Origin of the sequence: Streptomyces sp. 4N124 (assembly GCF_052245395.1) — a bacterium.
Taxonomy (GTDB): domain Bacteria; phylum Actinomycetota; class Actinomycetes; order Streptomycetales; family Streptomycetaceae; genus Streptomyces.
The window spans coordinates 1-41,289 of the sequence record NZ_JBQQBS010000077.1 but is presented as its reverse complement, the minus strand read 5'-3'; the positions used below and the strand labels follow the sequence as shown (position 1 = coordinate 41,289).

34 protein-coding genes are annotated in these 41,289 nt (G+C 69.2%); 17 read left to right on the top strand and 17 right to left on the bottom strand.

The window, feature by feature from the left end; genetic code table 11:
- The 4 genes from ACTWQO_RS43540 to glgB form a co-directional block, all read left to right on the top strand.
- Nucleotides 1-593, top strand: a 593-nt coding sequence (locus ACTWQO_RS43540) for an alpha-glucosidase C-terminal domain-containing protein (RefSeq protein WP_443242919.1), incomplete at its 5' end; no start/stop codon positions are given.
- Nucleotides 593-2,293: a maltose alpha-D-glucosyltransferase gene (gene treS, locus ACTWQO_RS43535; protein ID WP_443242918.1), complete on the top strand. Its 1,701-nt coding sequence runs from the start codon at nt 593-595 to the stop codon at nt 2,291-2,293. The genes ACTWQO_RS43540 and treS, both read left to right, overlap by 1 nt.
- Nucleotides 2,294-2,389: 96 nt before the next feature.
- On the top strand, nt 2,390-3,772 hold the full coding sequence (locus ACTWQO_RS43530; RefSeq protein ID WP_443242917.1) for a maltokinase N-terminal cap-like domain-containing protein: 1,383 nt from the start codon (nt 2,390-2,392) through the stop codon (nt 3,770-3,772).
- Nucleotides 3,773-3,833: 61 nt separating this feature from the next.
- On the top strand, nt 3,834-6,428 hold the full coding sequence (glgB, locus tag ACTWQO_RS43525) for a 1,4-alpha-glucan branching enzyme (RefSeq protein ID WP_443242916.1): 2,595 nt from the start codon (nt 3,834-3,836) through the stop codon (nt 6,426-6,428).
- Here glgB and ACTWQO_RS43520 read toward each other — a convergent pair.
- The 4 genes from ACTWQO_RS43520 to ACTWQO_RS43505 form a co-directional block, all read right to left on the bottom strand.
- Complete coding sequence (locus tag ACTWQO_RS43520; RefSeq protein WP_443242915.1) at nt 6,414-8,639, bottom strand: HelD family protein; 2,226 nt, start codon at nt 8,637-8,639, stop codon at nt 6,414-6,416. The genes glgB and ACTWQO_RS43520 overlap by 15 nt on opposite strands.
- 167 nt (nt 8,640-8,806) lie before the next feature.
- Nucleotides 8,807-9,121, bottom strand: a complete 315-nt coding sequence (locus ACTWQO_RS43515; protein WP_443242914.1) for a thioredoxin family protein — start codon at nt 9,119-9,121, stop codon at nt 8,807-8,809.
- A 14-nt stretch (nt 9,122-9,135) separates the two neighbouring features.
- Nucleotides 9,136-9,522 carry a MerR family transcriptional regulator gene (locus tag ACTWQO_RS43510; RefSeq protein ID WP_443242913.1) on the bottom strand — a complete coding sequence of 129 codons (387 nt, stop codon included), beginning with the start codon at nt 9,520-9,522 and terminating at the stop codon, nt 9,136-9,138.
- Nucleotides 9,523-9,551: 29 nt separating this feature from the next.
- Complete coding sequence (locus tag ACTWQO_RS43505; protein ID WP_443242912.1) at nt 9,552-10,061, bottom strand: Lrp/AsnC family transcriptional regulator; 510 nt, start codon at nt 10,059-10,061, stop codon at nt 9,552-9,554.
- A gap of 45 nt (nt 10,062-10,106) precedes the next feature.
- Between ACTWQO_RS43505 and ACTWQO_RS43500 the strand changes: the two genes are divergently transcribed.
- Nucleotides 10,107-11,018, top strand: a complete 912-nt coding sequence (locus ACTWQO_RS43500; protein ID WP_443242911.1) for an NAD-dependent epimerase/dehydratase family protein — start codon at nt 10,107-10,109, stop codon at nt 11,016-11,018.
- Between the two features lies 1 nt (nt 11,019).
- Nucleotides 11,020-11,913, top strand: a complete 894-nt coding sequence (locus tag ACTWQO_RS43495) for an aldo/keto reductase (RefSeq protein WP_443242910.1) — start codon at nt 11,020-11,022, stop codon at nt 11,911-11,913.
- A 34-nt stretch (nt 11,914-11,947) separates the two neighbouring features.
- Here ACTWQO_RS43495 and ACTWQO_RS43490 read toward each other — a convergent pair whose 3' ends face one another.
- Together ACTWQO_RS43490 and ACTWQO_RS43485 are read right to left on the bottom strand one after the other, a co-directional pair.
- On the bottom strand, nt 11,948-13,420 hold the full coding sequence (locus ACTWQO_RS43490) for an AAA family ATPase (protein ID WP_443242909.1): 1,473 nt from the start codon (nt 13,418-13,420) through the stop codon (nt 11,948-11,950).
- Between the two features lie 131 nt (nt 13,421-13,551).
- Nucleotides 13,552-14,928, bottom strand: coding sequence for a cation:dicarboxylate symporter family transporter (locus ACTWQO_RS43485; RefSeq protein WP_443242908.1), 1,377 nt, complete (start codon nt 14,926-14,928; stop codon nt 13,552-13,554).
- 197 nt (nt 14,929-15,125) lie between these two features.
- On the opposite strand from ACTWQO_RS43485, the gene ACTWQO_RS43480 reads away from it, so the two are divergent.
- The 6 genes from ACTWQO_RS43480 (at nt 15,126) to ACTWQO_RS43455 (ending at nt 21,771) form a co-directional block, all read left to right on the top strand.
- Nucleotides 15,126-16,757, top strand: coding sequence for an ATP-binding protein (locus ACTWQO_RS43480; protein ID WP_443242907.1), 1,632 nt, complete (start codon nt 15,126-15,128; stop codon nt 16,755-16,757).
- Nucleotides 16,754-17,443, top strand: coding sequence for a response regulator (locus tag ACTWQO_RS43475; protein ID WP_443242906.1), 690 nt, complete (start codon nt 16,754-16,756; stop codon nt 17,441-17,443). Before ACTWQO_RS43480 ends, ACTWQO_RS43475 begins: the two co-directional genes overlap by 4 nt.
- Before the next feature lie 100 nt (nt 17,444-17,543).
- Nucleotides 17,544-18,908 (top strand): extracellular solute-binding protein, encoded by a 1,365-nt coding sequence (locus ACTWQO_RS43470; RefSeq protein WP_443242905.1) that lies wholly within the window; start codon nt 17,544-17,546, stop codon nt 18,906-18,908.
- Between the two features lie 16 nt (nt 18,909-18,924).
- A complete protein-coding gene (locus ACTWQO_RS43465) occupies nt 18,925-19,875 on the top strand; it encodes a carbohydrate ABC transporter permease (protein WP_443242904.1) in 951 nt (316 codons plus the stop codon).
- Nucleotides 19,876-19,879: 4 nt separating this feature from the next.
- On the top strand, nt 19,880-20,719 hold the full coding sequence (locus tag ACTWQO_RS43460) for a carbohydrate ABC transporter permease (RefSeq protein ID WP_443242903.1): 840 nt from the start codon (nt 19,880-19,882) through the stop codon (nt 20,717-20,719).
- A 335-nt stretch (nt 20,720-21,054) separates the two neighbouring features.
- A complete protein-coding gene (locus ACTWQO_RS43455) occupies nt 21,055-21,771 on the top strand; it encodes an XRE family transcriptional regulator (RefSeq protein WP_443242902.1) in 717 nt (238 codons plus the stop codon).
- A gap of 5 nt (nt 21,772-21,776) precedes the next feature.
- Here the strand turns inward: ACTWQO_RS43455 and ACTWQO_RS43450 are convergent, their stop codons facing one another.
- The gene (locus tag ACTWQO_RS43450; RefSeq protein ID WP_443242901.1) at nt 21,777-22,802 is read right to left on the bottom strand and encodes an ATP-dependent 6-phosphofructokinase; all 1,026 of its coding nucleotides are present in this window, start codon (nt 22,800-22,802) and stop codon (nt 21,777-21,779) included.
- 232 nt (nt 22,803-23,034) lie between these two features.
- On the opposite strand from ACTWQO_RS43450, the gene pta reads away from it, so the two are divergent.
- From pta to pyk, 3 genes are all read left to right on the top strand, one after another.
- On the top strand, nt 23,035-25,125 hold the full coding sequence (pta, locus tag ACTWQO_RS43445; RefSeq protein WP_443242900.1) for a phosphate acetyltransferase: 2,091 nt from the start codon (nt 23,035-23,037) through the stop codon (nt 25,123-25,125).
- The gene (locus ACTWQO_RS43440) at nt 25,122-26,339 is read left to right on the top strand and encodes an acetate kinase (RefSeq protein WP_443242899.1); all 1,218 of its coding nucleotides are present in this window, start codon (nt 25,122-25,124) and stop codon (nt 26,337-26,339) included. The genes pta and ACTWQO_RS43440 overlap by 4 nt, the downstream gene beginning before the upstream one ends.
- A gap of 74 nt (nt 26,340-26,413) precedes the next feature.
- Nucleotides 26,414-27,841 (top strand): pyruvate kinase, encoded by a 1,428-nt coding sequence (gene pyk / locus ACTWQO_RS43435; protein WP_443242898.1) that lies wholly within the window; start codon nt 26,414-26,416, stop codon nt 27,839-27,841.
- A 103-nt stretch (nt 27,842-27,944) separates the two neighbouring features.
- Here the strand turns inward: pyk and ACTWQO_RS43430 are convergent, their stop codons facing one another.
- The 5 genes from ACTWQO_RS43430 to ACTWQO_RS43410 all read right to left on the bottom strand — a co-directional run bounded on the left by ACTWQO_RS43430 (nt 27,945) and on the right by ACTWQO_RS43410 (nt 32,720).
- Complete coding sequence (locus ACTWQO_RS43430; protein WP_443242897.1) at nt 27,945-28,334, bottom strand: hypothetical protein; 390 nt, start codon at nt 28,332-28,334, stop codon at nt 27,945-27,947.
- A gap of 133 nt (nt 28,335-28,467) precedes the next feature.
- On the bottom strand, nt 28,468-29,802 hold the full coding sequence (locus ACTWQO_RS43425; protein ID WP_443242896.1) for a hypothetical protein: 1,335 nt from the start codon (nt 29,800-29,802) through the stop codon (nt 28,468-28,470).
- A complete protein-coding gene (locus ACTWQO_RS43420; protein ID WP_443242895.1) occupies nt 29,792-30,337 on the bottom strand; it encodes a DUF6114 domain-containing protein in 546 nt (181 codons plus the stop codon). Before ACTWQO_RS43420 ends, ACTWQO_RS43425 begins: the two co-directional genes overlap by 11 nt.
- A 117-nt stretch (nt 30,338-30,454) precedes the next feature.
- Nucleotides 30,455-31,087 (bottom strand): DUF6230 family protein, encoded by a 633-nt coding sequence (locus tag ACTWQO_RS43415; protein ID WP_443242894.1) that lies wholly within the window; start codon nt 31,085-31,087, stop codon nt 30,455-30,457.
- 649 nt (nt 31,088-31,736) lie between these two features.
- Entirely contained in the window at nt 31,737-32,720 is a 984-nt protein-coding gene (locus ACTWQO_RS43410; RefSeq protein WP_443242893.1) for a tetratricopeptide repeat protein, read from the bottom strand.
- Nucleotides 32,721-32,923: 203 nt separating this feature from the next.
- Here ACTWQO_RS43410 and ACTWQO_RS43405 point away from each other — a divergent pair, with 203 nt between their 5' ends.
- Nucleotides 32,924-33,550 carry a TetR/AcrR family transcriptional regulator gene (locus tag ACTWQO_RS43405; protein WP_443242892.1) on the top strand — a complete coding sequence of 209 codons (627 nt, stop codon included), beginning with the start codon at nt 32,924-32,926 and terminating at the stop codon, nt 33,548-33,550.
- An 18-nt stretch (nt 33,551-33,568) separates the two neighbouring features.
- On the opposite strand, the gene ACTWQO_RS43400 is transcribed toward ACTWQO_RS43405, so the two are convergent.
- The 3 genes from ACTWQO_RS43400 to ACTWQO_RS43390 form a co-directional block, all read right to left on the bottom strand.
- Nucleotides 33,569-35,269 carry an acyl-CoA mutase large subunit family protein gene (locus ACTWQO_RS43400; RefSeq protein WP_443242891.1) on the bottom strand — a complete coding sequence of 567 codons (1,701 nt, stop codon included), beginning with the start codon at nt 35,267-35,269 and terminating at the stop codon, nt 33,569-33,571.
- An 80-nt stretch (nt 35,270-35,349) separates the two neighbouring features.
- The gene (locus ACTWQO_RS43395) at nt 35,350-35,688 is read right to left on the bottom strand and encodes a DUF3817 domain-containing protein (protein WP_443242890.1); all 339 of its coding nucleotides are present in this window, start codon (nt 35,686-35,688) and stop codon (nt 35,350-35,352) included.
- A gap of 43 nt (nt 35,689-35,731) precedes the next feature.
- Nucleotides 35,732-36,241 carry a MarR family winged helix-turn-helix transcriptional regulator gene (locus ACTWQO_RS43390; protein WP_443242889.1) on the bottom strand — a complete coding sequence of 170 codons (510 nt, stop codon included), beginning with the start codon at nt 36,239-36,241 and terminating at the stop codon, nt 35,732-35,734.
- 158 nt (nt 36,242-36,399) lie between these two features.
- Here ACTWQO_RS43390 and ACTWQO_RS43385 point away from each other — a divergent pair, with 158 nt between their 5' ends.
- The gene (locus ACTWQO_RS43385; protein ID WP_443242888.1) at nt 36,400-37,401 is read left to right on the top strand and encodes a glycoside hydrolase family 6 protein; all 1,002 of its coding nucleotides are present in this window, start codon (nt 36,400-36,402) and stop codon (nt 37,399-37,401) included.
- Between the two features lie 15 nt (nt 37,402-37,416).
- Here ACTWQO_RS43385 and ACTWQO_RS43380 read toward each other — a convergent pair whose 3' ends face one another.
- Nucleotides 37,417-39,348 carry a galactose oxidase-like domain-containing protein gene (locus ACTWQO_RS43380; RefSeq protein ID WP_443242887.1) on the bottom strand — a complete coding sequence of 644 codons (1,932 nt, stop codon included), beginning with the start codon at nt 39,346-39,348 and terminating at the stop codon, nt 37,417-37,419.
- 3 nt (nt 39,349-39,351) lie between these two features.
- Nucleotides 39,352-41,148 (bottom strand): glycosyltransferase family 2 protein, encoded by a 1,797-nt coding sequence (locus ACTWQO_RS43375; RefSeq protein ID WP_443242886.1) that lies wholly within the window; start codon nt 41,146-41,148, stop codon nt 39,352-39,354.
- Between the last annotated feature and the right edge of the window lie 141 nt (nt 41,149-41,289).

Below are 41,289 nucleotides of genomic sequence, written 5' to 3'. Positions count from 1 at the left end.
CGCCGGACATTCTGCACGCGTATCTGCAGCAGGGCGGGCGGCCGGCGTTCGAGGTGCGGGCGGTACTGGCGGCCACCCTGTCGCCGACCTGGGGCGTGTACAGCGGCTACGAGCTGTGCGAGAACGTTCCGCTGCGCGAGGGCAGCGAGGAGTACCTCGACTCGGAGAAGTACCAGCTCAAGCCCCGCGACTGGGAAGCGGCCGAACACGCGGGAGCCACCATCACCCCGCTCATCACCCAGCTCAACACCATCCGCCGGGCGAATCCGGCGCTGCGGCAGTTGCGTGATCTCCATTTCCACCACGCCGACCAGGAATCGGTGATCGCGTACTCGAAGCGGAGCGGATCGAACACGGTTCTGGTGGTCGCGAACCTCGACCCTCACCACACCCAGGAGGCCACGGTCTCGTTGGACATGCCGCAACTCGGGCTGGACTGGCACGAGTCGGTGCCGGTGCGCGACGAGCTCACCGGCGAGACCTATCACTGGGGCAGGGCCAACTATGTGCGTCTCGAACCGGGCAGGAGGCCCGCGCACATCCTGACCGTCCTGCGACCGTCCACCCCGCAGATCGGAGGGTCACCCACATAATGATCGTCAACGAGCCCGTCCCGGACACCTTCGAGGACACTCCGGCCAGGGACCGCGACCCGGACTGGTTCAAACGAGCCGTCTTCTACGAGGTCCTCGTCCGCTCCTTCCAGGACAGCAACGGCGACGGCGTCGGTGACCTGAAGGGCATCACGGCCAAACTGGACTATCTCCAGTGGCTGGGCGTGGACTGCCTGTGGCTGCCGCCGTTCTTCAAGTCACCGCTCAGGGACGGCGGCTACGACGTCTCCGACTACACGGCCGTCCTGCCGGAATTCGGTGACCTCGCCGACTTCGTGGAATTCGTCGACGCCGCCCACCAGCGCGGTATGCGCGTCATCATCGACTTCGTCATGAACCACACCAGCGACCAGCACCCGTGGTTCCAGGAGTCCCGCGCCAACCCCGACGGCCCCTACGGCGACTACTACGTCTGGGCCGACGACGACAAGCAGTTCCAGGACGCCCGGATCATCTTCGTCGACACCGAGGCCTCCAACTGGACCTTCGACCCGGTCCGCAAGCAGTACTACTGGCACCGGTTCTTCTCCCACCAGCCGGACCTGAACTACGAGAACCCCAATGTGCAGGAGGAGATGATCTCCGCCCTGCGGTTCTGGCTGGACCTCGGTATCGACGGCTTCCGCCTGGACGCGGTGCCGTATCTGTACCAGCAGGAGGGCACCAACTGCGAGAACCTTCCCGCGACCCATGATTTCCTCAAGCGGGTCCGGAAGGAGATCGACGCCCACTACCCGGACACGGTGCTGCTGGCGGAGGCGAACCAGTGGCCGGAGGACGTCGTCGACTACTTCGGCGACTATGCGTCGGGCGGCGACGAATGCCATATGGCGTTCCATTTCCCGGTGATGCCACGGATCTTCATGGCCGTACGCCGGGAATCCCGCTACCCGGTCTCCGAAATTCTGGCGAAGACCCCGGCGATTCCCTCCAACTGCCAGTGGGGCATCTTCCTGCGCAACCACGACGAGCTGACCCTGGAAATGGTCACCGACGAGGAACGCGACTACATGTGGGCGGAATACGCGAAGGACCCGCGTATGCGCGCCAACATCGGCATCCGCCGCCGCCTCGCGCCCCTGCTGGACAACGACCGCAACCAGATCGAGCTGTTCACGGCCCTGCTGCTGTCCCTCCCCGGCTCGCCGATCCTCTACTACGGCGACGAGATCGGCATGGGCGACAACATCTGGCTCGGCGACCGTGACGCCGTCCGCACGCCGATGCAGTGGACCCCGGACCGCAACGCGGGCTTCTCGTCGTGCGACCCGGGCCGGCTGTTCCTGCCGACGATCATGGATCCGGTCTACGGCTACCAGGTCACGAACGTCGAGGCGTCCATGTCCTCGCCCTCGTCGCTGCTGCACTGGACCCGCCGCATGATCGAGATCCGCAAGCAGAACCTGGCGTTCGGCCTCGGCTCGTACACCGAGCTGCCGTCCTCCAACCCGGCGGTGATCGCGTTCCTGCGCGAGTACGAGGACGACCTCGTCCTGTGCGTGAACAACTTCTCCCGGTTCGCCCAGCCCACCGAGCTGGACCTCAGCCGGTTCAAGGGACGCCACCCGGTCGAGCTGTTCGGCGGCGTACGCTTCCCAGCCGTTGGTGAACTTCCGTACCTGCTGACCCTCGGGGGTCACGGCTTCTACTGGTTCCGGCTCCGCAAGGACCCCGCGTAGGCACTGCCGAACAACCCGGGCGGGGCGGTTTCTCCCGTCCCGCCCGGGGCACGCATCAGTAACACCCCGACCACTCCGGGGAAAGGACGCGACGCCATGTCGGAAGCCGTCACCCGTTCCGTCACGACCGAGTCAGGTCTCCTTGCGTCACTGGATCCCCTGCTCAGGGAGTGGCTGCCGCGGCAGCGCTGGTTCGCGGGGAAGGGACGTCCGGTCACCGGGTTCTCGCCGGTGGCGGCCACCGAGCTGCTGCCGGCCGGCGGAAAGCTGGGCCTGCACCATCTGCTGGTGCGCGCCCATCAGCCGATCACGCTGGGCGCCCCGCCCCACCCCGGAGACTGCTACCAGCTGCTGATAGGCGAGCGCGAGGCGCTTCCGCCGCGGCTTGCGCCCGCGCTGATCGGGCATGTGACCGAGGGCCCGCTCGCCGGACGGACGGTGTACGACGCCCTCTACGACCCCCGGCCGGGCGACGTGCTCCTGGAGGCGCTGCGCACCCGCGCCCGCGTCGGCACCATGCGCTTCGAACGGGACGTACAGCAGGAGATCCGCTCCGGCCTGGTGCCCCGGCTGGTGACCGCCGAGCAGTCCAACTCCTCGGTCGTCTACGGAGATACGTTCATTCTGAAGCTGTTGCGCAGGATCGTGCCCGGCGTCAATCCCGACCTGGAACTCCCGCTGGCGCTGGCCCGCGAGGGCTGCCCCCGGGTGCCCGCGCCGACCGCGTGGATGCTGGCGGACCTCGCCGACCAGACGTATGTGCTGGGCGTGCTCCAGCCGTTCATACAGGGCGCGGCGGACGGCTGGGAGCTGGCGCTGCGCGAGCTGGCCAAGGGCGAGGACTTCGCCGCCGAGGCCCGGGCGCTGGGGCGTGCCACGGCCGAGGTGCACACCGCGCTGGCCCGCGCGCTGCCCACGGTGACACTCGGCCATACGCAGCTGGAGCTGCTGGTCGACGGCATGGTCGAGCGGCTCGACGCGGCCGCGCAGGCGGTACCCGCGCTGCGCCCGTACGCACCCGGGCTGCGCTCCGCGTTCGAGGCGCTGGCCGATCTTTCCGCCGAGGGCCGCACCTGGACCGCGCAGCGCATCCACGGCGACCTCCATCTCGGCCAGTGCCTGCGCTCGCCCGCCGGTCAGTGGCGGCTGATCGACTTCGAGGGCGAGCCGTCCAAGCCGCTCGCCGAACGCCGGATGCCGCAGCCGCCCGTGCGGGACATCGCGGGGATGCTCCGTTCCTTCGACTACGCCGCCCACTCGGCCGACCCGCCCGCACCGGACTGGGCACGGACGTGCCGGGCCGCGTACTGCGCCGGGTACGCCGAGGCCGGCGGCGGCGATCCGCGCACCGACGCGGTGCTGCTGCGCGCCTACGAGACCGACAAGGCGATCTACGAAGTCGTCTACGAGGCCCGGCACCGCCCCGACTGGCTGCCGGTACCGATGTCCGCGGTACGCCGCCTCGCCGCGTCCGACTGACCCGACCAGACCAGACACACCAGACCCACCTCACTTGACCTTCGCCGAGGAGGCGCCGCCCGTGACCCCCCGCACCCCGTCCGACGATTCGAAGAAGACGGCAGAGGAGAACAGCGCCGCGCAGGAGACGAAGGCGGCGAAGCGTGTGAAGAAGGCCGCGGAGACGGCGGTGGAGAAGGCGGCTTCACCTGCCAAGAAGGCGGCGAAGAAGGTGGCCGGGAAGACCACGGACAAGAAGACCACGGCGAAGAAGGCCACAGCGAAGAAGGCGGCTGCCAAGAAGGCGACCGCCAAGAAGACCACCGCGAAGGCCGTCACCGCAAAGGCCACGACGAAGAAGGCCACGGCCAAGAAGGCACCCGCAAAGAAGACCGCAGTCAAAAAGACCGCAGCCAAGAAGGCACCCGCCAAGAAGCTCACCGCCAAGCAGGCGTCCCCGGTCCCGGCGGAGCCCGCCGCCCTCGTCACCGTCTCGCCCGCCGTCGACGCCACTGATCGCGAGCGGCTGCTCACCGGCACGCACCACTCACCGCACTCCGTGCTCGGCGCCCACCCGGTCCCCGGCGGTGTCGCGTTCCGTGCCTTCCGGCCGTACGCGCTGTCCGTGACGGTCGTCGCCGGTGATCTGCGGGCGGAGCTGCACGACGACGGGGACGGGTTCTTCTCGGGGCTGCTGCCGCTGCGGGAGGTGCCGGCGTACCGGCTGCTGGTGGCGTACGAGGGGACGGTGCAGGACACCGAGGACGCGTACCGCTTCCTGCCCGCGCTGGGCGATCTCGATCTGCATCTGATCGGCGAGGGCCGGCACGAACAGCTGTGGACGGCGCTCGGCGCGCAGCCGATGACGCACCAGGGCGTGGCCGGAACCCGCTTCACGGTCTGGGCGCCGAACGCGCAGGGCGTCAGCCTGGCCGGCACCTTCAACTTCTGGGACGGCACCGGGTATCCGATGCGCTCGCTCGGCGGTACCGGCGTCTGGGAGCTGTTCGTGCCCGGCATAGGAGAGGGCGAGCTGTACAAGTTCGAGATCACCCGCCCCGACGGTTCCCGGACCCTGCGCGCCGACCCGCTGGCCCGCCGCACGGAGGCCCCGCCGAACACGTCCTCCATCGTGGACGCCTCGCACCACGAGTGGGGCGACGAGGAGTGGCTGGCCAGGCGCGGTCAGGCCCCCGCGCACGAGGCGCCCTTCTCCGTCTACGAGATCCATCTCCCCTCCTGGCGCGCCGGCCTGACATACCGTCAACTCGCCGAGCAGCTACCGGCCTACGTCAAGGACCTCGGCTTCACCCACGTGGAGCTGATGCCGGTCGCCGAGCACCCCTTCGGCGGCTCCTGGGGCTACCAGGTCACCGGCTTCTACGCGCCGACCGCCCGCCTGGGCACCCCCGACGACTTCAAGTACCTGGTGGACGCCCTGCACCAGGCCGGCATCGGCGTCCTGATGGACTGGGTCCCGGCGCACTTCCCGCGTGACGACTGGGCGCTGGCCGAGTTCGACGGCCGCACGCTGTACGAGCACGAGGACCCGCTGCGGGCCGCCCACCCCGACTGGGGCACCCTCGAGTTCGACTACGGCCGGCGCGAGGTCCGCAACTTCCTTGTCGCCAACGCCGTCTATTGGTGCGAGGAGTTCCACATCGACGGGCTGCGGGTGGACGCCGTCGCCTCCATGCTCTACCTCGACTACTCGCGCGAGCCGGGCCAGTGGCTGCCGAACGAGCACGGCGGCCGGGAGAACCTGGACGCGGTCGGCTTCCTCCAGGAGATGAACGCCACGGTCTACCGGCGGGTGCCGGGCGTCGTGACGATCGCGGAGGAGTCGACGGCCTGGGACGGCGTCACCCGCGCCACGCACCACATGGGCCCGGGCGGCTTCGGGGGCCTCGGGTTCGGCCTGAAGTGGAACATGGGCTGGATGCACGACTCGCTGGACTACATGGCCCATGAGCCGGTCCACCGCAAATTCCACCACCACGAGATGACCTTCTCGATGGTCTACGCCTACAGCGAGAACTACGTCCTGCCGATCTCCCACGACGAAGTCGTCCACGGTAAACGAGCCCTGGTGTCGAAGATGCCCGGCGACTGGTGGCAGCAACGCGCCAACCACCGTGCGTACCTGGGCTTCATGTGGGCCCACCCCGGCAAGCAACTCCTCTTCATGGGCCAGGAGTTCGCCCAGGGCGCCGAATGGTCCGAGGCGCACGGCCCGGACTGGTGGCTGCTGGACCCGGCATACGGCGCGGAGGCCGACCACCGCGGCGTCCGTGACCTGGTCCGCGACCTCAACACCGTCTACCGGGCCACCCCGCCCCTCTGGCAGCTCGATACCGAACCGTCGGGCTTCCAGTGGGTGGTGGGGGACGCCGCCGAGGACAACGTCTTCGCCTTCCTGAGGTACGACACGGAGGGCACCCCCCTCCTGTCCGTCTCCAACTTCTCCCCGGTGGTCCGCCCCGACTACCGCCTCGGCGTCCCCGACACCATCCCCGCCTGGCACGAAACCCTCAACACGGACGCGGCGAAGTACGGCGGCGGCGACGTCACCAACCCCGACCCGATCAAACCGGAGCCACAGGGGTGGCACGGCCGCGCGGCAAGCATCCGCGTGACCCTGCCACCGCTGGCCACCGTGTGGCTACGCCCGGCCTAGCGCCTTCGGCAACTGCCCTGTGTGCAGCACCCCGAGCCGCTGTGTGGCCCGGGTCAGGGCCACATACAGGTCGCTCGTGCCGTACGACCCCGGCTCGACCACCAGTACCGAGTCGAATTCGAGCCCCTTCGCCTGACGCGGGTCGAGGAGTACGACGGTCCGCGTCAGGTCGGGCTCGGCGCCCGCTGTCACCCCGTCCAACTGCGCCGCCAGTCTGCGGTGCAGCGGGCGGGGGGCGATGACCGCGAGCCGGCCCTCGGCGGGGGTCAGCTCCTCGACCGCCTTGGCGACCGCGCCGGGCAGGTCGTCGGTGGCCCGCACCCAGGGCCGTACCCCGGTCGAGCGCACCGAACTCGGCGGCTCGAAGTCGGGGTTCTCGGCGCGCACCACGGCAGCCGCGAGGTCCATGATCTCGGCGGGTGTGCGGTAGTTGACGCCGAGGCGGGTGTGCTCCCAGCGGTCCTCGACATAGGGCTCCAGGATCTTCGCCCAGGAACCCACTCCCGCCGCCTCCGCCGTCTGCGCCGGATCACCGACCAGCGTCATCGACCGGGTCGGGCTGCGCCGCATCAGCAGCCGCCACGCCATCGGCGACAGCTCCTGCGCCTCGTCGACGATGATGTGGCCGAACGCCCAGGTCCGGTCGGCCGCCGCGCGCTCGGCGGTGCTGCGGTGGTCGTCCTCCTCCTGGCGTTCGGCGAACCGCTCGGCGTCGATGATGTCGTGCGCGGACAGCACCTCGGAGGCATCCGGGTCATAGTCCTGCTTGTCCTCGAACTCGTATGTACGGGACGCGTACGACACGTCGAGCACGCCCTGCGCGTACGAAACCTGCCGCTCGCGTTCCCGTTCCGCCTTCAGCCGCGCCAACCGGTCGTCCTCGCCCAGCAGTTCGGCCGCCTCGTCGAGCAGCGGTACGTCCGCCACCGTCCACGCGCGCGTCACCGGGCGGCGGATGGCGGCCGCGTCGGCGTCGGAGACGTACCCCTCGGGCTCGGCCAGGAAGTCCGCGACCAGGCGGCGCGGGGTGATCCTGGGCCACAGCTGGTCGATGGCGGACCAGACTTCGGGGTTCTCGGCGAGTTCGTCGCGGATCTGGGTGATGTCGGCGGCGTCGAGGAGGCTCGTGCCGTCGTACGGGTCGGTGCCGACGCGTTCGGCGTACAGCTCGGTGAGCGTGTTGAGGACATGGCCCTCGAAGTGCTCGCGGGCCGCGTTGTGCGGCAGCTTGGCGGCGCGGGTGCGCTCGCGGGCGACGCCGACCAGGCCGTCGTCGAGCATCAGGATCTCGCGGTCGTGCTCGATGGCGATCACCGGGTCGGGGAGGGCTTGGCGGTCGCGTACGACCCTTGCCAGTACGTCGGCCATCTCCGCGCGGCCCTTCACCGCCGCCGCCTCGGGCGTGTCCGTCGCCGTCGCCTTCACGCCGGGGAACAGCTCACCGACCGTCGCGAGGAGCACGCCGGTCTCGCCCAGCGAGGGCAGCACCTCGCCGATGTAGCCGAGGAAGGCGGGGTTGGGGCCGACGATCAGGACGGCCCGCTTGGCGAGCAGTTCGCGGTGCTCGTAGAGGAGATAGGCCGCCCGGTGCAGGGCCACCGCCGTCTTGCCGGTGCCCGGACCGCCCTCCACCACCAGCACCCCGCGGTGCGGTGCGCGGATGATCTCGTCCTGCTCGGCCTGGATGGTCTGCACGATGTCGGTCATCCGGCCGGTGCGAGCCGAGTTGAGCGCGGCGAGCAGGACCGCGTCGCCGGCCGGGTCCTCGTGGCCGGTGCGGGTGGCGTCGCCGACGTCGAGGAACTCGTCGTGCAGGTCGGTGACCCGGCGGCCGTCGGTGCTGATGTGCCGGCGGCGGCGCAGGCCCATCGGGGTGTGGCCGGTGGCCAGATAGAAGGGGCGGGCGACATCGGCTCGCCAGTCGATCAGGACCGGGGTGCGTTCGGCGTCGTCGGTGCGCAGGCCGATCCGGCCGATGTGGTGGCTGACGCCGGAGGTGAGGTCGATCCGGCCGAAGCAGAGCGAGCCCTCCACCGCGTTCAGCGCGGCGAGCAGACCCGAGCGTTCGGCGACCAGGATGTCCCGCTCCAGGCGGGCCTGCCTGGGCGTGTCGCTCTGGGCGAGCGCGTCCGTGACGGAGTCCTCGGTGTCACCGCGCAGCGCGTCCACGCGCGCGTACAGGTTGTCGATGAATTCCTGCTCGCGGCGCATTTCATCATCTGGAAATTCGCTGTTTGACAATTCCACTCCCGCCCGGATATACTGTGCTCGTTGAACTTCTCCGCGACTCAATTGCCCTGAAGTCGCGAACCATTAAATATACGCAAAGAAATCCCCCGGGCGCAATTACCCGGGGGATTTCTCTGTATTGCGTCAGGTCAGATGACGTCCGCCAGCTCCTCCATGAGCCGGCGCTTGGGCCGGGCTCCCACCATCGCCTTCACGGGCTCGCCACCCCGGAAGACCATGAAGGTCGGCATCGACAGCACCTTGTACGCGTTCGTGGTCTCCGGGTTGGTGTCCACGTCCAGCTGGACCACCTTGAGCCGGTCGCCCTCCTCCGCGGCGAGCGCGCTGAGCACCGGTCCCATCTGCCGGCAGGGCGGACACCAGTCGGCGGTGAACTCGACCAGCACCGGCAGCTCCGCCCCGATCACCTCCGCCTCGAAGTCCGCATCCGTCACTTCGGCCACACCCGCCGCCTTGATCACAGCCCCTGCCCTCCCAGTTCGCACAACGGTGATTCACCCTCGGCCAGGGCCAGCCGCACGCCGATCTTCGCCCGCACCGCCCGCAGCTCGCCGATCAACGCGTCCAGCTCGTCCAGCTTGCGCCGGTAGACCGCGATCGACGCAGGGCACTCGTCGCCCTCGGGGTGCCCGGCGCGCAGGCACTCCACGAAAGGCCGGGTCTCCTCCAGGTCGAACCCGAAGTCCTGCAGCGTCCGGATCTGCCGGAGCAGCTGCAGGTCGTCCTCGTCGTACGTCCGGTATCCATTGCTCCCGCGCCGCGCGGGCAGCAGACCCCGCGACTCGTAGTACCGCAGCGTCCGCGTCGTGGTCCCGGCCCGTGCGGCCAGCTCGCCGATTCGCATGCCTACGAACGTAGTCCTTGACGCGGACGTCAAGGCAACAGCGGTTTCCGCTGCACCGGGGAGGTCAGGACGATCGACGTCGTCGTGCGGCCCAGGGCGGAGACCGCTTCGAGGACCTCCTCCAGGTGGACCGTGTCCCGGACGGCGACCTTGAGGATCCAGCAGTCCTCGCCGACCACATGGTGCACCTCGGTGATCTCGGGACGCTCCATCAGCTCCAGGGTCCTGGGGTGCTTCAGGTTGTAGCCGCCGTGCGGGTTCACGCGGATGAACGCCTGGATGCCGTAGCCGAGGCGGGCCGGGGCGACATGGGCGCCGTAGCCGCTGATCACGCCCGCCGCCTCCAGCCTGCGTACCCGCTCGGTGACCGCCGCCGGGCTGAGGCGCACCCGGCGGCCCAGTTCGCTGAGCTTGATCCGGCCGTCGGTCTGGAGGAGCTCCAGGATCTGCCGGTCCAGCGCGTCGAAGGCCACCGATGTTTCCTCGGCCGTCGTGCGCAGATGCCGAGGTTCTTTCGGCGCTGCCGCCGGAACTCCCATGCTTCCCCCTTCAGGACGTGCGGATACGCCGGGAGAATTATGGTCATGGAAAACGCCCGAGAGGTACTGGTCATCGGCGGGAGCCGCTATTTCGGCAAGCGACTCGTCGCGCGGTTGCTGGCCGCCGGGGACCGGGTGACGGTCCTCAACCGCGGCTCGTCGGCGCCTCCGCCCGGCGCGCTGCACCTCGTCGCCGACCGGAACGACGAGAAGTCCCTGACGGACGCGCTCGGTTCGCGCACCTTCGACGTGGTCGTCGACCAGGTCTGCTACACCCCACGGCAGGCGGCACTCGCCCGCCGGGTCTTCGCCTGCCGCACCCGGCGCTATGTGATGACATCCACGGTCGAGGTGTACGAGTACGAGGACTCGATCGCGCTCGTACGGGAAGACGCTGTCGACGCTCGCGAGATGCCCGTCGATCTCGGACTCCCCTGGGACGACCCGGAGTTCCTCGACCGCCACTACGGCGAGGGCAAGCGGCAGGCCGAGGCCGTGTTCGCCGCCGCCCCGGAGTTTCCGTACACGGCCGTCCGGGTGGCCCATGTGCTGGGCGGGGACGACGACTTCACCGGAAGGCTGGAGCACTACGCCTCCCGCATCCGGGCCGGTGAGCCGATCGCCGTACCCGCCGCGAACCAGCCCGCCACCTACATCCACGTCGAGGAGATCGCCGACTTCCTGGCGTGGGCGGCCGGCGAGGACTTCACCGGTCCGGTGAACGCCGCCTCCCACGGCGTACTGACCACCGAGGAACTGTGCACGGCGGTGAGCGCGCAGCTGGCCGAGGGCAAGGTCGCCCTCCAGTGGGTGGAGGTCGGCGAGGTCTCGCCGCTCTCCTTCTTCCGCTCCTACGGCATGGACAACTCCCGGGCCACCCGGCTCGGTTTCACCTTCGGCGACGTACGGCAGTGGCTGCCGAAGGCGGTCGCGGAGACGCTGGGAAAGGGTGACTGACGTGCGGTTCCGCAGACTCGGTGGCCTGCGCGTGAGCGCGATCGGGCTCGGGGCCATGCCGCTGTCCATCGAGGGCCGCCCGGACGAGACACGGGCGCTGGCCACGGTGCACGCGGCGCTCGACGCGGGTGTGACGCTGCTGGACACGGCGGACTCCTATCACCTGCCGGGCGACGCACCCGGCCACAACGAGCAGCTGGTCGCCCGGGCCCTCGCGACATACGGCGGTGACACGGCGGACGTGCTGGTGGCCACGAAGGGCGGGCGTGGTCGCCCTGCCGACGGCAGCTGGACGGTGACGGGCTCCGCGCGGCACCTGAAGGCCGCCGCCGAGGCTTCGCTGAAGCGGCTCGGGGTGGAGGCGATCGGCCTCTATCAGCTGCACAAGCCGGACCCCGCCGTCCCCTTCGAGGAGTCTGTCGGCGCACTACGCGAACTGCTCGACGAGGGCAAGATCCGGCTGGCGGGTGTGTCCAACGCGGACGCGGGTCAGATCCGCCGGGCCCACGCGATCCTCGGGGACCGGCTGGTCTCGGTGCAGAACCAGTACTCACCCGCCGTGCGCGACAGCGAGGCGGAGCTGCGGCTCTGTGCCGAGCTGGGGCTGGCGTTCCTGCCGTGGAGCCCGCTGGGCGGTATCTCCCGCAGTTCGCTGGACGGACCGTCCCGGCCTGCGGGGACCGACCGCTTCGGCGCGTTCCATGCGGTGGCGAAGGAGCGCGGGGTCAGTCCCCAACAGGTCTGCCTGGCCTGGCTGTTGGCCGCGTCCCCGACGGTGATCCCGATTCCCGGAGCAAGCCGACCGGAGACGATCAGGAACTCGGCGGCAGCGGCGAACCTGGTGCTGAGCGCGGAGGAACTGGCCCGGCTGACGGTGCCGGAAAGCGCCCCGTAAGGGGCGCGACAAGCCCCACCGGCCCGCAGGTTCATCACGGTGCTTCCGCGCCACCTACACCGAGCAACCGACGGGTCAACTCGTCGCGGTCGGAGAGGAGTTCGTCGAGGGCGGCGCGGACGTCCTCGGGCTCGGTGGACACCGATTCCCGCTCGGCCGCGATCAGCACGGAGCGCCGTACCAGCTCCTTGGTGAAGGAGGCGGTCGTGCCCTCGGTGCGGGCCACCACCTCGTCGGTGATCTCCTGGCCGAGGCCGAGGCCGGAGCCGTACAGACCGAGGAGGCGGGCGCGGCCCTCCGCGTCGGGGAGGGGGATCTCCACGGCGAGGTCGACGCGGCCGGGGCGCTGGACGAGGGCCGGTTCGAGGAGGTCGGCGCGGTTGGTGGTGAGGAGGAAGGCGACGTCGGCGTCGTCGCCGAGGCCGTCCATCTCGTTCAGTACCTGGAAGAGCAGGGGCTGTTCGCCGCCGCCGTAGTCGCGGGCCTCGGCGATCAGGTCGCAGTCCTCCAGGACGACGAGCGCGGGCTGCAGCATCCGGGCCAGGGCGCAGGCCGGGCCGATGGCCTCGATGCTGGTGCCGGAGAGGACCACCACCGTGAACTGCGGGAGGTGGGAGAGCAGATAGCGGATCGTGTGGGTCTTGCCGGTGCCGGGCGGGCCGTACAGCAGCAGTCCCCGCCGCAGATGCTGGCCGGCCGCGCGGAGTTGCTCGCGGCGCCGGGCGACGCCCACGACCTGGCGTTCCACGCACTCCAGGAGACCGTCGGGCAGCACGATGTCGTCGCGGGTCAGGCCGGGGCGGCGGTGGAAGCGGAACGGGCCGAGGCCGTGCCCGAACTCGGAGCCCTCGAAGGAGAGGACCTGGCCGCGGAAGACGTTGTGGGCGCGGATCAGCTCGTCGATCTCCTCCAGCAGCCGGTTCGCGAACTCCGTCTCCTGGGCGAGGACTTCGATCTCGACCTTGTTGCGCCCATACTCGTCGCGCGGTCCGCGCAGCAGCACCGCGAACCGTTCGTCGCCCTCCGCGCCGAGGTAGAAACCGCAGGAGACGCAGGCGAGTTCCGCGTCGGGCGAGACGGACAGGTGGGCGTAGTCGACGGCACCGATCACGAACCGTTCGTAGCGGTCGGCGGATTCGAGGATGTCGCCGAGGGTGAGGTCACCGTGGTGCATGGCACCGCGCATGCCGATCAGCTCGTAGGAGCGGCCCTCCGCGGCGAACCAGCGCTCCAGAGCGAGGTGGACGTTGGGCAGGTCGTAGGGCGCGTACGCCGCCTTGACCACCGGACGGTCGGTGGGCGCGGAACCGAGGTGCTCGCGGAGCCGCTTGCTGAGGTCGCGGTCACCGTCCCGGTCCTTGCGGTGCGGCCGGGCGACCGCCATCAGGAACTCGGTGAACAACTCGTTGACCTGGTCGATGGAGAGCGGCGACGCCTCCCGACCCGGTCCGTACCGGGCCTCGTACTCGTTCGAGCTGACGATCTCCACCTCGTGCGACTCCCCCATGCCTGCCTCCATGTACGCCGACGTCGAGCCCTCAGCGTGGGCCCGGACAGACAGGCGGGTCAAAGGAAATAGACCGAGCGGCCAGGCTACGGGGGAGCACCTGGCCGCTCGGGGTATGCGGAGCCTTTTTGCTATGCCTTCGCCAGCTCCTTCTCGCCGCCCTGCTCGGGCACCTCGGCCGCTGTGCCATGACCGTCGTCCAGCAGGGTCTGCTCGTCGAACGGGGCGTGGCCGGCGAGAACCTGGTCCACCCGCTCCCGGTCGATCTCCTTGGTCCACGTACCGATCAGCACCGTGGCGACCGCGTTGCCCGCGAAGTTCGTCAGGGCGCGGGCCTCGCTCATGAAGCGGTCGATGCCGACGATGAGACCGATGCCGTCGACCAGCGCGGGCTTGTGGGACTGGAGCCCGCCCGCGAGAGTGGCGAGACCGGCGCCGGTGACACCCGCCGCGCCCTTCGAGGCGACCAGCAGGAACAGCAGCAGCGGGATCTGCTCGCCGACCGACATCGGCGTACCCATCGCGTCGGCGATGAACAGGGACGCCATGGTCATGTAGATCATGGTGCCGTCGAGGTTGAAGGAGTAGCCGGTCGGAACGGTGATGCCGACCACCGGCTTGCTGACACCCAGGTGCTCCATCTTCGCGATGAGCCGCGGCAGCGCGGACTCGGACGAGGAGGTGGACAGGATCAGCAGGAACTCACGGCCCAGGTACTTGAAGAGCGAGAGGATGTTCATGCCCGCCACCACTCGCAGCAGCGCGGCGAGCACGATGAAGACGAACAGGAAGCATGTGATGTAGAAGCCGAGCATCAGCACGGCGAGGCTCTTGAGCGCGTCCAGACCGGCGGATCCCGTGACGGCCGCGATGGCACCGAAGGCACCGATCGGGGCGGCCCACATCACCATGGCGAGGACGCGGAAGACGAGGCGCTGGATGTGCTCGACGCCGCGCAGGACCGGCTGGCCGGTGTCCCCCATGGCCTGCAGCGCGAAGCCGACGAGCAGCGCGACGAGGAGGGTCTGCAGGACCTCGCCGCCGGTGAACGCGGAGACGATCGTGGTCGGGATGATGCCGAGCAGGAACTCCTCGGTGGTCTTGGCCTCCGTGACCTGCGCCTGTCCGGTCTCCTTGACCGCGTCGGTGACCGCGAGGCCCGTACCCGGCTCGACGATGTTGCCGACGACCAGACCGATACCGAGCGCGACCAGCGACATCACCGTGAAGTAGCCGAGCGCGATGCCCCCCACCGCGCCGACCTTCGCGGCCTTCCGCACCGAGCCGATGCCCAGCACGATCGTGCAGAAGATGATCGGCGAGATCATCATCTTGATCAGGTTCACGAAGCCGGTACCGATGGGCTTCAGCTCGACCGCGAAGTCGGGTGCGGCCAGACCGACGGTTATGCCTGCGGCTACCGCGATGATCACCGCGATGTAGAGGTAGTGGGTCCGGTCCCGTTTGGCTCGGGGTGCGGCAGGTGCCGTATCGGCTGCGCTGGTCACGGCGGCCTCCTTGACGTCGTCGTCGGCATCACCGGCGTGCGGCTCACGTCCGGGAGATTGCGGAGATTTAAGGGGATTTTTGGTGGATCACCCCGGGAGCGTCGCTTCCGGGTTGCCGTGACTATCTCCCGCCCTGTGAGGGCGGTCACCCTTCCGTTCATTTAGTTCATGCTTAACGTGAGGGGCACACTGACGACATGCACGTGCGCCTCCCGAGACCCCGCAGCCTGGCCGCCCAGCTCTTCGCTGTGCAGGCCGTGCTGCTCACGGTCGTGGTCCTCGGGTATGCGCTGTTCACCTATGTCGGCGACCGCGACCAGGCCGAGGACGCGGCGGGGCGCCAGGCCATGGGGGTGGCCCGCTCGGTCGCCGACTCCCCCTCGGTACGGGAGGCGATCCGCACCCCCGACCCCAGCGCCCGGCTCCAGCCGTACGCGCTGCAGGTCATAGAGGACGCCGACGTCGACTTCGTGACGATCATGAACACGAAGGGCATCCGCTGGACCCACCCCGACAAGAACCAGATCGGCCAGCGCTTCCTCGGCCATATCGAGCCGGCGCTGCGCGGCGAGTCCTTCACCGAGACCTATACGGGCACGCTCGGCCCGTCGGTCAGGGCGGTCACCCCGGTGTGGGACGGCGGGAGGGTCGTCGGACTGGTCAGCGCGGGTATCAAGGTCGAGGAGATCAGCAAGCGGGTCCAGGGCCAGCTGACCGCGCTCATCGGTGTCGCGGCCGGCGCCCTCGCCCTGGGCGCGATCGGCACGTACGTCGTCAATGCCCGGCTGCGCCGCCACACCCACGGCATGAACGCGGCCGAGCTGAGCAACATGCACGACTACCACCAGGCCGCCCTGCACGCCGTACGCGAAGGTCTGCTGATGCTCGACGGGCAGTACCGCGTCGCGCTGATCAACGACGGGGCGCGGGAGCTGCTGGGGGTGAGCGAGGAGGTGATCGACCGCTCGGTCGCCGAGCTGGGTCTGCCCGCACCGCTCACCGGCGCGCTGCTCGCGTCGGAGCCCCGGGTGGACGAGGTGCATCTGACGGCGGACCGGGTGCTCGTGGTGAACACCTCGCCGGTGTCGGGCGGCGAGCGGCGCGGAACCGTGGTGACCTTGCGCGACGTCACCGAACTCCAGTCCCTCATGGGCGAGTTGAACTCCGAACGCGGCTTCACCCAGGCGCTGCGCTCGCAGGCCCACGAGGCGGCGAACCGGCTCCACACGGTGGTCTCGCTGATCGAGCTGGGCCGCGCTCAGGAGGCCGTGGACTTCGCGACGGCCGAGCTGGAGCTGGCGCAGGCGCTGACCGACCAGGTGGTGGCCGCGGTGAGCGAGCCGGTCCTCGCGGCCCTGCTGCTCGGCAAGACGGCCCAGGCGAACGAGCGGGGCGTGGAGCTGGTGGTGTCGGAGGACAGCCGCCTGGACGACGGGCTGCTCCCCGAGTCCCTGCCCGCGCGGGATCTGGTGACCATCCTGGGCAACCTGATCGACAACGCGGTGGACGCGGCGCAGGGCAGCGTGCGGGCGCGGGTGACGGTGACGGCGTACACGGAAGGCGGCTCGGAGCTGGTGCTGCGGGTGTCCGACACGGGTGCGGGCGTCGATCCCGCGCATGCGGAGGAGGTCTTCCAGCGCGGCTTCTCGACCAAGCCGGCGGGGCCGGGCGGGCGAGGGCTTGGCCTGGCTCTGGTACGGCAGGCGGTCACCCGGCACGAGGGCGAGCTGACGGTGACGGGGGCGGCCGGGGGCGGCGCCCAGTTCCAGGTGCGGTTGCCGTTGAATAGCCCGGTGTCCGAGCGTGCGATGACCGGAGGTGGCGGATGACAGCGGCCCAGCAGCCCATCCGGGTCCTGGTCGTGGAGGACGACCCGGTCGCCGCCGACGCGCACGTCATGTACGTCGGCCGCGTCCCCGGCTTCGTCGCGGTCGGCAAGGCGCACACCGGCGCGGAGGCGCGGCGCGCGCTGGACCGTACGCCGGTGGATCTGCTGCTCCTGGACCTGCACCTGCCGGATGTGCACGGGCTGCAGCTGGCCCGCTCGCTGCGGGCGGCCGGCCATCACGCGGACGTGATAGCGGTGACGTCGGCGCGGGATCTGACGGTCGTCCGCGAGGGCGTCTCGCTGGGCGTCGTGCAGTACGTCCTCAAGCCCTTCACCTTCGCCACCCTGCGCGACCGGCTCATCAGATACGCCGAGTTCCACGCCGCGGCCGGCGAGGCGAGCGGCCAGGACGAGGTCGACCGCGCCCTGGCGACTCTGCGCGCCCCGAGCCCGGCCGCCCTGCCGAAGGGGCTGAGCGCCCCGACACTGGAGCGGGTCTCGGTGGTCCTGCGGGACTGCGCCGACGGCCTGACGGCGACGGGCGTCGCGGAGGAGGTGGGCATCTCGCGCATCACCGCCCGCCGCTATCTGGAACACCTGGTGGACGCGGGAAGGGCGGCCCGCAGCCCGCAGTACGGGACCGTGGGTCGCCCGGAGTTGCAGTACCGCTGGGTGAAGGGGCAGTAGAGCTGCTGCATAGTCATTGACCTGACTAGACCACTCCTCTTACGTTCACCGGGCAGCCATCCCGGCGCCACAACGAAGTGAGCCCGTAGGAGGACATGCCGTGCGCCCCACCGCCGCTCTGCTCACCACCGCCCTAGTTCTCACTGCCTCCGCCCTCACCGCCTGCGGCGGCGGATCCGGCAGCGACCCCGACACCGTGAAGGTCTCCTTCAAACAGTCCACGGACAACAACATCAAAGTGATGGACACGTTCCTCGCGGACATCAAGAAGCAGTTCGAGAAGGAGAACCCCGGCAAGAAGGTCGAGCTCGTCCCGATCAAAGCCCCGGACTCGGAGTACTACACCAAGGTCCAGCAGATGCTCCGCTCCCCCAAGACGGCCCCCGACCTGGTCTATGAGGACACCTTCCTCATCAACTCCGACATCATCAGCGGGTACCTGAAACCCCTGGACGACTATCTCGCCAAGTGGCCGGACTGGAACCAGTTCATCGACACGGCGAAGGCCGCGGCCCAGGGCGAGGACGGGAAGACGTACGGCGTCCCCGACGGTACCGACACCCGCGGACTCTGGTTCGACAAGGCGATCTTCGCGAAGGCCGGCCTGCCCGCCGACTGGCAGCCGAAGACCTGGAACGACGTCCTCGAAGCCGCCCGCACCATCAAGGAGAAGGTCCCCGGCGTCACCCCGCTCAACGTCTACACGGGCAAGCCCGCCGGCGAGGCCGCGACGATGCAGGGCTTCGAGATGCTGCTGTACGGCACGAACGACGGCAAGACCGACCCGCTGTACGACGAGTCGTCGAAGAAGTGGATCGCGGGCAGCCAGGGCTTCAAGGACGCGCTGGCGTTCGTGGAGACCGTCTACAAGGAGAAGCTCGGCCCGGACGTCGCCGACGCCCTCGACCCCAACTTCGGCACCCGCGTCCGCGGCGAACTGCTCCCCGAGGGCAAGCTCGGCATCAACCTCGACGGCTCCTGGCTTCCGCAGGACTGGCTGGAGGGCAGCGGGCACGAGTGGCCCGAGTGGTCGGAGAAACTCGGACTCGCCGCCATGCCCACGCAGAACGGCCAGGCGCCCGGCAAGGTCAGCATGTCCGGCGGCTGGACCTGGGCCGTCCCGGACAAGGCGGCCAACCCCGACCTCGCCTTCAAGTTCATCGAGACGATGCAGACCAAGGCGAACGCCCAGAAGTGGTACATCGCCAACTCCGGTATCGCCGTACGCAAGGACGTCGCCGCCGACCCCGAGTACGTCAAGGCGCAGCCCGGCATCAAGTTCTTCACCGACCTCGTCTCCAGCACGCACTACCGGCCCGCCTTCAAGGCGTATCCGCAGGTGTCCACCGCCATCCAGGAGGCGATGGAGGGCGTGACGACGGGTGACATGTCGGTTCGGGAGGCGGCGAGCGGGTACGACGACGCGCTCAAGGCGGCCACCGACGACCAGGTCGTCGAGAAGTGAACGGCGGCGACCGTACATGACAGCCGCCGCACCGCACGCGGGCCCGGAGACCGTCAAGTCCCCTCCGGGCCCGACGGGTTCACCCTCCGCGCCACCGGGCAACCATCACCTCCGCCGGGCCCTGACCCGTGCCCTCCCCGTCTCCCCCGCCCTCGTCCTGCTGGTCCTCTTCCTCGCGGGCCCGATCGCCTACTGCGCCTACATCGCCTTCACCGACCTCCAGCTCACCGGGCAGGCCGAGTCGTCGTTCGTCGGGTTCGAGAACTTCCGCAGGGCGTTCCAGGACGAGGCGTTCCTGAACGCCGTATGGCTGACGCTGGTGTTCACGGTGCTGTCGTCGCTGGTCGGCCAGAACACGCTCGGGCTGGCGCTGGCGGCGCTGATGCAACGCGCCTCCAAACCCGTCCGCACCCTGGTCGGCGGCATCGTGATCACGGCGTGGGTGCTGCCGGAGGTGGTCGCCGGGTTTCTGCTGTACGCGTTCTTCCGCCGCGAGGGCACGCTGAACGCCATCCTGGACTGGCTCCATCTCCCGTCCCAGAACTGGCTGTTCACGCTGCCGATCCTCGCGGTGTCCTTCGCCAACGTATGGCGTGGCACGGCGTTCTCGATGCTGGTCTACTCGGCGGCACTGAACGAGATCCCCAAGGAGATCACGGAGGCCGCCGAGGTGGACGGCGCGAGCGGCTGGCGCCGTATGTGGCACATCACGCTGCCGATGATCCGCCGTTCGATCGGCACGAACCTGATGCTCAACACCCTCCAGACGCTGTCCGTCTTCGGCCTGATCTGGGTGATGACCCGGGGCGGGCCGGGCGGCAAGAGCCAGACGCTCCCGCTGTTCATGTACGAGCAGGCCTTCCAGAACAGCCTGATCGGCTACGGCACCGCGGTCGCCCTGCTCCTGCTGCTGGTCGGCTCCGCCTTCTCCCTCGTGTACATGCGCCTGCTGCGGACGGAGGTCTGACGCCATGGCACTCACGCTCACGTCCCGTCGCAAGCGGCACAAGCTGGCCGCCGACGTGGGTCTGCTGGTGGTCGCCGCGGCCTTCTGTCTGCCGCTGGCCTGGGTGGTCCTGTCCGCCGTGGACCCGGACGCGAACCTTCAGGTGAAGGCCCCCGACGGGCTCACCTTCGACAACTTCGACGCGATCCTGACCCAGGACATCACCTTCACACCGCTGCTGAACAGCCTGATCCTGTGCGGCGGCGCGACCCTGCTGACAGTGGTCTGCGCGGCACTGGCGGCGTACCCCTTGTCCCGCTTCCGCTCCCGCCTGAACCGCCCCTTCCTGCTGACGATCCTCTTCGCGACGAGCCTGCCGATCACGGCGATCATGGTGCCGGTGTACGCGCTGTTCGTGCAGGTCGATCTGATCGACACCATGCAGGGCACGATCTTCTTCTTCGCGGCCTCCCAACTCCCCTTCGCCATCTGGCTGATGAAGAACTTCATGGACGGCGTGCCGAAGGAGCTGGAGGAGGCCGCGTGGACGGACGGTGCCTCGTCCTTCCAGTCGCTGATCCGGATCGTGCTGCCGCTGATGGGTCCCGGGGTGGCGGTGGTGACCGTGTTCTCGTTCGTGATGATGTGGGGGAACTTCTTCGTCCCGTTCATGCTCCTGCTGACACCGGACCAGATGCCGGCGGCGGTGAGCATCAACGAGTTCTTCGGGAACCGGGGGACGGTGGTGTACGGGCAGCTGGCGGCGTTCTCGATCGTCTACTCGACGCCGGTGATCCTGCTGTACGTACTGATCGCCCGCCGGCTGGGGGGAGGGTTCGCGCTGGGCGGGGCGGTCAAGGGGTGAGGGGTTCGGTTTGCGCCGCGGGCTCTCCCCCTGCACCTGCCCGACAGATGTGCGAACCGCGAGGTGCACAGGGAGCGAGCCGGCCGGACCGCCGTTGCGGGGTGACAGACGGACGGCACCGGGAAGCACGCCCGCATATGCCCCTCTACCTTGCCGTTCGCAAGGCGACCGCCCGCATCCCGGGCGGCCGGAGGACCGTACCGGCACCTCACCGGGCGCCCTTCGGCCACCTCGACAGTTTCGGACACCTGACCGAAACCGTACCTTCCTACAATCCGTGATCCTGGCCGAACAGACCGTAGTCACCGCATCGCCGCGCCCCTAGCTTGTGGCGCGTGCGCCGACCCCCAGCTCTGCCGAACCAGCCCGGTCCTCCCTTCAACGCCCCCGCCGCCCAAAGACTCCGTGCCGCCCTCGGCATGGGCCCCGAACATGTCGCCCGCGACTTGCGGGCCTCGTACGGCATGCCGTACGCCACCCCGGATCTCGTCATCGCCTGGGAACGCGGCGCCCTCTCCCCCAGCAGCCCCGAACTCACCGCGCTCGCGGGCGTGTTGTGGTGCTCGCAGGGTGAGCTGATCGGGCAGCCGCGGACCCTGCGCGAGCACCGCATCGCCCGTGGCCTCGCACCCGACGACGTCGCCCGTACCCTCGGGCTGGAACTCGCGGCGTATCTCCGGATGGAGGAGACCGGCGACTGGCGCGGCACCGACCGTCAGGCCGCCGTCCTCGCCTCCCTGCTCGACCTGTCGATCCCCGACTTCGCCACCGTCACCGGCCGCGACCCGAAACTGGCCGAGCTGCTGCGCAGCGCGGTGACGACACGCTGGCAGGCGTACGTCCGGCCGGTCGCGAAGCTGCTGCCCCTGGACCGGCGGCTCCTGGAGGTCACGCTCCAGGAGCTGTACGACGACTACCAGGGGCGGATGGTCGCCACGCTCAGCTGGGGCGGCGGCAGCGACGGCTCGGACCGGTCCGGCCGCGAGTTCCTCGACCGGATCCTGGACCTCTTCTGGACCAGGGTCAGTGATCGATCGCCGGGTGAAGTGTGAGCTGTCTAGAAGACAGACTCCGCCTCGTCCATACGGTCCTTCGGCACCGTCTTCAGCTCGGTCACCGCTTCCGCCAGCGGCACCATCTTGATGTCCGTGCCGCGCAGCGCGGTCATCTTGCCGAACTCGCCCCGGTGCGCGGCCTCGACCGCGTGCCAGCCGAAGCGGGTGGCGAGGACACGGTCGTACGCGGTCGGTACGCCGCCACGCTGGACGTGACCGAGGATGACCGGCTTGGCCTCCTTGCCGAGCCGCCGCTCCAGCTCGTACGCCAGTGCCGTACCGATGCCCTGGAACCGCTCGTGTCCGAACTGGTCGATCTCGCCGTGCCCGTAGTCCATGCTGCCCTCGGCGGGGTGGGCGCCCTCGGCCACGCACAGGACCGCGAACTTCTTCCCGCGGGCGAAGCGCTCCTCGACCATCTTGACCAGGTCGCCCGGGTCGAAGGCCCGCTCGGGCAGGCAGATGCCGTGGGCGCCGGCGGCCATGCCGGACTCCAGCGCGATCCAGCCGGCGTGCCGGCCCATGACCTCGACGACCATGACGCGCTGGTGCGACTCGGCGGTGGTCTTGAGGCGGTCCATCGCCTCCGTGGCGACGCCGACCGCGGTGTCGAAGCCGAAGGTGCGGTCGGTGGACGAGATGTCGTTGTCGATCGTCTTCGGTACGCCGACGACCGGCAGGCCGACGTCCGAGAGCATCCGGGCGGCCGTGAGCGTGCCCTCGCCGCCGATCGGGATGAGCGCGTCGATGCCGAACTCGCGCATCTCGTCCTCGGCCCCCTCGCAGGCCTCGCGCAGTCGGTCGCGCTGGAGGCGGGAGGAGCCGAGGATGGTGCCGCCGCGGGCGAGGATGCCGCTGACGGCGTCCAGGTCGAGGGTGCGGTAACGGCCGTCGAGCAGACCCGCGTAACCGTCCTCGAAGCCGATCACCTCGTCGCCGTAGTGGGCGACCGCTCGGTGCACGACCGACCGGATCACGGCGTTCAGGCCGGGGCAGTCGCCGCCTGCGGTGAGAACTCCGATACGCATCGTGCTGTGTCTCCTGCTCGCTGTTGACACCGGTGAGCCAGTCCGATTGTTTCACGTCGCTCAGAGTGAGGTGCCTACCCCGAAGCTGGCGGGCGCCTTATCCACCGGCAAGGGTATTGTCAAGAGGGTTCTGCTCACCCCGGTGGGCGATCTTTGCGAGCCGAAAAACCGACTGCCCACACCCCGGCAGACGGACCCCCAGACGAACCAGCAGACGAAACGGAGAGCACGCGTGACCCGCAGCGTGTACGTGACCGGTATCGACCGCGGCGACGGCCGCCAGGTCGTCGAGCTGGGGGTCATGGAACTGCTGACCCGGCAGGTCGACCGGGTGGGCGTCTTCCGCCCCCTCGTCCACGACGGACCAGACCGGCTCTTCGAGCTGCTGCGCGCCCGGTACCGGCTCTCCCAGGACCCGGCGACGGTCTACGGCATGGACTACCACGAGGCGTCCGCGCTCCAGGCCGAGCAGGGCGCGGACGAGCTGGTCTCCACCCTCGTCGACCGCTTCCATCTCGTCGCCCGGGACTACGACGTCGTCCTCGTCCTCGGCACCGACTACGCCGACACCCAGTTCCCGGACGAGCTGTCCCTCAACGCCCGGCTGGCGAACGAGTTCGGCGCGTCCGTGATCCCGGTGGTCGGCGGCCGGGGGCAGACCGCCGAGTCCGTGCTCGCCGAGACCCGCAACGCCTACCGCGCCTACGACGGCCTCGGCTGCGACGTCCTCGCCATGGTCACCAACCGGGTCGCCCGCGAGGACCGTGACCGCATCGCCGAGCGGCTCACCGACCGGCTGCCGGTGCCCTGCTACGTCGTGCCGGACGAGCCCGCCCTCTCCGCGCCGACCGTCTACCAGATCAGCCACGCACTTGGCGAAAAGGTGGTGCTCGGCGACGACTCCGGGCTCGCACGTGACGCGCTCAACTTCGTCTTCGGCGGCGCGATGCTGCCCAACTTCCTGAGCGCCCTGACCCCGGGCTGCCTGGTCGTCACCCCGGGCGACCGCGCCGACCTGGTCGTCGGCTCGCTCGCCGCGCACAGCGCCGGCACCCCGCCGATAGCGGGCGTACTGCTGACGCTCAACGAGGTGCCAAGCGACGAGATCCTCACCCTCGCCGCCCGCCTCGCCCCCGGCACCCCGGTCCTCTCGGTCTCCGGCAACAGCTTCCCGACCGCCGCCGAACTCTTCGGTATGGAGGGCAAGTTGAACGCGGCCACCCCGCGCAAGGCGGAGACCGCGCTCGGCCTGTTCGAGCGGTACGCCGACACCGGCGACCTGCTGAAGCGGGTCAGCGCCCCCAGCAGCGACCGCGTCACCCCGATGATGTTCGAGCACAAGCTCCTGGAACAGGCCCGCTCGGACATGCGCCGGGTCGTCCTCCCGGAGGGCACCGAACCCCGCGTCCTGCACGCTGCCGAGGTCCTGCTGCGCCGCGGCGTCTGCGACCTCACCCTCCTCGGCCCGGTCGACCAGATCCGCAAGAAGGCCGCCGACCTCGGCATCGACCTCGGCGACACCCAGCTCATCGACCCGGCCACCAGCGAGCTGCGCGACGGCTTCGCCGAGCAGTACGCGGCCCTGCGTGCCCACAAGGGCGTGACGGTGGAGCTGGCGTACGACGTGGTCTCCGACGTGAACTACTTCGGCACGCTGATGGTGCAGGAGGGCCTGGCCGACGGCATGGTGTCCGGGTCCGTGCACTCCACCGCTGCCACGATCCGCCCCGGCTTCGAGATCATCAAGACGAAGCCCGACGCCTCCATCGTGTCCTCGGTCTTCTTCATGTGCCTCGCCGACAAGGTCCTCGTCTACGGCGACTGCGCGGTCAACCCCGACCCGAACGCCGAGCAGCTCGCCGACATCGCCATCCAGTCCGCCGCGACCGCCCAGCAGTTCGGTGTGGAGCCGCGGATCGCGATGCTGTCGTACTCGACCGGTACGTCCGGCTCGGGAGCCGACGTCGACAAGGTGCGCGAGGCGACCGAGCTGGTACGGCAGCGCAGGCCCGACCTGAAGATCGAGGGGCCGATCCAGTACGACGCCGCCGTGGAGCCGACCGTCGCCCGCACCAAGCTGCCGGAGTCCGAAGTCGCGGGCCAGGCCAGCGTGTTGATCTTCCCGGACCTCAACACCGGCAACAACACCTACAAGGCCGTGCAGCGTTCGGCCGGCGCGATCGCCGTCGGCCCGGTCCTCCAGGGTCTGCGCAAGCCGGTCAACGACCTCTCCCGCGGTGCCCTCGTCCAGGACATCGTCAACACCGTCGCCATCACGGCGATCCAGGCCCAGACCCCGAGCGAGAAGGCAACCGCACAGTGAGCTCGTCCCGTGTCCTCGTCCTGAACTCCGGCTCCTCGTCGGTGAAGTACCAGCTGCTCGACATGCGCGACGGCAGCCGGCTGGCGGTGGGCCTGGTCGAGCGGATCGGTGAGGAGACGTCGCGGCTCAAGCACACCCCTCTGGCAACCGGCGAGTCACGTGAGTGGACCGGAGCGATGGCCGACCACGAGGCCGCGCTGAAGGCCGTATCGGAAGAGCTGACGAGGGACGGGCTCGGCCTCGATTCGCCGGAGCTGGCCGCCATCGGTCACCGGGTGGTGCACGGCGGGAAGCTCTTCACCGAGCCGACCGTGATCGACGACGCCGTCCTCGCCGAGATCGAGCGGCTGATCCCGGTCGCCCCGCTGCACAACCCGGCCAACCTCACCGGCATCCGCACCGCCCAGGCGCTGCGCCCCGACCTGCCCCAGGTCGCCGTCTTCGACACCGCGTTCCACACGACGATGCCGGAGTCGGCGGCGCGCTACGCGATCGACGTGAAGACCGCCGACGAGCACCGGATCCGCCGGTACGGCTTCCACGGGACGTCGCACGCGTACGTCTCCCGGGCGACCGCGGAGCTGCTGGGCAAGGACCCGTCCGACGTCAATGTGATCGTCCTGCACCTCGGAAACGGTGCGTCCGCTTCGGCGGTCGAGGGCGGTCGATGCGTCGACACCTCCATGGGGCTGACGCCTTTGGAGGGGCTGGTGATGGGTACGCGGTCCGGGGACATGGATCCTGCCGTCATCTTCCATTTGATGCGTGTTGGCGGAATGTCCACGGACGAGATCGACACTCTTCTCAACAAGAAGAGTGGTCTGATCGGTCTGTGCGGGGACAACGACATGCGGGAGATCCGCCGCCGGATCGACGAAGGTGACGAACAGGCGCAGCTGGCCTTCGACATCTACATTCACCGGCTGAAGAAGTACATCGGCGCCTATTACGCCGTACTCGGACGGGTGGACGCGGTCGCCTTCACAGCGGGAGTCGGGGAAAACGCGAGCCCGGTGCGGGAAGCTGCCGTGGCGGGCCTGGAGGCGCTGGGCCTGGCCGTCGACAGCGAGCTGAACGCCGTACGGAGTGACGAGCCGCGGCTGATCTCGCCGGAGTCCGCGCGGGTCGCCGTCGCCGTGGTGCCGACCGATGAGGAACTGGAGATTGCGACACAGACGTATGCGCTCGTGAATGGTTCTCGGAATCTCACCTGAGCGGCATCCCGCCCCTTTGTATTTTCCGCCAGACGGAATATTCCGCAGCGAAACAAACCGATAGGATCGCCCCCATGCGCCGTTCGAAAATCGTCTGTACTCTCGGCCCCGCGGTCGACTCCCACGAGCAACTCGTCGCGCTGATCGAAGCCGGCATGAATGTGGCCCGCTTCAACTTCAGCCACGGCACGCACGCCGAGCACCAGGGGCGGTACGACCGTGTCCGCGCCGCGTCCAAGGAGACCGGCCGCGCGATCGGCGTCCTCGCCGACCTGCAGGGCCCCAAGATCCGGCTGGAGACCTTCGCCGAGGGCCCGGTGGAGCTGGAGCGCGGTGACGAGTTCGTCATCACCACCGAGGACGTCCCGGGCGACAAGCAGATCTGCGGGACGACCTACAAGGGCCTGCCCGGTGACGTCTCCCGCGGCGACCAGATCCTGATCAACGACGGCAACGTCGAGCTGAAGGTGCTGGACGTCGAGGGCCAGCGGGTCAAGACGATCGTCATCGAGGGCGGTGTCGTCTCCGACCACAAGGGCATCAACCTGCCCGGCGCGGCCGTCAACGTCCCGGCGCTGAGCGAGAAGGACGTCGAGGACCTCCGCTTCGCCCTCCGCATGGGCTGCGACATGGTCGCCCTGTCCTTCGTGCGGGACGCCAAGGACGTCGAGGACGTCCACAAGGTGATGGACGAGGAGGGCCGCCGGGTCCCCGTCATCGCCAAGGTGGAGAAGCCGCAGGCGGTGGAGAACATGGAGGGCGTCGTGATGGCGTTCGACGCCGTCATGGTGGCCCGCGGTGACCTGGCCGTCGAGTACCCGCTCGAGAAGGTCCCGATGGTGCAGAAGCGCCTGATCGAGCTGTGCCGGCGCAACGCCAAGCCGGTGATCGTGGCGACCCAGATGATGGAGTCGATGATCACCAACTCCCGCCCGACCCGCGCCGAGGCCTCCGACGTGGCCAACGCGATCCTGGACGGCGCGGACGCGGTGATGCTGTCCGCCGAGTCCTCGGTCGGCGCCTACCCGATCGAGACGGTCAAGACGATGTCGAAGATCGTGGTCGCGGCCGAGCAGGAGCTGATGTCGAAGGGCCTCCAGCCCCTCGTCCCCGGCAAGAAGCCGCGCACGCAGGGCGGTTCGGTCGCCCGCGCCGCCTGCGAGATCGCCGACTTCCTCGGCGGCAGGGGCCTGATCGCCTTCACCCAGTCCGGCGACACGGCCCGCCGCCTGTGCCGCTACCGGGCTTCCCAGCCGATCCTCGCCTTCACGACGGACGAGTCCACCCGCAACCAGCTCACGTTGAGCTGGGGCGTCGAGTCCCACGTCGTCCCCTTCGTCAACAGCACCGACGAGATGGTCGACCTGGTCGACGGCGAAGTCCTCAAGCTGGGCCGCTTCAACGCCGGCGACACCCTCATCATCACCGCCGGCTCGCCTCCCGGGGTGCCGGGCACCACGAACATGGTCCGCGTCCACCACCTGGGCGGCGCGGCGAAGTAACGCAGGGGCCCTACAAGGGGCTTGTACGGCGGTGAGGGCGCTTCCTGTGGCAGGAGGCGCCCTTCGTCTCGTTCGCCGTGTGCTCGGTGGCTTGCGCCGGGTGTCACGCCTCGGCCACCGCCCGGAGGACGGCAGACGCCAGGGCGTAGAAGTTCTCCCGGTAGAAGCCCAGGCGGATGTTGAACGGCTCCTCCGCGAAGAGGCCACCGCGTTCGAGGAACATGGTGGGCGCGGCGGTCAGCGCGCTGTGCACCATGTGGAGTTCCTCGATGGTCATGCGGAAGTCGCGTGACTCCGTGTGCCGTCCTGCCAGGCGTTCCACGAGGGCCTCGACCGGCTCCCGACCCGCGCCGACCAACAGGGTCAGCTCCGTGTCACCGTGGTCCTGCTCGCTCAGGTGACTCAGCGCCTCGTACATCGCCGCCACCTGACGGGGCGTGAGCCGGGCGACGAACGCGTCGCCGTCGCGGGTCAGCTTCAGCTGAGTTCTCAACAGTCTCTCCCAGCTCACCTTGTGAGCGGTCGACAGGACTGTGCCCCCGCCGGGTCGAAACCCGGCGGGGGCACAGCCTTTTGCGGCTCCCGGAGAGGACTTGAGAGGGGGGCGCTTCGGCCGGTCCCGGCGTTCAGTCCTGCCAGCTGTGCAGACCGGGGACGGTCAGGTCGCCGCCGAACTGGCCGGCCTGCTGGACCTTCACCTTGGTGAAGTAGATCAGCGGGATGTTCAGCGGCGGCGGGTGCTTCGGGTCGAACGTGATCGGGATCAGGCCGAACAGGTTCCCGGAGATGGACTCCGTGTACATGATCGTCTTGCCGTTGCGGATCGTGGACGTCGTGCCCGCGCCCGCCTGCACGTGGTAGGTCTTGCCGGACTGCTTGTCCTTGACCGTCTGGTGCAGATCGCCGATGTCGGTGCCGTCGGAGATGACGTACTTCAGCACCTTCTTCTTGGTGCCGTTGGCGGTCCGTACCTCGACTATGCCCTGGTAGTCGGCGCCCTTCAGCAGCAGCGAACTGGCGTCCAGGAACCAGGGGTCGTCGGGCAGCGGCACCTTGTTGTCGACGCCGCCCTCCTCGTCCGTGGCGACCGGACAGCCGTCGGCGTCCGTGGTGGCGCTCGCGGACGGGGTCGGGGTGGCCGACTCGGCGGCCTGCTCGGCGGCCTCGGCTGCCTCCTCGACCGCCTTCTGCTTCTCCTCGGCCGTCTTCGACGCCGTGTCGGTCGTGTCCTTCACGGTGTCCTCGACCGTGTCGGTGACCTTCTCGGTGGTCTCCTTGACGGCGTCGGACGACGAGGACTTCGCGCTCTCGGAGGCCGACGCCGACGGGGTGGCCGACGGCGACGGGCTCGCGCTCGCCGACGCGCCCTGACCGCCGGTGAAGATGTCGGAGATCGCGTCTCCGATGTCCTCCAGCAGGCCGCCGCCGCTCTCCGACGGCGAGGGGCTCGGCGTGGCGGCGTCGCCGCCCGACTCCGAGCCGCCCGAGCCGCTCGCGGTGGCAGACGGCGTCGGCGTGGGCTCGTCGTCGGAACCTGAATCCGACGAAGAGTCCTTGCCGCCCGAGGAGTTGCCCTCCGTGGAGCCCGAAGTCCCGGTGTCCCCGGTGTCCCCGGTCGAGGACTCCGACGGCGACGGCTCCGCCTCCTCGGACTCGCTCGCCGAGGCCGACGGTGACGGGCTCGCGCTCGCCGACGCCTCGTCCTCGAGGGCCGCGACACATTCCTTGTACTCGTCCGCCGTGAGGCTCTTGGACGTCGGCTGGTCCTCGGCGAGTGCCAGCTTCGGTGTGAACCCCATCCCCATGAGGACCGCCGTAGGCATCGCCGCCAGGGCTATCGCTTTCCCGGCCGGCATCTGGAACCTGGTGAACAGCGGCTTCTTGGGTGCCGCATGGCGCGGCCCGGTTCTCACACGGGACTTGTCCACCTCAGTCCCGTGGGTCACCTCGTCAGCCGGCACTGTGCCTCCCGTTCGCCCCGTTCGCCGGGCTCGTTCCTGACAGATCGATCGGCTCACCCAGCGGATCGGCGCTCGGCCCGGTCAGGCCCTCGGGCGCGTCGCCCTCGCCCTTCCCGGTCTCCTCCGCCTCCGGCGCCGGCGGCTCACCCGGCACCCAGGCCACGGCCATCGCGCCGCCGACCATCGCCAGCAGGAAGCCGATGAGGAAGCCACCCAGGTTGGACACCGGGATGGAGACCAGGGCCAGCAGGATCGCCGCTACGCCCGCGAAGGTGCGTACGTGCTTCTGAAACCAGAGGCTGATGCCGAGCACGACGAGCAGCACGCCGATGATCAGGGACCCCGCGCCCGCGGTGGTCGCCATCGCCAGCGTCAGGTGACCGATCTGCAGATGTGCGTACGGGAAGTAGGCGATGGGGATTCCGCCGAGGAGGACGAACAGCCCGGCCCAGAACGGCCGGGTGCTCCGCCAGGCGCGGAACTGCAGCCTCCGGCGGCTGAACTGGCCGGTTGCGGCAGGAGTCTCGGCGCTCATGGAAAACAGCTCCCTGGTGCGGCTTTGCTGTGGTGGTGAGTTGTACTGGGTGTGAAGATCCCGCTTCTACGGTGACGGGCGGGGGCGCCACCGGCTCCCCCGCCCGTCATGGAGTGCTTAGTAGCACTCCTTGACACCCGTCGACAGCGACATCTTCAGGCCGCTGAGCTTGAAGGTTCCGGCAGTGGTGGCCCACGCCGTCTGCTTCACATCGGTCAGCGTGGCCCGGTCGGCCTGCTGCGCGAACCCGTACGGGTTCGAGGTCTCGTTGCTCTTCATGCCAGGACCCTTGTTGGCGTCCTTGGCGGCAACGCCGATGTCGATGTTCTCGAAGGTCGCGTTCGCCTCGAGTTCCTCGACGTCGATGTACAGGTTCTCGGCCTGCACCGGCGTACCGCCGCCGCCCGCCTTCAGCGTCAGGCTGACGGAACCGAGCAGCGGGATGTTCGGCGTGACCACGGACTGGCACATGTTCGTGATCGAGGCGTTCTTGAACGCCGAGACCGCGACGGGGTGAGCCGTCTTCTTGCCGTCGAGGGTGTACCCCGAGTCAATGGCCCCGTACTGGGAGAAGCCCGTGCCGACGAGCTTGTCGGCCGTGACCTTGAACGACTGCCCCGACACGCTGAACGACGCAGCGAGGGCGCCCTGCGCGAGAGCGATACCTATACACGCCGTGGCGGCGACGCTGGGCACCATGACCACAGCGAACCGCTTCCATCTGGTCCCGCCACGCACCTGGGACTCCATATTTCCTCCTTCTCGGACGTACATCTCCTGGCCCTGGCTGCCCCTGTCGAGTCGACGGCTCAGCCGGGCAGGGATGGGAGAAGTGCTACGTCCTCGGGAAGGGGAGCGCCCGCGCCCGGAAGCGCGAAACGCGCCTCGATCACCGGCGATCACCCCCGAGCGACAACCACTGGTCGCGCCTGACACGCATCACGCACAACCTTGCTGGACAGGCTTCGCCGGTAGGCGAAGACCCCCCTGCCCAAGAGCCGACGCCACTGCCGTCGGCTCTACTCGGTGGGGACCCTTGACTCCCGTCGACCCAACCGGCTGTCGGGGTACGGGAATGGACCGAGCGTCGCCGATCGTGGTGCATTCTCGCCGCCCGCACAAGGGGGTTCGTTACTCACTAGTAACGGCCGGATAACCGAACAACGACCCTCGGGTCTCGGGTGGCAACGCTGGGTGGCTCCAGAGGGGTGGACAAAGCCGTTGATCGCTGGACAGATTCCGACAGATCAACGGCTCTGACTTACTCGCAGTAACAGCGGCCGCGATTACCAAGATTTGGTAAAGCGCGGCCGCACTGGTCCTCTGTCGGCGAATCTTTCACTCGGGCATCACATGCCCCAGCGTTTAGCGACTGGTCAGAACGGGGCCCTCACCCCGGTCAGAACAGAGCGCGCGCCAACGCCCTGCGCGCCGCGATGACTCGCGGATCCTCGGCGCCGACGACCTCGAAGAGTTCGAGCAGCCGCACCCGTACGCCCTCCCGCTCCTCGCCCGCCGTGCGCTGCACGGTGTCGATGAGCCGCCCGAACGCGTCCTCGACATGCCCGCCCACCAGATCCAGGTCGGCGGCGGCGACCTGCGCCTGCACATCACCCGGCTGCTCGGCGGCGTGCTTGCGCACCTGCGCCGGGTCGAGCCCCTGCACCCGCTGGAGCAACTCGGCCTGGGCGAGGCCCAGTTTGGCCTCCATGTTGCCCGGGTCGTCGTTCAGTACGTTCTTGTACGCCTGGACGGCACCGCCCAAGTCGCCCGCGTCCAGGGCCTGTACGGCGGCTTCGAGCAGGGCGTCGTACGGCCCCGCCGGTACCGTGGGAGCCTGTTGCTGTTCGGCGGCGCCGGGGTCGGCCTCGGGGTCGACGGCCAGGCCGGTGAGGCCGAACCGCTGCTCGGCGACCTGGACGAGCTGGTCGAGCGTCTGCCGGATCTGCGCCTCGCCGGCCGCCCCCTGGAAGAGCGGCAGCGCCTGTCCCGCCACCACGGCGAAGACAGCGGGAATCCCCTGGATCCCGAACTGCTGCATCAGCATCTGATTGGCGTCGACGTCGATCTTGGCAAGGACGAAGCGCCCGTTGTACTCGACGGCCAGTCGCTCCAGGACCGGGCTCAGCTGCTTGCAGGGCTCACACCACTCGGCCCAGAAGTCGATGACGACGGGTACTTCGGTGGACCGCTGGAGGACATCGCGCTCGAATCCGGCCTCGTCGACGTCGATGACGAGGTCGGCCGGGGAGACGGCTCCTCCCCCGCCGCCCTGCCGGGCCGCTTCGGCGCGCGCCTGCTCCGCCTTCGCCTTGGCCTCCTGGGCCGCCTTCACCGCGGCGAGGTCGACGACTCCGCTCATGGACATGTTCCGTGGCTGCATGCGTCTATCCTCCCCCGTTCTCGCGCGTGTGTGAAAAGCGTTGAGAAAGCTGGTCGCGCAGCGTTCGTTTCGGCGCCGGGTCCCCACCCCACACCAGTGATTTCGCTACGACCCGTAGCGTAATGGCACCGGGCGCCTCCGCGGTACTCCGGCCCGGTGATCTCCCTCACGGCCTCACAGGAACCGCCGGTTATGGTCAGGGGATGCAGAGCCCCACTTCCGCCCCACGCGCCACAGGACGGCCGCGCAGCGCCGCTGCCGACACCGCGATCCTCGCGGCCACGCGGGAGGCCCTGGTGGAGCTGGGCTGGTCGAAGCTCACCCTGGGAGACGTGGCGACGCGGGCCGGGGTTGCGAAGACGACGCTCTATCGCCGCTGGGCGGGCAAGAACGAGCTCGTGGTCGACGCGGTCGCCGAGCTCTTCGACGAACTCGAACTCCCCGACCGCGGCAGCCTCGCCGCCGATATCGAGGGCGTGGTCCTGCAGTTCGCGGTGATCCTGGCCCGCCCGGAGGCGAAGAGCGGCCTGATGGCGGTGCTCGCCGAGTCGACCCGCGACGACGCGCTGCGGGCCCGGATCCGCGCGTCGATCGTCGACCGCCAGAAGCGGCTGGTGCTGGCGGGCCGGGCCCGGGCCCAGACCCGTGGCGAGCTGGCGCCCGAGACCGATCCGCAGGAGGCGGCGCGCACGGTCGACCTCATCTTCGACATGGTCGCGGGCGCGGTCGTCCACCGCTGCGTGGTCAGCGCGGAGCCGGCCGACGAGGAGTGGGTACGGAGCTTTACCCGTGTCCTGCTCCTGGGTCTGACCTCCAGCGACGAGGCCTAGGCCCCCGGACGGGGCGCTCTAGAAGCCCGCCGGTTCCGTGTACACCCCCCACTCCTCCCGCAGCACCCCGCAGATCTCCCCCAACGTCGCCTCGGCGCGCACCGCGTCCAGCATCGGCTCGATCATGTTGCCGCCGTTCCGCGCCGCCGCCACCATCGCGTCCAGCGCGGAGCGCACCGTGGCGTCGTCGCGGGCGGCCTTGCGGCTGCCGAGTTCCCGGACCTGCTCGCGCTCCACCTCGTGGCTGACGCGGAGGATCTCCAGGTCGCCGGTGACCGAGCCGTGGTGGACGTTGACGCCGACGACGCGCTTGTCGCCCTTCTCCAGGGCCTTCTGGTACTGGAAGGCGGACTCCGCGATCTCTCCGGTGAACCAGCCGTCCTCGATGCCGCGCAGGATGCCGGAGGTGACCGGCCCGATCGGGTGCTGCCCGTCGGGGTGGGCCCTGAGGCCCCGTTCCTTGATCTGGTCGAAGATCTTCTCGGCGTCCGCCTCGATGCGGTCGGTGAGCTGCTCGACGTACCACGAACCGCCCAGGGGATCGGCCACGTTGGCGACGCCGGTCTCCTCCATCAGCACCTGCTGGGTGCGCAGGGCGATCTCGGCGGCCTGCTCGGAGGGGAGCGCGAGGGTTTCGTCCAGGGCGTTGGTGTGGAGGGAGTTCGTGCCGCCCAGTACGGCCGCCAGCGCCTCCACGGCCGTACGCACCACGTTGTTGTACGGCTGCTGGGCCGTCAGGGAGACGCCGGCGGTCTGCGTGTGGAAGCGCAGCCACTGGGCCTTCTCGGACTGCGCGCCGTACACGTCCCGCATCCAGCGTGCCCAAATGCGCCGCGCGGCGCGGAACTTGGCGATCTCCTCGAAGAAATCGACGTGGGCGTCGAAGAAGAAGGACAGGCCGGGGGCGAAGACGTCCACGTCCAGGCCGCGGGAGAGCCCCAGTTCGACGTACCCGAAGCCGTCGGCGAGGGTGTACGCGAGTTCCTGCGCGGCCGTCGATCCGGCCTCGCGGATGTGGTAGCCGGAGACGGACAGCGGCTTGTAGGCGGGGATGCCGGAGGCGCAGTACTCCATGAGGTCGCCGATGAGGCGCAGGTGCGGCTCGGGCTGGAAGAGCCATTCCTTCTGGGCGATGTACTCCTTGAAGATGTCCGTCTGGAGCGTGCCGTTCAGGACGGCGGGGTCGACGCCCTGCCGCTCGGCCGCGACGAGGTACATGCAGAAGACGGGGACGGCCGGACCGCTGATCGTCATCGAGGTCGTGACGTCGCCCAGCGGGATGTCCCGGAACAGGACCTCCATGTCCGCCGCCGAGTCGATCGCCACTCCGCAGTGCCCGACCTCGCCGAGCGAGCGCGGGTCGTCGGAGTCGCGGCCCATGAGGGTCGGCATGTCGAAGGCCACGGAGAGGCCGCCTCCGCCGTTGGCCAGGATCATCTTGTAGCGCTCGTTCGTCTGCTCGGCGTTGCCGAAGCCGGCGAACTGGCGGATGGTCCAGGTCCGCCCCCGGTAGCCGGTCGGGTACAGCCCGCGGGTGAAGGGGTACTCGCCGGGCCAGCCGATCCGCTCGAAGCCCTCGTACCTGTCCCCCGGCCGGGGCCCGTACACCGGCTCCACGGGATCGCCGGAGAGCGTGGTGAAATCTGCGTCGCGCTTGCGCGAAGCGTCGTAGCGGGCCTGCCAGCGACGGCGGCCGTCCTCTATGGCGTGAGCGTCCATGCCGTCAAATTTACTTGGACGTCCTAGTAAATGTCGACCGTTTACCGGTGCGCCCTGTCAACGCCCCGGTAAGACGCAGGTCAGGCCTTCGCGACCGCGGGCGAATCCCCGGCCGCCTTGGCCTCCAGCTCGTGGCTGATCTTCCGCTCGACGAAGAACGCGGCCGTCGGAATGGTCCCGGCGAGCAGGACCCAGAGCTGCTTGCTGACCGGCCACTTCGCCTTGGAGCCCAGGTCGAAGGCGAAGACCAGGTAGAGGACGTACAGCCAGCCGTGCGCGATGGAGACGACACGGGTGAAGTCGGCGGCGCCGTCGACTTCGAGGCCGTACTTCGCGATCATGCTGAGGCACAGCAGGACGAGCAGCACACCGGTGACGTAGGCCAGAACGCGGTAGCGGGTCAGCACGCTTTTTTTCATGCCGCCGAGCGTAACGGCCGGTTCCGGGAGATCTTGCCCCGGGCTAGCCTTCCTCGAAGTCGCCGGAGGCCACCCGGAGCGGCCGCAGCATCGCGAAGATCTCGGCGCACTCCTCGGCGTCGTAGACCCCGAGTCCGAAGTCCATCGCCATCAGGTCGCGGGTGGCGGCTTCGACGACCTCGCGACCCTTGTCGGTGATGGTGGCGAGGGTGCCGCGGCCGTCGTTCGGGTTGGGCCGCCTCTCCACCAGGCCGGACCTCACCAGCCGGTCCACGGTGTTCGTCACGGACGTCGGATGCACCATGAGCCGCTCGCCGATCTTGGACATCGGCAGCTCACCGGCCTTCGAGAAGGTGAGCAGCACCAGCGCCTCATAGCGCGCGAACGTCAGTTCGTACGGCTTGACCACGGCGTCGACCTCGGCGAGCAGAATCTGCTGGGCCCGCATGATCGAGGTGATCGCGGCCATGGAGGGTACGTTTCCCCAGCGCTGCTTCCAGTGTTCGTCGGCGCGGGCGATGGGGTCGAAGGGAAGGCTGAGCGGCTTCGGCACGCCCCAGACCTTACCGGCCGGTCATATGGCGGTCAGCCCCGTCTCGCCCTTCGGTCCGCCGGGCTTTCCCGGCATTGCGATACCGGTCGAGATGTGTCCGCTATGCAACGATTACCGATGAGTTGTCACTGTACGTCACTCTCGCCCAAGGGAGCAGCATGCCCCGGCTGATCCACGCCCTCGCGACTCTCGCGGTGCTCGGACTCGCGGCGGGCTGCACGTCCGCGGCCGACATCGACGAGGCCTCCGTCGCCGGCGCCGCCTCCAGGAAGGCGGACTCCGCGTCGCCGTTCTGGGTCGACCCGGCGAGCCCCGCCGCCCAGCAGATGGAGAAGTGGCGGCAGGAAGGCCGTACCGAGGAGGCCGAACTGCTCCGGCGGATCGCCGAGCGGCCCGCCGCACTCTGGCCGGCCGGTGAGATCGACCCGGCCTCAGTGGTCGGCTCGGCCGCCGCGGCGGCGCTCCGGGAAGGGCGGACGGCGGTGTTCACGGCGTACAACATCCCGCACCGGGACTGCGGGCAGCACTCGGCGGGCGGGGCCGCGAGCGCGGGCGCCTACCGGGCCTGGATCGGGAAGTTCGCGGCCGCCCTGGGCAAGGCCAAGGCCGTGGTGGTGCTCGAACCCGACGCGGTCGCACACGTCGTGGACGGCTGCACGCCCGGCGAGTACCACGGTGAGCGCGAGAAGCTGCTCGGCGAGGCGATCGACCGGCTGAAGCGGCAGCCGAACACGAAGGTGTACCTGGACGCCGGCAACCCGGCCTGGATCAAGGAGCCCCAGAAGCTGGCCCAGCTGGTCCAGCGCCTCTACCGGGCGGGCGTCGCGCGCGCCGACGGCTTCGCCCTCAACGTCTCCAACTTCCAGACCAACGAGGTCACCAAGAAGTACGGCCTGAAGCTCTCCGAGGACCTGGGCGGCAAGCACTTCGTCATCGACACCAGCCGCAACGGCAAGGGGCCCCTGCCCGGCGCCTGGTGCAACCCGCCGGGCAGGGCGCTGGGCACCCCGCCCACCTTCGACACCGGCGAGCCCGCCCTGGACGCCTATCTCTGGGTCAAGCGGCCCGGCGAGTCGGACGGTACGTGCGGGGGCGGGCCTCAGGCGGGGCAGTGGTGGCCGGAGTACGCGCTGGGGCTGGCGCGCAACTCCCAGACGTAGTCGGCCGCTTGTCGGCTACTTCACCTGGATCCACTTCGCCTCCGACGGCGTGCCCTGCGCGTCCGTCACGAACAGCATGTACCAGCCGGGCGGGACCAGGGTCGGGTCCTTCGGTACCTCCACCGTCACCGAGTCGCCCGTCCTGGTCAGGTCCAGCGCGATGGAGCGCTGTTCTACGTCCGTGGTGTGCGTGACCGCGCTGGGGCGCATGAGCCGGGCCGCGGTGATCCGTTCGGGGTGGGCGGTGGTGAAGGTCGCGCGGTGGTCGCTGCCGAGTGCCTTCGGGCCTCGGTCGAGTACGGGGCGCTGCTTGCCGTTCTTGTGCAGGGCGGGCGGCGTGAAGATCTCCATGCGCTGCTCGAAGTGGCCCAGCTTGGTGTTCTGCTGGTCGTCGAAGAGCGGGTCGGAGCCGAACGTGGCGACCCGGCCGTCGGGCAACAGCAGCGCCTCGGAGTGGTAGTTGCGGCCGACCGTCGGTGCGGCGGCCTCGCGGAAGGCGTTGGCCTTCGGGTCGTAGAACTGCGCCTTGAGGATGTTGCTGGCGCTGCGGCCCCGGTAGTCCGCGGAGCCGTTGGAGGTGAAGACGGTGTCGTCGGGCATGATCACGCTGTTCAGATAGCGGGTGCCCTGGGGGAGGTCGGGGCCGTCCTCGAAGACCGGGTTGTCCTTCTTCAGGTCGACGACGGCGGTGCGCGGGGTCGACTTCTTGGACTCGCCGACGCCTCCGCCGCCGAGGATCATCACCTTCTGGTCCTGCGCGGGCGGGAGCAGGAGGGAGGCCGACGTCTCGGTCTTGTCCGCGTCGCGCAGGCCCGGCACGTACTGGAAGGTGTTGGTCTCCAGGTCCCACAGGCCCGGCTCGCGGCCCTTGTCGGCGGGGCCGTAACCGGCGTTCGAGGCCGGGTAGAAGAGCTTGCCGCCCTTGGTGAGGAAGAGGGCGGGGTACGTCGGGAAGTACCGCTTGGGGCCCGGTGACCACTTCTTGGTCCTCGGGTCGTAGATCTCGTTGTCACCGGGGTCGATCTTGCCCAGGTCGTCCAGGCCGGAGACGGCGAGGACCCGGCCGTCCTCCAGGCCGACGAGCGTCGGGTACCAGCGGGCCTTGTCCATCGGGTCGACCGGGATGTACCGCTCGGACTTCGGGTCGAACTCGTAGGCGGCGCGGATGCCCTGGAAGTCCTGCTTGTCGAGGCTGATCCGCTCGGAGAGGCCGTAGGTGTTGTTCGCGTCCTTGCCGGTCAGGCCGACGATCTCGTACTGGGCCTGGTTCTCGGTGACGGACAGCGGGCCCTTCTCGACGGCCTCCACGAAGACGCGGACCTCGCTCGCGGTGACCCGGGTCCGGGCGGTGCGACGGTCGGTGACCGCCTGGGCTCTCGGGACCGTGACGTCGAAGCGGGAGACGTACTCGACTCCGGCGGGCGAGCGGAAGACCGTGCCCTTCTTCAGGAACACCGTCTTGTTGGGGCTCTCGTTCTTCACGCGCATACCGCCGGCGGCACGCTCGACCTCGCCGTCGAGGAGTTCGTAGCGGGCGGTGCCGCCGGCCACCAGGAGGCGGCCGTCGGGGAGTTGGGCGTGGCCGGCGCAGAAGAAGTCGTCGGGGGTGGGGATCTTCTTGAAGGTGTCGGTCCTGGGGTCCCAGAGGACGGTGTCGAACTCGCCCTTGTTGAACTTCTTCTGCTCGTTGCCGGAGCCCGCGACGATCAGGACTTTGCCGGTGTGCAGAAGCGCCGCGTGGATGGCGTTGGTGCGGTACTCCTCGGGGATGTCGACCTGGCTCCAACTGCCGTACCGCGCTTGGTACCCGGGCTGGGCGATCTTGTACGCGTGGTACCGCTCGCCCGCGAAGTCCAGTGCCGCCGGGGCGTTCAGGCTGAGCAGGACGGCGATGCCGCCGATGCCGAAGACGGTCTTCTTGGTCTTCTGAGAAGGTGTGTAGGCCATGGCCTAGTTGCCTCCCGTCGTGGAGCTGGAGACCGTGGTGCCCGCGCTGTTCCCCGCGAGCGCGGGTTCGGCTCCTTCGCCTCTGCGGGGCGGGGCGTGCAGTACGGGCAGCGGCGGGGGCTCCCTGCGCTCCTTGAGCAGGGTGGAGCACCATACGGCGACCGGCGCCAGGGAGATCGCCGTGGCCAGGAGCGCCCAGGTGCGCATCGCCGCGTGCGTGTTGTCGAGGATCACGGACGCGGTGAGGGAGGTCGCGAGGAGGCCCGCCCAGAAGAGGTGGATGCGGAAGGTGAGCAGGCGGTCCGGGCTGGCGTCGTCGCCCTTCGGTGTCACCACGAAGCGGCTGGGGCGGCGCAGGACGGCCTCGCCGAGGGACTTGAGGTAGATGGGGGCCGAGAGGGCCGACATCGCCATGCCGGCCAGGCCGCCGGAGCCCTGTGGTTCGTGCGGGGAGACGTTGTGGCGGCGGTTCCAGAGGTAGAGGCCGATCTGGAGGGCGGCCGCGTCGCTGTAGAGCATCAGCCAGACCGAGGCGGCGACTTGGGTGCCGGAGGCGCCGAACCAGAGGAACAGGACGCAGCTGAGGATGCCGAGGAACCAGTTGACCGCCGTCATCGGGTAGTAGACCAGCATGAGCGTGTACGAGAGGAAGCGGCCGGGGGGCATCTTGCCCGGGGCCCTCCAGTACTGCTTGATCAGCGTCTCGTAGGTGCCGCGTGACCAGCGCATCTGCTGGGTGAAGAAGTCCGTCCAGGAGGCGGGGCCCTCGCCCACCGCGAGGACGTCGGGAGTGTAGACGCTGCGCCAGTGGTTGCGGGTTCGGGGGTTGCGGGTGCGGTGCAGTTCGAAGCCGGTGGCCATGTCCTCGGTGATCGAGTCGTACAGGCCGCCTATTTGCTTCACGGCTTCGATGCGTACGACGTTGTTCGTGCCGACGAACATGGGGGCGCGGTAGCGGTTGCCCGCGCGTTGTATCAGCGCGTGGAAGAGGAACTGCTGGGACTCGGCCGCCTTGGTGACCGGGTTGTGGTAGTTGCCGTACACCTGGGGGCCTACGACGAAGGCGACGTCCGGGTCGCGGAAGTAACCCATCATCCGCTCCAGGAAGTTGGGGAGCGGGACGTGGTCGGTGTCGACGGAGGCGAAGAAGTCGTACTCCGCGCCGTGCATCGCGATCCAGGCGTTGTAGTTGCCGTGCTTGGTGCGGGCCTTGTGGACGCCGTCCGGTCGGTTCCACTCGGGGACGCCTCGGCGGGTGAAGTGCCGCACGCCTAGTTCGGTGCAGAGGGCTTTGGCCTGGTCGTCGTCGCCCTCGTCGAGGAGCCAGACGTCCAGGGGGCCGGGGTGGTGGATGCGGGTCGCGCCTTCGAGGGTGGCGCGGACCATGTCGAGGGGTTCCTTGCCCGGGACGTATGTGGTGAGGAAGGCGACGCGGGTGCCGGGTTCGGGGAACACCGGGACGGGGTCGCGGGCGACCATGGTGGCGTGGGCGACGGAGGCGACGTTGACGACCATGAAGAGCTCGATGAGGCCGATGGATATCAGCATGGTGACGTCCAGAGCGGCCATCCACTCGTCGCCGCCTTCGCGGTCCACCCAGTGGCTGGGCCATACGAGGTACACGAGGAGGGCGCCGGTGAGGATCGGCGCGAGGGTCATGAGCAGGATCGCCCGTATTCGGTGCGGCTCGCGTGCGAGGAGCGATATGTACTGGACCCGGTACGCCTTGTCCGACGGCTCCCTGAGCGGTCCTGCCAGTCGGCTGTGGGTGTCGTAGTCGTAGCCCTCCGGCTGCCGCACAGCGTCCTCCAGTTGTGTGGGGTGATCGAACTAGTCGATACCCATACAAAAGTGGAGTTTTGGGGGTGTGTCGAACTGGACGCGTCCAGGTGGGTGCCGGTGCCTTCGGTGGGGGTGCGGGTGGGTGGGGGTGCGTGTAGC

Bases quoted from the DNA above. Each gene is read 5' to 3' on its own strand.
- treS (WP_443242918.1), top strand. From the start codon at position 593: ATGATCGTCAACGAGCCCGTCCCGGACACCTTCGAGGACACTCCGGCC.
- ACTWQO_RS43530 (WP_443242917.1), top strand. From the start codon at position 2,390: ATGTCGGAAGCCGTCACCCGTTCCGTCACGACCGAGTCAGGTCTCCTT.
- ACTWQO_RS43520 (WP_443242915.1), bottom strand. From the start codon at position 8,639: ATGCGCCGCGAGCAGGAATTCATCGACAACCTGTACGCGCGCGTGGAC.
- ACTWQO_RS43510 (WP_443242913.1), bottom strand. From the start codon at position 9,522: ATGCGAATCGGCGAGCTGGCCGCACGGGCCGGGACCACGACGCGGACG.
- ACTWQO_RS43505 (WP_443242912.1), bottom strand. From the start codon at position 10,061: ATGGGAGTTCCGGCGGCAGCGCCGAAAGAACCTCGGCATCTGCGCACG.
- ACTWQO_RS43500 (WP_443242911.1), top strand. From the start codon at position 10,107: ATGGAAAACGCCCGAGAGGTACTGGTCATCGGCGGGAGCCGCTATTTC.
- ACTWQO_RS43490 (WP_443242909.1), bottom strand. From the start codon at position 13,420: ATGGGGGAGTCGCACGAGGTGGAGATCGTCAGCTCGAACGAGTACGAG.
- ACTWQO_RS43480 (WP_443242907.1), top strand. From the start codon at position 15,126: ATGCACGTGCGCCTCCCGAGACCCCGCAGCCTGGCCGCCCAGCTCTTC.
- ACTWQO_RS43475 (WP_443242906.1), top strand. From the start codon at position 16,754: ATGACAGCGGCCCAGCAGCCCATCCGGGTCCTGGTCGTGGAGGACGAC.
- ACTWQO_RS43465 (WP_443242904.1), top strand. From the start codon at position 18,925: ATGACAGCCGCCGCACCGCACGCGGGCCCGGAGACCGTCAAGTCCCCT.
- ACTWQO_RS43460 (WP_443242903.1), top strand. From the start codon at position 19,880: ATGGCACTCACGCTCACGTCCCGTCGCAAGCGGCACAAGCTGGCCGCC.
- ACTWQO_RS43450 (WP_443242901.1), bottom strand. From the start codon at position 22,802: ATGCGTATCGGAGTTCTCACCGCAGGCGGCGACTGCCCCGGCCTGAAC.
- pyk (WP_443242898.1), top strand. From the start codon at position 26,414: ATGCGCCGTTCGAAAATCGTCTGTACTCTCGGCCCCGCGGTCGACTCC.
- ACTWQO_RS43420 (WP_443242895.1), bottom strand. From the start codon at position 30,337: ATGAGCGCCGAGACTCCTGCCGCAACCGGCCAGTTCAGCCGCCGGAGG.
- ACTWQO_RS43415 (WP_443242894.1), bottom strand. From the start codon at position 31,087: ATGGAGTCCCAGGTGCGTGGCGGGACCAGATGGAAGCGGTTCGCTGTG.
- ACTWQO_RS43410 (WP_443242893.1), bottom strand. From the start codon at position 32,720: ATGCAGCCACGGAACATGTCCATGAGCGGAGTCGTCGACCTCGCCGCG.
- ACTWQO_RS43405 (WP_443242892.1), top strand. From the start codon at position 32,924: ATGCAGAGCCCCACTTCCGCCCCACGCGCCACAGGACGGCCGCGCAGC.
- ACTWQO_RS43400 (WP_443242891.1), bottom strand. From the start codon at position 35,269: ATGGACGCTCACGCCATAGAGGACGGCCGCCGTCGCTGGCAGGCCCGC.
- ACTWQO_RS43395 (WP_443242890.1), bottom strand. From the start codon at position 35,688: ATGAAAAAAAGCGTGCTGACCCGCTACCGCGTTCTGGCCTACGTCACC.
- ACTWQO_RS43385 (WP_443242888.1), top strand. From the start codon at position 36,400: ATGCCCCGGCTGATCCACGCCCTCGCGACTCTCGCGGTGCTCGGACTC.
- ACTWQO_RS43380 (WP_443242887.1), bottom strand. From the start codon at position 39,348: ATGGCCTACACACCTTCTCAGAAGACCAAGAAGACCGTCTTCGGCATC.